Annotated in this window: 52 protein-coding genes, 2 tRNA genes and 1 riboswitch (1 of these 55 running past the window's edge); of the genes, 27 read left to right on the top strand and 27 right to left on the bottom strand. The window is 64.4% G+C overall.

Annotated elements, in window-relative coordinates; all coding sequences use genetic code 11:
* Together N826_RS08340 and N826_RS08335 are read right to left on the bottom strand one after the other, a co-directional pair.
* A protein-coding gene (locus N826_RS08340; RefSeq protein ID WP_147040621.1) for a hypothetical protein crosses the window boundary here: on the bottom strand, positions 1-1230 show its 5' portion. 66 nt of this gene lie to the left of the window's left edge; the window shows 1230 of its 1296 coding nt (coding positions 1-1230); its start codon is at positions 1228-1230; the stop codon falls past the left edge of the window.
* A gap of 149 nt (positions 1231-1379) precedes the next feature.
* Positions 1380-2744 (bottom strand): hypothetical protein, encoded by a 1365-nt coding sequence (locus N826_RS08335; RefSeq protein WP_044427605.1) that lies wholly within the window; start codon positions 2742-2744, stop codon positions 1380-1382.
* A 246-nt stretch (positions 2745-2990) separates the two neighbouring features.
* Here N826_RS08335 and N826_RS08330 point away from each other — a divergent pair, with 246 nt between their 5' ends.
* The 3 genes from N826_RS08330 to N826_RS08320 are packed head-to-tail and all read left to right on the top strand — an operon-like array spanning position 2991 to position 6072.
* Positions 2991-3869 carry an alpha/beta fold hydrolase gene (locus N826_RS08330; protein ID WP_044427603.1) on the top strand — a complete coding sequence of 293 codons (879 nt, stop codon included), beginning with the start codon at positions 2991-2993 and terminating at the stop codon, positions 3867-3869.
* Positions 3870-3896: 27 nt separating this feature from the next.
* Entirely contained in the window at positions 3897-4697 is an 801-nt protein-coding gene (locus N826_RS08325; RefSeq protein ID WP_044427602.1) for a 16S rRNA (uracil(1498)-N(3))-methyltransferase, read from the top strand.
* Positions 4698-4707: 10 nt separating this feature from the next.
* Entirely contained in the window at positions 4708-6072 is a 1365-nt protein-coding gene (locus N826_RS08320) for a glutamate--cysteine ligase (protein WP_044427601.1), read from the top strand.
* A gap of 99 nt (positions 6073-6171) precedes the next feature.
* Here the strand turns inward: N826_RS08320 and N826_RS08315 are convergent, their stop codons facing one another.
* Positions 6172-7503, bottom strand: coding sequence for a pentapeptide repeat-containing protein (locus N826_RS08315; RefSeq protein ID WP_044427600.1), 1332 nt, complete (start codon positions 7501-7503; stop codon positions 6172-6174).
* Positions 7504-7704: 201 nt separating this feature from the next.
* On the opposite strand from N826_RS08315, the gene N826_RS08310 reads away from it, so the two are divergent.
* Together N826_RS08310 and N826_RS08305 are read left to right on the top strand one after the other, a co-directional pair.
* Positions 7705-8601 carry an MBL fold metallo-hydrolase gene (locus N826_RS08310; protein ID WP_044427599.1) on the top strand — a complete coding sequence of 299 codons (897 nt, stop codon included), beginning with the start codon at positions 7705-7707 and terminating at the stop codon, positions 8599-8601.
* A gap of 24 nt (positions 8602-8625) precedes the next feature.
* Positions 8626-9738: an Rpn family recombination-promoting nuclease/putative transposase gene (locus tag N826_RS08305; RefSeq protein ID WP_044427598.1), complete on the top strand. Its 1113-nt coding sequence runs from the start codon at positions 8626-8628 to the stop codon at positions 9736-9738.
* 257 nt (positions 9739-9995) lie between these two features.
* Here N826_RS08305 and N826_RS08300 read toward each other — a convergent pair whose 3' ends face one another.
* Positions 9996-10364: a cupin domain-containing protein gene (locus tag N826_RS08300; RefSeq protein WP_052830928.1), complete on the bottom strand. Its 369-nt coding sequence runs from the start codon at positions 10362-10364 to the stop codon at positions 9996-9998.
* A gap of 199 nt (positions 10365-10563) precedes the next feature.
* Here N826_RS08300 and leuC point away from each other — a divergent pair, with 199 nt between their 5' ends.
* From leuC to leuB, 3 genes are all read left to right on the top strand, one after another.
* On the top strand, positions 10564-11970 hold the full coding sequence (gene leuC / locus N826_RS08295) for a 3-isopropylmalate dehydratase large subunit (protein WP_044427597.1): 1407 nt from the start codon (positions 10564-10566) through the stop codon (positions 11968-11970).
* Between the two features lie 14 nt (positions 11971-11984).
* Positions 11985-12596 carry a 3-isopropylmalate dehydratase small subunit gene (leuD, locus tag N826_RS08290; RefSeq protein ID WP_044427596.1) on the top strand — a complete coding sequence of 204 codons (612 nt, stop codon included), beginning with the start codon at positions 11985-11987 and terminating at the stop codon, positions 12594-12596.
* Positions 12597-12674: 78 nt separating this feature from the next.
* Entirely contained in the window at positions 12675-13793 is a 1119-nt protein-coding gene (gene leuB, locus N826_RS08285) for a 3-isopropylmalate dehydrogenase (protein WP_044427595.1), read from the top strand.
* 89 nt (positions 13794-13882) lie between these two features.
* Here leuB and N826_RS08280 read toward each other — a convergent pair whose 3' ends face one another.
* Both N826_RS08280 and N826_RS08275 read right to left on the bottom strand, forming a co-directional pair.
* On the bottom strand, positions 13883-14149 hold the full coding sequence (locus N826_RS08280) for a hypothetical protein (protein WP_044427594.1): 267 nt from the start codon (positions 14147-14149) through the stop codon (positions 13883-13885).
* Positions 14146-14496, bottom strand: a complete 351-nt coding sequence (locus N826_RS08275) for an Mpo1-like protein (protein ID WP_044427593.1) — start codon at positions 14494-14496, stop codon at positions 14146-14148. The genes N826_RS08280 and N826_RS08275 overlap by 4 nt, the downstream gene beginning before the upstream one ends.
* A 165-nt stretch (positions 14497-14661) precedes the next feature.
* On the opposite strand from N826_RS08275, the gene N826_RS08270 reads away from it, so the two are divergent.
* Complete coding sequence (locus tag N826_RS08270; protein WP_044427591.1) at positions 14662-15681, top strand: aspartate-semialdehyde dehydrogenase; 1020 nt, start codon at positions 14662-14664, stop codon at positions 15679-15681.
* Between the two features lie 58 nt (positions 15682-15739).
* Here the strand turns inward: N826_RS08270 and pdxY are convergent, their stop codons facing one another.
* Entirely contained in the window at positions 15740-16597 is an 858-nt protein-coding gene (pdxY, locus tag N826_RS08265) for a pyridoxal kinase PdxY (protein WP_044427589.1), read from the bottom strand.
* A 69-nt stretch (positions 16598-16666) separates the two neighbouring features.
* Positions 16667-17974: a GGDEF domain-containing response regulator gene (locus N826_RS08260; protein ID WP_052830927.1), complete on the bottom strand. Its 1308-nt coding sequence runs from the start codon at positions 17972-17974 to the stop codon at positions 16667-16669.
* Between the two features lie 291 nt (positions 17975-18265).
* Here N826_RS08260 and N826_RS08255 point away from each other — a divergent pair, with 291 nt between their 5' ends.
* Together N826_RS08255 and N826_RS08250 are read left to right on the top strand one after the other, a co-directional pair.
* Positions 18266-19153, top strand: a complete 888-nt coding sequence (locus N826_RS08255; RefSeq protein WP_044427587.1) for an HpcH/HpaI aldolase/citrate lyase family protein — start codon at positions 18266-18268, stop codon at positions 19151-19153.
* Positions 19154-19210: 57 nt separating this feature from the next.
* A complete protein-coding gene (locus N826_RS08250) occupies positions 19211-20269 on the top strand; it encodes a MaoC family dehydratase (RefSeq protein ID WP_044427585.1) in 1059 nt (352 codons plus the stop codon).
* Between the two features lie 30 nt (positions 20270-20299).
* Here the strand turns inward: N826_RS08250 and N826_RS08245 are convergent, their stop codons facing one another.
* The 3 genes from N826_RS08245 to N826_RS08235 form a co-directional block, all read right to left on the bottom strand.
* Complete coding sequence (locus N826_RS08245) at positions 20300-21199, bottom strand: transglycosylase SLT domain-containing protein (protein ID WP_044427583.1); 900 nt, start codon at positions 21197-21199, stop codon at positions 20300-20302.
* A 200-nt stretch (positions 21200-21399) separates the two neighbouring features.
* Entirely contained in the window at positions 21400-22551 is a 1152-nt protein-coding gene (locus N826_RS08240; protein ID WP_044427582.1) for an NAD(P)/FAD-dependent oxidoreductase, read from the bottom strand.
* A gap of 435 nt (positions 22552-22986) precedes the next feature.
* Complete coding sequence (locus N826_RS08235) at positions 22987-23397, bottom strand: hypothetical protein (RefSeq protein WP_044427581.1); 411 nt, start codon at positions 23395-23397, stop codon at positions 22987-22989.
* A gap of 510 nt (positions 23398-23907) precedes the next feature.
* Between N826_RS08235 and N826_RS08230 the strand changes: the two genes are divergently transcribed.
* Positions 23908-24345, top strand: coding sequence for a hypothetical protein (locus N826_RS08230; RefSeq protein WP_147040624.1), 438 nt, complete (start codon positions 23908-23910; stop codon positions 24343-24345).
* 40 nt (positions 24346-24385) lie between these two features.
* On the opposite strand, the gene N826_RS08225 is transcribed toward N826_RS08230, so the two are convergent.
* Entirely contained in the window at positions 24386-26323 is a 1938-nt protein-coding gene (locus N826_RS08225) for a YjbH domain-containing protein (RefSeq protein WP_044427579.1), read from the bottom strand.
* Positions 26324-26480: 157 nt separating this feature from the next.
* Positions 26481-27746, bottom strand: coding sequence for a pentapeptide repeat-containing protein (locus tag N826_RS08220; RefSeq protein WP_244619576.1), 1266 nt, complete (start codon positions 27744-27746; stop codon positions 26481-26483).
* Between the two features lie 261 nt (positions 27747-28007).
* Between N826_RS08220 and N826_RS08215 the strand changes: the two genes are divergently transcribed.
* The 6 genes from N826_RS08215 to N826_RS08190 all read left to right on the top strand — a co-directional run bounded on the left by N826_RS08215 (position 28008) and on the right by N826_RS08190 (position 35395).
* Entirely contained in the window at positions 28008-29702 is a 1695-nt protein-coding gene (locus tag N826_RS08215; protein ID WP_052830926.1) for a L,D-transpeptidase family protein, read from the top strand.
* 266 nt (positions 29703-29968) lie between these two features.
* A complete protein-coding gene (gene mepK, locus N826_RS08210) occupies positions 29969-30529 on the top strand; it encodes a peptidoglycan L,D-endopeptidase MepK (RefSeq protein ID WP_147040626.1) in 561 nt (186 codons plus the stop codon).
* Positions 30530-31114: 585 nt separating this feature from the next.
* Positions 31115-32152, top strand: coding sequence for a polysaccharide deacetylase family protein (locus tag N826_RS08205; RefSeq protein WP_063772225.1), 1038 nt, complete (start codon positions 31115-31117; stop codon positions 32150-32152).
* Between the two features lie 62 nt (positions 32153-32214).
* Positions 32215-33957, top strand: a complete 1743-nt coding sequence (locus N826_RS08200) for a tetratricopeptide repeat protein (RefSeq protein WP_052830925.1) — start codon at positions 32215-32217, stop codon at positions 33955-33957.
* Positions 33954-34856, top strand: coding sequence for a 4-(cytidine 5'-diphospho)-2-C-methyl-D-erythritol kinase (locus N826_RS08195; RefSeq protein ID WP_044427575.1), 903 nt, complete (start codon positions 33954-33956; stop codon positions 34854-34856). Before N826_RS08200 ends, N826_RS08195 begins: the two co-directional genes overlap by 4 nt.
* Positions 34857-34963: 107 nt before the next feature.
* Positions 34964-35395: a flagellar basal body-associated FliL family protein gene (locus N826_RS08190; RefSeq protein ID WP_044427574.1), complete on the top strand. Its 432-nt coding sequence runs from the start codon at positions 34964-34966 to the stop codon at positions 35393-35395.
* A gap of 81 nt (positions 35396-35476) precedes the next feature.
* Here the strand turns inward: N826_RS08190 and N826_RS08185 are convergent, their stop codons facing one another.
* The 3 genes from N826_RS08185 to N826_RS08175 all read right to left on the bottom strand — a co-directional run bounded on the left by N826_RS08185 (position 35477) and on the right by N826_RS08175 (position 38053).
* A complete protein-coding gene (locus tag N826_RS08185) occupies positions 35477-36286 on the bottom strand; it encodes a MetQ/NlpA family ABC transporter substrate-binding protein (protein ID WP_044427572.1) in 810 nt (269 codons plus the stop codon).
* Between the two features lie 71 nt (positions 36287-36357).
* Positions 36358-37023, bottom strand: coding sequence for a methionine ABC transporter permease (locus tag N826_RS08180; RefSeq protein WP_044427570.1), 666 nt, complete (start codon positions 37021-37023; stop codon positions 36358-36360).
* The gene (locus N826_RS08175; RefSeq protein WP_044427569.1) at positions 36992-38053 is read right to left on the bottom strand and encodes a methionine ABC transporter ATP-binding protein; all 1062 of its coding nucleotides are present in this window, start codon (positions 38051-38053) and stop codon (positions 36992-36994) included. Before N826_RS08175 ends, N826_RS08180 begins: the two co-directional genes overlap by 32 nt.
* A 48-nt stretch (positions 38054-38101) precedes the next feature.
* A riboswitch (SAM riboswitch) is annotated at positions 38102-38177 on the bottom strand.
* Between the two features lie 145 nt (positions 38178-38322).
* Between N826_RS08175 and N826_RS08170 the strand changes: the two genes are divergently transcribed.
* Positions 38323-38397, top strand: a tRNA-Gln gene (locus N826_RS08170).
* Between the two features lie 75 nt (positions 38398-38472).
* On the opposite strand, the gene N826_RS08165 is transcribed toward N826_RS08170, so the two are convergent.
* The 6 genes from N826_RS08165 to N826_RS08140 form a co-directional block, all read right to left on the bottom strand.
* The gene (locus N826_RS08165; protein WP_044427567.1) at positions 38473-38895 is read right to left on the bottom strand and encodes a hypothetical protein; all 423 of its coding nucleotides are present in this window, start codon (positions 38893-38895) and stop codon (positions 38473-38475) included.
* 405 nt (positions 38896-39300) lie between these two features.
* Positions 39301-40134, bottom strand: a complete 834-nt coding sequence (locus N826_RS08160; RefSeq protein ID WP_052830924.1) for a phosphate/phosphite/phosphonate ABC transporter substrate-binding protein — start codon at positions 40132-40134, stop codon at positions 39301-39303.
* Positions 40131-42182: a dipeptide ABC transporter ATP-binding protein gene (locus N826_RS08155; protein WP_063772224.1), complete on the bottom strand. Its 2052-nt coding sequence runs from the start codon at positions 42180-42182 to the stop codon at positions 40131-40133. The genes N826_RS08160 and N826_RS08155 overlap by 4 nt, the downstream gene beginning before the upstream one ends.
* Positions 42179-43033, bottom strand: coding sequence for an ABC transporter permease (locus N826_RS08150; RefSeq protein ID WP_084720590.1), 855 nt, complete (start codon positions 43031-43033; stop codon positions 42179-42181). Before N826_RS08150 ends, N826_RS08155 begins: the two co-directional genes overlap by 4 nt.
* The gene (locus N826_RS08145; protein WP_044427565.1) at positions 43014-43970 is read right to left on the bottom strand and encodes an ABC transporter permease; all 957 of its coding nucleotides are present in this window, start codon (positions 43968-43970) and stop codon (positions 43014-43016) included. The genes N826_RS08150 and N826_RS08145 overlap by 20 nt, the downstream gene beginning before the upstream one ends.
* 1 nt (position 43971) lies before the next feature.
* Positions 43972-45555 (bottom strand): ABC transporter substrate-binding protein, encoded by a 1584-nt coding sequence (locus N826_RS08140; protein WP_044427563.1) that lies wholly within the window; start codon positions 45553-45555, stop codon positions 43972-43974.
* A gap of 337 nt (positions 45556-45892) precedes the next feature.
* On the opposite strand from N826_RS08140, the gene N826_RS08135 reads away from it, so the two are divergent.
* Together N826_RS08135 and N826_RS08130 are read left to right on the top strand one after the other, a co-directional pair.
* The gene (locus N826_RS08135) at positions 45893-47932 is read left to right on the top strand and encodes a protein kinase domain-containing protein (protein WP_044427562.1); all 2040 of its coding nucleotides are present in this window, start codon (positions 45893-45895) and stop codon (positions 47930-47932) included.
* A gap of 11 nt (positions 47933-47943) precedes the next feature.
* Positions 47944-48411: a hypothetical protein gene (locus N826_RS08130; protein ID WP_052830923.1), complete on the top strand. Its 468-nt coding sequence runs from the start codon at positions 47944-47946 to the stop codon at positions 48409-48411.
* A gap of 42 nt (positions 48412-48453) precedes the next feature.
* On the opposite strand, the gene rpoH is transcribed toward N826_RS08130, so the two are convergent.
* Both rpoH and N826_RS08120 read right to left on the bottom strand, forming a co-directional pair.
* Positions 48454-49338 carry an RNA polymerase sigma factor RpoH gene (gene rpoH / locus N826_RS08125; RefSeq protein ID WP_044427559.1) on the bottom strand — a complete coding sequence of 295 codons (885 nt, stop codon included), beginning with the start codon at positions 49336-49338 and terminating at the stop codon, positions 48454-48456.
* Between the two features lie 137 nt (positions 49339-49475).
* A complete protein-coding gene (locus N826_RS08120) occupies positions 49476-50588 on the bottom strand; it encodes an RluA family pseudouridine synthase (protein ID WP_373866634.1) in 1113 nt (370 codons plus the stop codon).
* Between the two features lie 47 nt (positions 50589-50635).
* Between N826_RS08120 and N826_RS08115 the strand changes: the two genes are divergently transcribed.
* The 6 genes from N826_RS08115 to N826_RS08090 all read left to right on the top strand — a co-directional run bounded on the left by N826_RS08115 (position 50636) and on the right by N826_RS08090 (position 54673).
* The gene (locus N826_RS08115) at positions 50636-50977 is read left to right on the top strand and encodes a hypothetical protein (protein WP_052830922.1); all 342 of its coding nucleotides are present in this window, start codon (positions 50636-50638) and stop codon (positions 50975-50977) included.
* A 40-nt stretch (positions 50978-51017) separates the two neighbouring features.
* The gene (locus tag N826_RS08110) at positions 51018-52055 is read left to right on the top strand and encodes a threonine aldolase family protein (RefSeq protein WP_044427555.1); all 1038 of its coding nucleotides are present in this window, start codon (positions 51018-51020) and stop codon (positions 52053-52055) included.
* A gap of 59 nt (positions 52056-52114) precedes the next feature.
* A tRNA-Glu gene (locus N826_RS08105) sits at positions 52115-52190 on the top strand.
* Between the two features lie 789 nt (positions 52191-52979).
* Positions 52980-53429 (top strand): PAS domain-containing protein, encoded by a 450-nt coding sequence (locus tag N826_RS08100; RefSeq protein WP_044427554.1) that lies wholly within the window; start codon positions 52980-52982, stop codon positions 53427-53429.
* A gap of 460 nt (positions 53430-53889) precedes the next feature.
* Positions 53890-54339, top strand: a complete 450-nt coding sequence (locus N826_RS08095) for an organic hydroperoxide resistance protein (RefSeq protein WP_425600599.1) — start codon at positions 53890-53892, stop codon at positions 54337-54339.
* A 7-nt stretch (positions 54340-54346) separates the two neighbouring features.
* Complete coding sequence (locus N826_RS08090; RefSeq protein ID WP_044427552.1) at positions 54347-54673, top strand: cupin domain-containing protein; 327 nt, start codon at positions 54347-54349, stop codon at positions 54671-54673.
* A 172-nt stretch (positions 54674-54845) separates the two neighbouring features.
* On the opposite strand, the gene aldA is transcribed toward N826_RS08090, so the two are convergent.
* From aldA to N826_RS44155, 3 genes are all read right to left on the bottom strand, one after another.
* Positions 54846-56282 carry an aldehyde dehydrogenase gene (aldA, locus tag N826_RS08085; RefSeq protein ID WP_044427550.1) on the bottom strand — a complete coding sequence of 479 codons (1437 nt, stop codon included), beginning with the start codon at positions 56280-56282 and terminating at the stop codon, positions 54846-54848.
* A 110-nt stretch (positions 56283-56392) separates the two neighbouring features.
* The gene (locus N826_RS08080; protein ID WP_044427548.1) at positions 56393-56860 is read right to left on the bottom strand and encodes a hypothetical protein; all 468 of its coding nucleotides are present in this window, start codon (positions 56858-56860) and stop codon (positions 56393-56395) included.
* A 14-nt stretch (positions 56861-56874) separates the two neighbouring features.
* Positions 56875-57065: hypothetical protein (locus N826_RS44155; protein WP_044427546.1), on the bottom strand; the 191-nt coding region annotated here is incomplete at its 5' end.

Genomic DNA, 57065 nt, shown 5'->3' with positions numbered 1-57065 from the left:
GGACGGCGGCGCTATCAGGTGCAGCACCGCCAGCGTCTCGTCCAGCGCGGCGAAGGCGGCCCCGCGTTCATCCGCCGGCAGGTGGGCGGCTGCGACCGCAAGGTCGCCGAGCCGGCGCGACACCGCACCCGTCAGTCCGATCAGCGCCGTCTCGTAGGCCGGCAGCACGCCCATCGCCCGGAATGCCCGGCGGCTGCGGGCGAACGAAGCGAGCGCCGCCGCAAGGTGCCGTGTGCCGGGCCGGCGCAGGTCGGTCATGTCGGCGGGCGCCAGGCGCAGGATGCCTTCGACCGCTTCCGGCAGCAGACGCGCCGTCAGCAGGCGGATCGCATCGGCTTCCAGCCGCGCCAGGGGCAGGGCCGCCAGCGGCAGCCGGCCGACGGAAAGCTTCAGCGCCGTCAGGTCGCGGACGGCGGTCTCCAGCGCCGCCGGATCGGCCGGTCCGCGCGGGGGCACCGCCGCCGTCGCCCGGCTGCGCACATCTTCCGCCAGCCGGTCGATCAGGCCCGCCACATGACTGCGCGTCGTCGACCGGTCGGCCAGACGCCCCAGCATTTCCAGCGCGGTCCGCGCCACCGGCCGATGCCGGACCACCATCATGACGAACAGGTCGGCGGCCTTGGGATCGGCGGCCGACAGCCCGGCGACCGCATCGGCCAGATGGTCGGACAGCCAGTGGGGGAAGATCCCGGCGATGGTGGCCGCGCGCAGATGGTCGCGGGCGTCGCGGACCCTGTCCTCCACCGCCAGCGCCGCGCGGATATCGTCCACGATGTTCCAGAAATCCGGGTGGTCCGCCGCCGCGTCCTCCGCGAAGGACTGGTCCCGTGCGGCACGCTGGATCAGGGCGGCGACCTCGGCCAGGCCTACCTGTGGAGTTTTCCGCTCCCGGTGAAGCAGCTTCCACAGCGGCCGCAGCACGGACCGGGGGATCTGGCCGGTCCTGCGCCGCTCGGGGACGGTATCGCACAGCAGGTCGGCGAACGGCTCGCAGAAGTGGCGCAAGCCGGAATGGGACCGGCGCCCGTCCGGCCAGTACGGCAGGATCGGCAGCGCCGGATGCAGGACTTCCCTGATCTCGTTCGCCCCGGACGGATCGTCGATCGACATGCGCGGCAGCGACGTGACGGACGACCAGCACGCCTCGTCCAGAGCGGAGGCCGGCACGGCTGCCCGAAGGGTTCCGGCTGCCCGAAGGGTCCCAACTGTCCGGAGAGTGTTGAACGTCATGGAGCTGGTCTCCCTTTTCGATCCATCGGGCGACCGGAAACTTGATGCGTCACCTGCCACTATCGATAGGCCACTAATTGTTTGGCTTAAACTTTACTTAAGAGGTATCGGAGAGCGATTTCGAGGGATCGCGTTCCGGTGACACCCGGTCACGGCTTGCAGTCGCCGTTCATGTGCCGGATGAAGCCGATGAAGAAGTCGTCGTTGTCCTGGGTTCCCAGGGCCGAGAAGCCGCCGACCAGAAGCGGCATCAGGGCACTGCTGGAGCAGACCTGCTCCAGCGCGTGCAGGGTCGAGACGACGCCTTCCAGGGCCGTCCGGCGGGCGCCGAGGCCGGCTTCCGCTGCGCTCCGCGCCAGGGTTTCCAGCTCGACCGAGACTGTGGCGCGCACCTCCTCGACCTGCCGCTTCCAGGCGTCTCCCTCGCCGACCGTCTTGAACAGGTCGCGGCTGCGCGACAGCGCCTTCATCGCCTTGGTGAAGGCCAACCTGTCCGCCGTCGACGCAGCCTCGCCGGTCATGTCCTGAAGCAGGTGGGCATGGGCAAGCGTCTGCGCCTCCACCTCGCCCAGGAAGCGCTTGACCAGCACGTTCCGCAGGTCGCTTTCCAGCCGGCGCAGGCGCGCTGAGTTGTGCGGCAGACGGCCGTCGGCCGACTGCTTCAGGACTTCCAGGTGCCGCGCCGCCGGTTCGACCGCGTCGAGGACGCCGTGCAGGTCCACGGTGCCGGCATCGCCCGCCAGCGCCGCGTCGGCCTTTTCCTGAAGGTCGCCGATGGCGCTGTCGTAGACGGCTTCCAGAGTATCGGCGGCGACGGCGCCGTGGGTCTGGCGGGTAAGCTGCCCCAGCATCGTCAGCACCGACTGGGTCAGGGACGGATGACGCACCAGCAGGACCAGGAACAAATCGACCCTGCGCCGATCCTTGGATGCCAGCGTCCCGATCGCTGCGCCGAACGCCGCCTGGGCCTCAACGCTAGGCTGGCCCTCCGGCCCGGCCGCCAGCAGCCGGCGCATCGCGGCTACCGGCTCCCGGACCTGGAACGCTCCGTCGATTTCTCCTGCGATTTCCCAGAATTCGGAATGGCCGGCGGCGTTGGCCCGGGCGAAGCGATGATCCTTCTTCGCTTTCGCGATGGCGGCCTGAAGATGCCCGTGCAGATCCTCCAGGCTCATGCCGTCCAGGCTCTCGGTCCCGGACTGCTGCCGGATCAGCGCCCAGAGCGGTGCGATGACGGTGCGGGGAACCCGGAAGGGCTTCCGGTTACGCCCGACCGGACCGCACAGCAGATGCTCGAACGGTTCGCAGAACCGCCGCAGCGCGGTGGCCTTCCGGATAGGGCGCTCCACCCGCAGCCAGGCGCGCATAGCCTCCATCAAGGTGGAGCGCATCTCCGCGTCCGCGACCTTGTCCGACAGAAGGTAGACCTCCCGCAGGCGCGCTTCGGGCAGTGCTCGAAGCATCGCGGCGGAGGGCGAAGCGTTGCCTTGGCGGAGGGTATCGGAGCGGGCCATGATGGCTCTCGGGTAATTGGTTCGTCCTCCTATCGATAGCGGTAAATTAACTTGAGATAAATAATTCTTAAGCGTTATTTAACCTCAAAGAGATCGCATGAAGGGCGTATGCCATCGATGCGGGGGATTATATCCTTCGCGACGCGGCGTGCCCGGGCGGGCATCTTTTGCAGACAGGCATCGCCCATTGTGGGAAGGTTGGACGCTGGTAAGAAACCGTTAAACAACACAGGGAGACCCGGCAGGATGTTCGAAGGATTCACGCGTCGGCGCATCGCGACGAGCGGGGCGGAGATCAATCTGGTGATCGGCGGCGACGGTCCGCCGCTGCTTCTGCTGCACGGTTTCCCGCAGTCCCATGTGATGTGGCACAAGGTCGCCGGCCGGCTGGCGGAGCGGTTCACCGTCGTCGCGACAGATCTGCGCGGCTATGGCGACAGCGAAAAGGTGCCGACGGTCGAGGACCATTCCTCCTATTCCAAGCGCGCCATGGCGCAGGATCAGGTGGAGGTCATGCGCGTGCTGGGCTTCGACCGCTTCCATCTCGTCGGCCACGACCGGGGCGGCCGGGTAGCCCACAGGATGGCGCTAGACCATGCCAAGCGCGTATCGAGCCTGACGGTACTGGACATCGTTCCGACCCTGACGACCTTCGAACGGGTCGATCAGGCGCTGGCGTCGGCGTATTACCACTGGTTCTTCCTGATCCAGCCGCACCCCCTGCCGGAACACCTAATCGGGCTGGACCCGGAGTTCTACCTGCGCCGCAAGACAAACATGTGGGGTATCGGCACCGCGCATTTCACGCAGGAAGCGATGGCGGAATACATCCGCTGCTTCAGGAATCCCGCCGCCGTCCACGCCATGTGCGAGGACTACCGTGCCGCCGCGAGCATCGACCTGGAGCACGACCGCGCCGACCGCGCCGCCGGTGTCAAGGTGTCGTGTCCGATGATGGCCCTGTGGGGCGGCCGCGCCACCATGGACCGCTGCTTCGACGTTCTGGCGACATGGCGCGACGTGGCGCTCGAAGCGCGCGGACACGCGCTCGACTGCGGACACTATATCCCGGAGGAGCGGCCCGACGAGTTCACCCAGGCATTGCTGGATTTCCTGGAGCGATGATGCGATACCCCCGGAAACGGAGAGGCCATGATCCAGCACCATCCAGATATCGAGCCGGTCAAGACCCGCCTGCATGTCGACGAACCCCTGGGTGAGGGTGCCACCGTCGGCCTTGACCACGAACGCGCCCATTACCTGCGCCACGTGCTCAGGCTGGACAAGGGGAACCGCGTAGCACTCTTCAACGGCCGCGACGGCGAATGGTCGGCCCGCATCGACGGTTTCGGCAAGGGCTGGTGCAGTCTGGCCGTGGAGTCCCGGCGTCGGCCGCAGGCTCCGGAGCCGGACGTCTGGCTGCTGTTCGCCCCGATCAAGCGGGCAAGGATCGATTTCGTCGCCGAAAAGGCGGCGGAACTCGGCGCCTCGGCCGTCTGGCCCGTCATCACCCGCCACACCGATGTCGCCCGGGTCAACACCGACCGGCTGCGCGCCAATGCGATCGAGGCCGCCGAACAGTGCGAGCGGCTGACCGTTCCCGAGATCCGCGAGCCGGTCCGGCTGGATCAGGCGATGGCCGGCTGGGACCCTGCGCGCCCGCTGCTGCTCTGTGCCGAGGCCGGTCCCGTGCGCCCGGTCGAGGCGGCCCTGGCCGGCCTTCCGCCCGGTCCGGCCGCAATTCTCACAGGTCCCGAAGGGGGCTTCGCCAAGGATGAGCTTGACGGGTTGATCAATCTGCCATTTGTTGTTCCTGTCGGGCTGGGGCCAAGGATCCTGCGTGCCGACACGGCGGCGCTCGCCGCGCTCGCTTGCTGGCAGGCCCATTGCGGGGACTGGTCGGCAGGGGGTGCCGACGTGCGTCCCCCGTTCCGTTCCCAAGAATCAGGTTGATCAGGCACCCATGTCCGCCCCTCCGAAGTCACGCGGCGAACCGATCACCGACCTCCGCGGTCTGGTGAGCCATCTCGAACAGGGTGGCAAGCCCGAATCCGAATGGCGCATCGGCACCGAACACGAGAAGTTCGCGTACCGCACCAGCGACCTGCGGCCGCTGCCCTATGACGGTCCTGACGGCATCTCCGAACTGCTGAACCGGATGACCCGGTTCGGCTGGGAACCGGTCGTCGAGAACGGCAACGTCATCGCCTTGACCAACGGTGCCTGCAACGTCAGCCTCGAGCCGGGCGGACAGGTCGAACTGTCCGGTGCCCCGCTGGAAACCCTGCACGACACCTGCGCCGAGGTCCACGAGCACCTGGATCAGGTCAAGCAGATCGGCCGCGAGCTTGGTATCGGCATGATCGGACTTGGCTTCAATCCCAAGTGGAAGCGGGACGAGATTCCCTGGATGCCCAAGGGCCGCTACAAGATCATGCGCGAGTACATGCCCAAGCGCGGCACTCTGGGTCTCGACATGATGATGCGGACCTGTACCGTGCAGGTGAACCTCGACTTCGCGTCCGAAGCCGACATGGTCAAGAAGTTCCGGGTCAGTCTGGCGCTCCAGCCGATCGCCACGGCGCTGTTCGCCAACTCGCCCTTTACCGAAGGCAAGCCCAACGGCTTCCAAAGTTTCCGCAGCCATATCTGGACCGATACCGATCCGGACCGCTCCGGCGACCTGCCGTTCGTGTTCGAGCAAGGCTTCGGTTTCCAGCAATACGTGGACTATGCGCTGGACGTGCCGATGTACTTCGTCTACCGCGACGGCAAGTACATCGATGCCTCCGGCCAGAGCTTCCGCGATTTCCTGCAAGGCAAGCTGCCCGCCTTGCCGGGCGAACTGCCGCTGATGACCGACTGGGCCGATCACCTGACGACGCTGTTCCCGGAAGTGCGCCTCAAGCGCTACCTGGAAATGCGCGGTGCCGACGGCGGCCCGTGGCGCGGCCTTTGTGCCCTGCCGGCCCTGTGGGTCGGATTGCTCTATGACGGTCAGGCGCTGGATGCCGCATGGGATCTCGTCAAGGATTGGACGGACGAGGAGCGGGCGCATCTGCGTGCCGACGTCCCCCGGCACGCACTGGACACCGTCCACCGCGGCCGCCCGCTGAAGGACCTCGCGCTGGAAGTCCTGCGCATCGCCGAAGGCGGCTTGGCCCGGCGTGCCCGCAACGACCGCTGGGGTGACGACGAGACCCACTTCATCAACACGCTGCTGGAAGTCGTCGAGTCCGGAGAAACCCCGGCGACCAAGCTGCTGAAGCTCTACCACGGCGAATGGAAAGGCGACATCGACCGCGTCTTCGCCGAGTTCTCGTACTGAGCGCAGTTCGCCAACTCTTCGAAGTCTGCTGAAATGACGTAGACGCGGCCTCCGGCCGCGTTTGCCTGCTCCGCCGGTCGGGCCTGCCGGCAGACCAGCCTACCGTCCCACGGCTCCGTCCATATTCGCTCCGGCCAGATTGGCTCCCGTCAGGTCGGTCCCGTTCAGCACCGCTTCCCGCAGGTCCGCGCCACGCAGGTCCGCCTTCGCCAGTACCGCGTCCGTCAGGTTGACGCGGCGCAAGTCTGCGTTGCGGAGGTTGGCGCCTTCCAGCCGGGCGCGGTGCAGGTTCGCGCGCCAGACATGTCCCGTGCCGCTCTGGATATGGACCGGATTCAGCTTCGCATCCGAGAGATCGGCGCCGCTCAGCGTCGCGCGCTCCAGGTTGACGCCGCGAAGATCGGCATTCGACAGGTCGGCGCGCCGCAGATCGGCCAGCGACATGTCGGTCATGGCCAGCACGGTGCCGGCCAGCTTGGTGCCGTTCAGCACGCAGCTCTGCATGATGGCGGCGGAAAGGTTCACGCCGCGCATGTCCATGCCGCTCAGGTCCACTCCGCCAAGGTCGGCCCGGCCCCCCGACTTGCCGCCGCTGTCCATCCAGGCCGCGTGCTCCGTCAGCAGATCCGGCAGCTCGCGTCCCAGGTCGCCGAAAGATTTCGCCATGATGGCGCCCGCCAGTTCCGGTGCCCGGCGCTGCATGTCGTCCATGATGACGCCGATCATGATCGCATTGGTCAGCTTGACATTGCCGAACTGTGCTCCCGACAGGATAGCACCGCTGAGCCGCGCGCCCGAAAGGTTGGCGTCGGTCAGGTCGGCGCCCTGTAGGTCGGCTCCGGTCAGGTCCGAGTTGGTCAGGTTAGCGCGGATGAACTTGGTGCCGCGCATGATGGCGTCGGTCAGATCCGTCTGCATGACGAAAGCGTTCGATACCCGTGCCCGCGACAGGTTCGCCCCGCGCATGGTGGCGCAGGTCAGTTCCGTCGTCAGCTTGACGGCCGCACCGTTGACGGACGACATGTCCCCCGCCTTCCCGACATGGAGCAGCGTGCCGTCCCGCAAGTCGGCCTCCAGCAGCATGGCTTCGCTGAGGATCGCGCCGCGCATGCAGGCGCCGCGCAAATCGGTGCGCGAAAGGGTGGCGCCCGTCAGGTTCGCTAGCCGCATATCGGTGCCGTAGAGGTCGGCATTGGTCAGGTTGGAGCCGAGCAGGCGCGTGCTGAACAGTTTGGCGCCGCTGAAATCCGCTTCGGTCAGGTCGAAGCCGCTGAGGTCCAGGTGCGACAGGTCACGCATCTTGAAACTGGCGCGGGTGCCGCCGGGCTGTCGCTTGAGGAATGCCCTGTGTCTTGACGCGAGGACAGTCAATTCCTGCTGGGAAAGCCGCGTACGCGGGATATCGGCGGTCTCGCCAGAAGCGGAGGTCATGAAGGAGCCATCCTGGAAGCGACCCTGGTAGTTTGGGTCGCAAACAAGAACAAACCGTTAAGATCGGCTTCATGAAATAGCCGCTCAACACATCAGGATATGTCAAAACTCTGGGAACTGTCGCAATGCAGTCCGGTTGGACTCTGCCAAAGCGCCGGTTCCCAACCGGCTGACTGTTCCCAACCGATTGATTGCGAAGCCATGGCCGAACAAATCCCCCTGTCCGATAGCGCCAGCGCCGTCGATCCCGAAGTCGATGCTGCGCGCAACGACAAGACCCATGAGATCGCTCCCGCCCTGGCCTATCGTCGGCTCGGCATCGTCAACGTGATCTTCGTCGGTCGTCCCGGTGCCGGCGACCGGCAGTGGGTGCTGGTGGACACCGGCATCCCCGGAACCAAGGGCTTCATAAAATCCGCCGCCGAGGAACGCTTCGGCCGCAACGCCCGTCCCGCCGCCATCGTCATGACCCATGGCCATTTCGACCACATCGGCGCGCTGGAGGACTTGGCGGAGGAATGGGACGTCCCCGTCTATGCCCACTCCCTCGAACATCCCTACCTGGACGGCAAAGCCTCCTATCCGCCGGGCGACTCGTCAGTCGGCGGCGGAGCCATGGCCGCTCTCGCGCGCCTCTACCCGCGTGGCCCCGTCAACGTGGCCGCCCGTCTCAAGAGCCTCCCTGATGACGGCAGCATCCCCGGCATGCCCGACTGGCGCTGGCTCCACACGCCGGGCCACAGCGTCGGCCACGTCTCGTTCTGGCGGGAGAGCGACCGCGCGATCATAGCCGGCGACGCCTTCGTCACCACCGACCAGGAATCCGCCTATGCCGTCGCCCTCCAGAAAGCCCAGATGCACGGCCCGCCGATGTATTACACGGTGGAGTGGGATAAGGCGAAGTCCTCGGTCGAGAAATTGGCCAGCCTTGAACCGGACCTCGTCGTCACCGGCCACGGCGCAGCGATGCAGGGTCCCGAGATGCGCGACGCATTGCACGCGCTGGCACGCGACTTCGACCGCATAGCGGTCCCGACGCAGGGGATCTACCTGAAGGAACCCGCGCGGGCGGAAGACGGCTCGGCCTATCGGCACTGAGAAGGGCAAGCGGCATACGGTAGGATGAATTTGCCGCAGGCGGTGTGGGTGGAGTTTCGCTGGCTGACGGCAGAGCGCCATGCCATCACCTCGGCTTCCGCCCCGCACCCGTGCCGTGAAGCAAACCTGATGCCGCCGCCCCGACTGATCAAACGCCATGACCAGTTCTTCAAACGCCTGCTCGAACGCGATGGTACGGCGGGAGCGCTCCTTCGCGAAAGACTGCCGCCAGCAGTGGCGGGACGATTTGGTCCGGACGCGCCGGAACTTGTCGCCGGCTCGTTCGTGAACAGGGAATTGCAGGAGCACCAGACCGACAGACTCTATCGCGCGCGTATGGTTGACGGTGAAATTGCCTTCATCTATGCGCTGATCGAGCACAAATCCTCACCCGATCCGAATGTGACGTTGCAACTGCTGGGCTATATGGTGCAAATCTGGCAATGGTGGATCAGGCAGGAAGGCAATGGTGGAAACAGCCGGCGGCGACGCCTGCCGCCCATCTTCCCGATAGTCGTCTATCATAGCGAGGCCGAGTGGCACATACCTCTCGACTTCATCGGCGGCATGGATCTGTCGGTCGATGGCGCCCTCCGTCCGCATCACCTGAACTTCAGCTATTCGCTGGCCGACCTCGGGCGGATCGAAGACGCCGAGTTGTCCCGAGAAGAAACCCTCCGGATCGGCTTCCTGATCCTGAAGCATGGCAGCCGGGACGGCGACTTGCGGGAAACCCTGCTGAAACTCGGCAGACACGCCTTCGCATTGGGATATGATGACTTGGTGGCCTTGGTGCGCTACATTCTCGCTGAACCAAATGACGTCGAGGCGGCGATCGTTCAGGAGGTTCTGAAGGAAATCATACCCGGCCAGGAGACGAGGATCATGTCGATCGCGGCGGAGCAGTGGAAAGCCGAGGGTATGCAAATCGGTGAAGTTAAAGGCAAGGCAGCGGGGATCGAAGCCGACAAGGCTGACCTCCTTCTGCGACTACTGCGGCGGCGCTTCGGCTCCTTGCCCGAGTCCGCTCAGGCAAGAGTGCAATGCGCTTTGGAGGACCAGTTGAACGAGTGGGCGGAAGCCGTCTTGGATGCATCGACGCTGGATGCCGTCTTCGGAGGGCGGGGGGACAATTGACGACGGTATGGTGCTCCGTAGCACCTGAAAGACGTGGTATCGAGGCCATCGAAGATCCCTCGGCAATCATAGCAGCGGCGACAAATTCATAGAGGCATGATAGTTTGCCGATGCTGATCTGGTTCGCTAAGCCCGATACCAAGTCCTATGGCCAACCCAGCCGACGACCTCGCCCAGAAGTCGCCGGCGCTTGATTGCTAAAGCTTTAAGTTGTCCGTGATGACATTTGACGACGTTTCATGTCGCACAGGGGAATGTCATGACGCCGCCTCGAAGGTCGCATAAAGCTTCCGCGCCGTCTCCACGACCTCCCAGGTTCCGACGAACCCGGCGGGCATGACGAAGCTGCTGCCGGCGCGGAAGGTCCTTTCGCTGCCGGCCTCGTCGCGGACCACGACTGTTCCGCTCATCAGATGACAGAACTCGTTCTCGGTGAAGACGACCCTCCACACGCCAGGGGCGCCTTCCCATATACCTGTGGAGAACTGACCGGTACGGTCGGTGAAGTAGTTCCACGCGGTCTGGTCCGGCGACCCCGCGAGAATGCGGTCCGCGTCGGGCCGGATAGTAAACTCCTCCGACGGGGTTTCTCCGAAAACGGCAACGTCTGCTATCGCGATCGACATGAAATTTCCTTTTTACGGGCGGACCGGCATATCCGAGGATACGAAATGCGCGGTCTGTATTGCATAAAAGTCTAGTCCCTTGAGACGGAGAGGGGCAGGGGCTATGGTGTCGCCAAAAGGAGAGCCCGGCTTATTCCGTCAATTCGGGGGCCGGGAAATTCGGGTCCCATGCTGGAACGAGATATCAGAGAATAAAACAATGGCCAAAGCGCGCACGCTCTTCGACAAGATCTGGGACAGCCACGTCGTCCACCGCCAGGAGGATGGCACCTGCGTCCTCTATATCGACCGCCATCTGGTGCATGAGGTGACCAGTCCTCAGGCCTTCGAAGGGCTGCGGCTTGCCGGCCGCAAGGTCCGGCGCCCCGAGGCCACGCTGGCCGTCGCCGACCACAACGTGCCGACCAGCGACCGCAGCCAGGGCATCGCGGACGAGGAAAGCCGCATCCAGGTCGAGACGCTGGAGCAGAACGCGCGCGACTTCGGCGTGCCCTACTATGCCATGGACGACATCCGTCAGGGCATCGTCCACATCATCGGGCCGGAACAGGGACTGACCCAGCCGGGCATGACCATCGTCTGCGGCGACAGCCATACCGCGACCCACGGCGCCTTCGGCGCTCTGGCCTTCGGCATCGGCACGTCCGAGGTCGAGCACGTGCTGGCGACCCAGACGCTCCAGCAGCGTCCGGCCAAGAACATGCGCATCACGGTCGATGGCGACCTGACGGTCGGCGTCACCGCCAAGGACGTGATCCTGGCGGTCATCGGCGTGATCGGCACCGCCGGTGGCACCGGCTACGTCATCGAATACGCCGGCAAGGCGATCCGCGACCTTTCGATGGAAGGCCGCATGACCGTCTGCAACATGTCGATCGAGGCGGGCGCCCGCGCTGGTCTGATCGCACCTGACGAAACCACCTTCGAGTACCTGAAGGGCCGTCCCTACGCCCCGAAGGCCGGCAAGTGGGAGCAGGCCGTCGCCTATTGGCGGACGCTGCCGAGCGACGAGGGCGCCACCTACGACAAGGAAGTCGTGCTGAAGGCAGAGGACATCGTGCCGCAGGTCACCTGGGGCACCAGCCCGCAGGACGTGCTGCCGATCACCGGCATCGTCCCCAACCCCGCCGACGTCGCCGACCAGGGCAAGCGCCGCGCGGTCGAGCGGGCGCTTGAATACATGGGCCTGACGCCCGGCACGCCGCTGAACCAGGTCAAGGTCGACAAGGTCTTCATCGGTTCCTGCACCAACGGCCGGATCGAGGATCTGCGGGCTGCCGCGACCGTCGCCAGGGGCCGCAAGGTCGCCGACGGCGTCTACGCGATGATCGTCCCCGGCTCGGGTCTCGTGAAGGAACAGGCCGAGGAAGAAGGTCTGGACGTGATCTTCAAAGAAGCCGGCTTCGACTGGCGCGAGCCCGGCTGTTCCATGTGCCTCGCCATGAACGCCGACAAGCTGAGCCCCGGCGAGCGTTGCGCATCGACCTCCAACCGCAACTTCGAAGGCCGTCAGGGCCGTGGCGGGCGGACCCATCTGGTCAGCCCGGCGATGGCCGTCGCCGCCGCGGTGACCGGCCACCTGACCGACATCCGCGAACTGGCCTGAGGAGAACCCGGAAAATGGAAAAGTTCACCACCCTGACCGGGGTCGCCGCCCCGCTGCCGATCATCAACGTCGATACCGACATGCTGATCCCCAAGCAGTTCCTGAAGACGATCAAGCGGACGGGCCTGGGCAAGCACCTGTTCGACGAGATGCGCTACACGCCCGAGGGGCAGGAGAGGCCCGACTTCGTGCTGAACCAGCCGGCCTACCGGCAGGCGAAGATCCTTGTGGCCGGAGACAACTTCGGCTGCGGATCGAGCCGCGAGCACGCGCCCTGGGCGCTGGCCGATTTCGGCATCAAGTGCGTCATCGCTCCCAGCTTCGCCGACATCTTCTACAACAACTGCTTCAAGAACGGCATCCTGCCGATCGTCCTGCCGCAGGAACAGGTCGATCTGCTGATGGACGATGCGGAGCGCGGCGCCAACGCCGTCGTCTCGATCGACCTGGAAAAGCAGGAGATCACCGGCCCCGACGGCGGCAAGATCACGTTCGAGGTCGATGCTTTCCGGAAGCACTGCCTGCTGAATGGCCTGGACGACATCGGCCTGACGCTCGGACACGTCCAGTCCATCGACAGCTACGAGACATCGCAGCGCGGTACGCAACCCTGGCTGTGGGCGTAGCGCAACAGGGGAGCTTTTCAGGAGCGTGAATGCGCATTACAAAGCTCTCCACCAGATATTCCACGGAGAAACCACGCGATGTCCGCCAATAAGAAGCTGCTGATACTGCCCGGTGATGGTATTGGCCCGGAAGTTATGCGCCAGGTACGCCGCGTGATCGACTGGATGGATCGTAGGCGTAAAGTCACGTTCGACGTTCAGGACGGTCTGGTTGGAGGCGCCGCCATCGACCAGTATGGCGTGCCGGTCAGCGACGAGACGATGGCCGACGCGTTGAGCGTCGATGCCGTTCTACTCGGCGCGGTCGGTGGTCCCAAGTGGGACAACATCGGATTCGACAAGCGGCCGGAAGCCGGCCTGCTCCGGCTCCGCAAGGAGCTTGGCCTGTTCGCCAACCTGCGTCCGGCGACCGTGTTCGACGCTCTGGTCGATGCCTCGACCCTCAAGGCCGATATCGTTCGCGGCCTCGACCTGATGATCGTCCGCGAACTGACCGGCGGCGTCTATTTCGGCGAGCCGCGAGGGATCGAGGAACTGCCCGACGGCCAGCGCCGGGGCGTCAACACCCAGGTCTACACCACGGCTGAGATCCAGCGCGTCGCCCGCGTCGCGTTCGAACTGGCGCGCAAGCGTCAGAACAAGCTCTGCTCGGTCGAGAAGGCCAACGTGATGGAGTCCGGCCTGCTGTGGCGTCAGGAAGTGACGAAGCTGCATCAGGCCGAATATTCCGACGTGCAGCTTTCCCACATGTACGCCGACAACTGCGCCATGCAGCTGATCAAGAACCCCAAGCAGTTCGACGTGATCGTCACCGACAACCTGTTCGGCGACATGCTGTCGGACGAAGCCGCCATGATGACCGGTTCGCTGGGCATGCTGCCGTCGGCCTCGCTCGGCGCTCCGGACGAATCGGGTCGCCGCCGCGCTCTGTACGAGCCGGTGCATGGTTCGGCCCCCGACATCGCCGGCCGCGACCTCGCCAACCCGATCGCGACGCTGCTCAGCTTCGCCATGATGCTGCGCTACTCGTTCGACATGAACGAGGACGCCGGCCTGATCGAGAAGGCTGTCCAGAACGTCCTGAACGGCGGCACCCGCACCTCGGACATCATGGCCCCCGGCATGGCCCGCTGCTCGACCTCCGTCATGGGTGACTCGATCATCCGCGAACTGGAGAAGGTGGCCGTCGCGGCGTAAGCCGCAGCGCCGCACCCGACAAAAAAGCCCGCCGGATCGTCAGGTCCGGCGGGCTTTTTCGGTATCAGCGTTTCTATATCGTCAGACTTCTATTGCGGAAACCGCCGGCTGTTCTCGACCAGCAGCACGTACAATTCCTTGATGAAGTCCTGTTGCTTGAGCCGGCCGAAGGGCAGATTATCGCAGGCGAAGTCGACCAGACCGTCGGATGCCTTGTTCGGCACGATCTCGTAGCCGGCCTTGCGGAGCGCGGTGATAACCGCCATGGCCTGCTTCATGTAGTCCTCGTTGAAAAAGGACTTGTCGGCTTTCTGGATCGCCTCGGCGATGGTCTCCTGCAATGAAGTGCTGCTCACGCCGGCTCCGCTTTGGATGGGTTGATGCCGTGACGGCGCAGTTCCGCATCAAGGCGGCCCGTCACGAAGAGGAAGAACATACGGAAATCGCTGACCAGGGACCATAGCGGATACGTAAAGGTCGCCGGGCGGTTGCGCTCTATCAGCATGTGGCTGATCCAGGCGAAGGCATAGCCGGAGACGACGGCGGCAAGGACGAACCAGGGGTTAAGCGTCGCCACCGCGGCCAGAAGCAGGGCCAAGGCCAGCGCCGTGCCCGTGTAATGCCATGCTCTGGTACCGGGTCTGGCATGTTCGGCGAGGTAGTAAGGCCAGAACTCCTCATAGGTCCCGTACTTGCGCGCCATTTTGTCCTCCCTGAATTGTCATGTAAGGTATGGCTTGATCTTGCAAACGGGCCGGGATCGGAATAATTCAATGGGCTTTGCCGGATGGTCATGGGGACCATCCAAAAACATACCTGCGCCATGGCAAGAAGTATGGCGGCAGCAGAGAAAAAGCAGGAACGCATCATGGGCTACAGAATCGCGGTAATCGGCGCCACCGGGAATGTCGGGCGTGAAATCCTGACTACCTTGGCCGAGCGCAAATTCCCCGTCGACGAGGTGGTGGCCCTGGCGTCCGAGAAATCCGTCGGTAAGCAGGTCTCCTTCGGCGAGGACCAGATCCTCGACGTGCAGGATCTGGCGAAGTTCGATTTCCGGGGCTGGGACATCGCCTTGTCGTCCCCCGGCGGCAAGGTGTCGGCCGAGTACTCGCCCAAGGCGGCTGCGGCCGGCTGCGTCGTGATCGACAACACGTCCCATTTCCGCATGGACCCCGACGTGCCGCTGGTCGTGCCGGAAGTGAACCCCGAAGCCATCGCCGGCTATACCAAGCGCCGCATCATCGCCAACCCCAACTGCTCGACTATCCAGATGGTCGTGGCGCTGAAGCCGTTGCACGATCTGGCGAAGATCAAGCGCGTCGTCGTGTCCACGTACCAGTCGGTGTCGGGTGCGGGGCGCGACGCGATGGACGAGCTGTTCAACCAGACCCGCGCCGTCTACGTCAACGATCCGATCGAGAAGAAGAAGTTCGCCAAGCAGATCGCCTTCAACGTGATTCCCCAAATCGACGTCTTCATGGATGACGGCTCGACCAAGGAAGAGTGGAAGATGGTGGTCGAGACCAAGAAGATCCTCGATCCGAAGATCCTGGTGACCGCCACCTGCGTCCGCGTGCCGGTGTTCATCAGCCACTCCGAATCGGTCAACATCGAGTTCGAGCGGCCGATCAGCGCCGACGAAGCCCGTGAAGCGCTGCGCGCCGCTCCCGGCGTCAACGTGATCGATCATCTGGCCGAGGAAGGCTTCGTCACCCCGGTCGAAACGGCCGGCGACGATCCGGTCTTCGTGTCCCGCATCCGCGAGGACATCTCGGTCGAGAACGGCCTGAACATGTGGGTGGTCGCCGACAATCTGCGGAAGGGCGCGGCACTCAACGCCGTGCAGATCGCCGAAGTGCTGGCCCGCGATTACTTGAAGAAGTAATCGGCGGAGCCAAGGATAAAGGGCGCGGCCCCATGCCGGGACCGCGCCCTTTCTTCATCTATACTTTCCTGACTTCGAAAGTCCGCTGCGGAGCGACCAGTTCGTCCTGCGCCGCGATGAGCTGAAGCTCTCGCGTGCCGGCCTTCAGCGTGGCCGAGAACACCGCGTAGATCGCCGCCGCCGCATGCCCCAGCGCCTTCGCCGGGTCGCCGGTCTCCAGGTACTTCGCCAGGAACACGGCCGCCACGCAGTCGCCGGCGCCGTTGGGCGGCGGGTCGAGCGGCAGGCGAGGAGTCGCCACCAGGAACGCACCGTCCGGCGTGTCCAGCAGCATCTCGATCGAATCGGCGGGAGCTTCATCACGCGTCAGGCTGGTCAGCAGCACCAGCTTCGGCCCCATCGCCCGCACCGCCTTCGCCGCGGCCAAGGCGTCCGCCAGCGAATGGACTTCCCGCCCGGTCAGAAATTCCAGCTCGAACTGGTTCGGCGTGATGATGTCGGCCGCCGGAACCGCCTCCGCCCGCATGAAGGCGCGGATATCCTCGTTGACGAAGAAGCCCCGTCCGACATCGCCCATGACGGGGTCGCAGCAATAGACCGCTTCCGGCTTGGCGGCGCGCACCCGCCGGACCGTCTCGACGATGACCTGCCCCAGTGCTGCTCCGCCCATATAGCCCGAGAGCACGGCATCGCAGCTTTCCAGCGCGCCGCGCGCGGCGATGCCGTCGATGACCTCCGCGATATGGGCCGGCTGGAAGACCTGACCGGTCCACGATCCATAGCCGGTATGGTTCGAGAACTGGACGGTGTTGACCGCCATCGCATCGTAGCCGAGGCGCTGGAGCGGAAATACGGCCGCACGATTGCCGACATAACCGAAGGCGACGTGGGACTGGATCGAGAGTATCTTTTTCATGGTGGCGTCAACGGTGCCACAACGGGATGCCGCTTGCAGCAAACTTGTGGCGGAAACCGGCGGGATTCCTCAGGCCCGCACCACACGGTTGCGCCCCTGGGCCTTGGCCTCGTACAGGGCACGGTCGGCCCGCGCCAGGGGCTGCTCGATGCGCGCCTCCTCCGGAGAGCACTCGGCGACGCCGATGCTGACCTTGAAGCCGAAAACCGCTGCCGCCGTATCGGAATCGCAGCGGATATCGGCGATCGCCCGCCTGATCCGGTCCGCCACCAGCATCGCCTCGTCTCCGACGGTTTCCGGCAGGACGATGGTGAACTCCTCGCCTCCCATGCGCCCGACCATGTCGATCTCCCGCAGCAGCCCGACGCAAGTCGCGGCGAGGGCGCACAGGGCATGGTCGCCGCAGGCATGGCCATAGGTGTCGTTGATCCGCTTGAAGTGATCGATGTCCAGCGTCATCAGGCTGAAAGGACTTCCGAAGCGCTGAAGGCGCAACAACTCCCGCTCCGCCCGCTCGATCAGGTGGCGCCGGTTGGCAAGGCCCGTCAGGGGATCGGTCGTCGCGAGCAGCCGCAACTCCGCCTCCGTCCGCTTGCGGTCGGTGATATCCCGGATCATGGCGGTGAACAGCGGTCCGTCCGGTCCCTCCGACCGGGAAAGCGAGACCTCCACCGGAAAGACGTTGCCGTCGCGGTGCAGGCCGCTCACCTCCGGACGGTCCACCATGGTCCGCGATTCGACGCCCTCCCGGAAGAAGCCGACGAACTGATCCGCATGGGCGGCGCGCAGGGGTTCGGGAATCAGGAGCGACAGGGGCTGACCGACGATCTCGTCCACCCGATAGCCGAACATCCGTTCCGCCGCCGGGTTGAACAGCACGATCCGCTGCCTGACATCGACCGACACGATCGCATCGTGCGCCAGATCCAGCACACCCTTCAGCCGCTCCTCCGACGCTTTCAAGCGTTCTTCCAGATGGCTGCGGGCGATGGCGTGGCGGACCGCCCGTTCGATCATGGCGCTCTCGAAGTCGCCCTTGATCAGGAAGTCCTGGACGCCCGCTTCGACCGCGGCGAGCGCCATCTCGTTATCGGCGAAACCGGTCAGGACGATCAGCGGGAGGGCCGGTGCCGCCTTTCGGATAGCGGCAATGGTGGCGAAGCCCTGACTGTCCGGCAGAACGATGTCGAGCAGAATGACATCGAAACGATAGTCCTTCAGGGAGCGCAGGGCGCCGGACAGTGTGCCGACCGTGGTCACCTCGAAGCGGGGAATCCGGTCACCGAGCACGTATGCCACCAGAGCGGCATCGCGGGGGTTGTCCTCGACAAGCAGTACCGTGATGGCCTGAACAGGTTTCCCGCGAGTATTGAACATTTGAGTATTCGCCGACCTCGCTACAGCGGCTTTCCGCGACGAGCGCCGACGATCCCTGGTGCCGTGATCAAGCAATGATCATAGGGCAGAGCGAAACAGGATTGCCAACCACACCTTGCAGCCGCCACGCGTCATAGTGCAGCACCGGACCCGCCAACCGCTTTGTCGCGCATTGCTTCTCCATCCATCCCCATGTCCCCGATTGCTCCCTGCCGCACCTGCGCTGTAAGGTCCCGGCCAACGAATTCAGGTTCAGACCCGATCCAAGTTTAGAAAAAAGGGAGTCCGCGCATGGCCATGACTGTCCGCCCCCGTCGCAGTGTCCTTTACATGCCGGGTTCCAACCCGCGCGCCATGGAGAAGGGCAAGACCTTGCAGGCGGATGGCCTGATCCTGGACCTGGAGGACGCGGTGGCGCCCGACGCCAAGGCGCAGGCGCGCACCCAGATCGGCGACGCGATCGCGGGCGGCGGCTATGGCAAGCGCGAACTGATCGTCCGCACCAACGGTCTGAACACCGCCTGGGGCTACGAGGACCTCGTGTTCGCCGCCACATCGGGCGCCGACGCTGTGCTGCTGCCCAAGGTCGAATCGGCCGATCTGGTGCGACAGGCGGAGCAGGTCCTGGTGGCGTCGGGCGCTCCGGCCGGTCTCAAGATCTGGTGCATGATGGAAACTCCGCTGGCGATGCTGAACGCCAAGGAGATCGCAGGCGCCTCGCCCCGGCTTGGCGCCTTCGTGATGGGTACCTCCGACCTCGCCAAGGACCTCCACGCCGCCCACACGCGCGACCGGCTGCCGATGATCACCAGCCTGGGCCTGTGCCTGCTGGCGGCCCGCGCCTATGGTCTTGCCATCCTTGATGGCGTCTATCTCGACCTCAACGACGACGAAGGCTTCGCGGCCTCCTGCCGGCAGGGCGTCGAGCTTGGCTTCGACGGCAAGACCCTGATCCACCCGAAGACGCTGGCGGCCACCAACGCGGCCTTCGGTCCCTCGACGGACGAGGTGGCGCATTCCCGCCGAATCATCGACGCCTTCCAGGCCGCTGTCGCCGAGGGCAAGGGCGTGGTGCTGGTCGACGGCAAGCTGGTCGAGAACCTGCACGTCGAAAACGCCCGCCGGCTGGTGGCCTTGGCCGAAGCGATCGAAGCCCTGGAAGCCGAAGCGGCCGCCTGAGCAGATATTTGGACTGAGCAGACATTCAGATAGAAAACGTTCGGAGCGAGCAGGGCAATGACCAAGACCAACCCCGGCAATTATTTCGAAGATTTCAAGCTGGGCCAGGAGATCGTCCACGCGACCCCGCGCACGGTGACCGAGGGCGACATGGCGCTCTATGTGGCCCTGACCGGCTCGCGCTTTCCCCTGCATTCGGCCGATACCTTCGCCCAGGACCTTGGGTACGAGGGAGCCACGATCGACGATGTGCTGGCCTTCCACGTCGTCTTCGGCAAGACCGTGCCCGACATCTCGCTCAACGCCGTCGCCAATCTCGGCTATGCGGCCGGTCGCTTCGGCGAGCCGGTCTATCCCGGCGACACCCTGTCGTCGGTTTCCGAGGTGATCGGGCTGAAGGAGAATTCCAACGGCAAGACCGGCACCGTCTATGTCCGCTCGATAGGCGTCAACCAGCGCGGCGAGATGGTGCTGGACTACTGCCGCTGGGTGATGGTCAGGAAGCGTGACGAATCGGCCCCGGCGCCCGAGGCGGTGGTGCCCGACCTGCCGGACGCCGTGCCGGTGAGCGACCTGATCGTCCCGGCCGGCGCCGGTTTCGCCACCTACGACACGGTCGCCGCCGGTTCGCCCCACCTGTGGGACGACTACAGCGCCGGCGAGAAGATCGACCATGTCGACGGCATGACGATCGAAGAGTCGGAGCACGCCATGGCGACCCGGCTGTACCAGAACACGGCGCGCGTCCACTTCAACCAGCACACGGAGAAGGAAGGCCGCTTCGGCCGCCGCCTGATCTATGGCGGGCACATCATCAGCATCGCGCGGGCGCTCAGCTTCAACGGTCTCGCCAATGCGGTACGCGTGGCTGCCATCAACGGCGGGCGTCACGTCGCCCCGACCTTCGCCGGCGACACGATCTATGCCTGGACCGAGATCCTGGAGAAGCAGGAGATCCCCGACCGGCGCGACATCGGCGCCCTGCGCCTGCGGACCATCGCGGTCAAGGACCGTGCCTGCGCCGACTTCCCCAATGTCGGGGCGGACGGCAAGACGGACCCGTCCGTCGTACTCGACCTCGACTACACCGTGCTGGTTCCGCGCCGGGTCGGCTGATCGTCATGAGGCAGGGTCGGGGAAGCGGGCTCAGTCGAGTTCCGCGACTTCGGCCCTGTTGAACACTTCGGACGCTTTGGCAATCTTTGGTTGGAACGGGTGGCGCTTGCGCGGATAGACCGAGTTCAGGCGCTTCACGTAGGTTTCCGTTTCCTTGTAGGGCGGAACGCCGCGATACCGCTCGACGGCGCCTTCTCCGGCATTGTAGGCGGCCGCGACCAGCGATACGTCGCCCTGGAAATAGGCCAGCAGCCAGCGCAGGTAGCGCATGCCGCCGCGCATATTGTCCTTGGCGTCGAACGGGTCCTTGACGCCGAACCGCTCGGCGGTATCCGGGATCAGCTGCATCAATCCCTGTGCATTGCGGGGAGAGACGGCATCGGTCCGGTAGTTGGACTCGATCTGCATGATGGCGAGTACGAAATTAGGATCGAGCCCGAAGTCGGGAGCCATGCCGCGCACCATCTTCTCGATCTGCGCCGGCGGCATCAGGGCCACGCCGGGAGTCGGAGCAAGCGCGCTGACGATATAGCAACCCGGTGCCGGAAGGTCTTTCAGGCTGACCGCTTTCGGCATCATTTCCCTGGCTTCGGGGTGGCCCAGCTCGATCGCGCGGCGGAACCAGGACGCCGCCATCGGTTCGCTGCGGCTCACCCCCTTGCCGGACAGAAACAGGGACCCGATCTTGTAGGCCGCCACCGGATGGCCTTTGGCAGCGGCCTTGCAGTAGAGGTCGAAAGCCTTGGAGCTGTCGGGCTTCGTGCCGATTCCCGCTTCAAGGCGTCGCGCCAGTTCGAACTGGGCTCGCGTGCTGCCGGACTGGGCTAACGTTTCAAGCGCAAGTACTGTTTTGTCGGGTGTTTCGGCGTTGGCCTGAATTGGTGCGAAGCAGAGACCGATAATGATTAATGATTGTCGGATTGCCTGCATCACCAAACGACTTTCTTCTTATGAAAACTGACTTGTCTGAAGTAACACAGGGAAGCTGGAGCCCCAAGCCTACCTTTAGGCTATGCGATGGCCCATGAGGTTCCCGAAATCATCCGTCGGCGTTCTCCACCGCCACACCTATCGATTGTCACGAGGTGCAAATCGATAAACCGTTCGGCGGTGGAGATCATCGCGGCGGCTTACAGGACCGGAACCGCTTCGCGCTCGAGCAGCGCCGATTCGGACAAGGCCGCGATGGCCAGCGACGCCGTGATCCCGGGAGATTCGATGCCGTAAAGGTTCAGCAGTCCGGGTATGCCGTGGTCGCGCGGACCCTGGATCATGAAGTCGGCGTCGGGCACCCCGGCCGGAACCAGCTTCGGCCTGATGCCGGCATAGCCGGGCTGAAGCGCGTTGTCCGGAAGGCCGGGCCAATAGCGCCGGATGGCGCCGTAGAACTTGTCGGCCCGGCGGATATCGACGTCGTAGTTCATCCGCTCGATCCACTCGACATCCGGCCCGAAGCGGGCTTGACCCGCCAGGTCGAGCGTCAAGTGGACGCCCAGACCGCCCGGTTCCGGCACCGGGTAAATCAGCCGGCTGAAGGGCGCCCGCTTCGCCAGCGAGAAGTAGTTCCCCTTGGCATAATGGATCGGCGGAATGCTCGAGGCCGGAATGCCCTCGATCAGGTGAGCGATGTCCTGGGCATACAGGCCGCCGGCATTGACGACTGATTTGGCGAGCAGCCGGAACGGCTCCGGCCCGCCCGTTTCGACTATGATGCCGTCTTCCGTGACCTTGCCGCCGGTAACAGGGCTGTTGAACGCGACCATGCCGCCATGGTCCTCCATTTCGCCCTGGTAGGCCAGCATCAGGCCATGGGTATCGACGATGCCGCTGGAAGGAGACACGAGTGCGCCGACGGTGGTCAGATCCGGCTCCAGCACGGCGACATCGGCGGCGCTGATCCGGGTCAGGTCCATCACCCCGTTCGCCTGGGCCTTGGCCACGATCTCGTCCAGCTTGGGCAACTGGCTCTCGTCGGTCGCGACCAGCAGCTTGCCGCAGCGCTTGTGCGGCACGCCGCGTTCGGCGCAGTACTGGTAGAGCAGGTCGCGGCCCTGGACGCACATCCGTGCCTTCAGGCTGCCCTTGGGATAGTAGATGCCGGCATGGACGACTTCGCTGTTGCGCGAACTGGTGCCGCTGCCGATGCAATCGGTCGATTCCAGCAGGATCACGTCGCGGCCCGCCGCCGCCAATTGGCGGGCGACCGCAAGCCCGATCACGCCGGCTCCGATCACCACGCAGTCGACCCGTTCCAGGGCCTGGTTCGGCTGTGTGTCGCTCATAATCACCTGACTGGTCGATGAATCTTCCGGCCGGCGACAAAGGACCGGACCGGCACACCTCAAATTGTGCAGCCGACACTATGCGTCGTCGGCGGGGCGTCAGTCCACAGCCACAAAGAAAGCGCGGTGACGCAAAGAAAGAAGGCGGCGTCCCCTTGGAGGGACGCCGCCTTGCAGGTGCGAGGCTAACATCGAGAGGCTTTGGGATAGAACAGAAGGCCCAAACCCCATTTCGTCCGGGCCCAGCGCCGACCTGTCATAAACACAATGGGGTTGTGGCGCCCGTCAGACCCCATCGTCCGTGCTACATCGAAGGCAAATCACTTCCCGGCGAAGCAATCACCCATGTTGCCGGATAGCAATTCAGCAAACATCGAAGTTAGTGCCGGTTCAACACTGCAAAACGTGTCTGCGTTCCCTTGTTAATCCTTAATTTCACCGATGACGGCCAGCTCCGTTTTTTGAACCCGCTCCACTCTTCGGTGGACGGCCGGGCTTGTTCGTGCTGCCCGTCCAGGTCGTCCAACCACGTCCGGCACCGGAAGCGCCCTTGCGCGGCGAGACGGCGGCAACCGCCGGTGGCTTCGCCGAGGAAGCGGCGGCGGCCGGCTTCGGCTTGCTTTGGGTGAGAGGCTTGGGACGAGCGACGGGACGCGGCGGCGTTCCAGCCTTCTTGACCGGCCGTGCCTGCTCCTGCGCCATCGGCTGGGTGCAGGATAGAAGGCCATGATACGCGGTCTGGAACAGCGCCGGAAAAGCGTCGAACGTCTCGTTGTGGCAGCGCGCGTATGACAAGGCGATCTGGGTCGCCATCCGATGAAGATCGGCGCGGTCGCTGGTGTTCATTGCTGGGGGCTCCTCAATGTCCGCCCGGACAGGGAGATCCTGCCCATACGGCGGATTAAACGCCGCCAGTGCTTCAGTGTTCCCGGATACGCTCGCTGAAATTGCGGAAACTTTGCGGGTCTTGGCCGGGACTTTGGCGACAGTGCCATCTTATCATGGTTAACGTGGTCGAATCCCAAATTATAAAGAAAGTATTAATAGGTTAAGTATTCAGTATGGAGGCCTCGGTAAGCCGATCGACCCGTTGACTTCCGAAGATTGAGGTTGCCTGGCCCATGCTTCAGGCGGAACCTTGCGGAAGCCCGGTTTCCTGCCGGTCTTGAATTTCCCGGTGATGACCGTCACGGACAAGGACCGGTCGGTGTGACAATGCTCGCTCGGTCCTGGATTCAACACCGAAACATGCCAAAATACCATCAGGCAGCGTTCGGACCATGCGGCCGGTCGAGAAAGACCGGGAAGAATGGCCCTCGCGAAAGAGGGCCGACTATGTCGGAAGAGGATTCCATCATGAAGAAAATCGCTGTGTTCACCTTCGCTCCGCTACTGGCTCTTGCCGTCGCCGCCACGTCGTCCTTGGCTTTCGCTCAAACGAGCGGGACGGGAGCGACCGGTGGCGTGACGTCGCCCAACCGCCAGATGCAGCCGGGATCGATGGTGGTTCAGGCGCAGCCTCCGATGGCACCGCTCGCGGGTGCATCAAGCGGTACGCAACTCAGTGTCGAACAGGGACAGCCCGATATTTCCAACCGCAAGGGCAAGGACCAGCGGGACATGGAGCTTGTGCAGACCAGCCTTCTCAACCGGTTCGGCGGCATGGGCTTTGCGGAGATGCGGAACTTCCGCAAGATCGGCGCGAACTATGCCGCCGAAGTCCGCACCGTCGAAGGTGTCTGGATGAATATCCTGGTCGATCCCGCTACCGGTGCCGTGACCGTTCAACAGTAAGGCTTCAGCGGTGCCGGGACGGGGCGGCGGCGGCCTGGGTTCATTCCAGCAGACGGTTCCAGCTTCCCATTACCCGACCGACGCCGGCGGCTCCCGTGATGTCGTATAGTTGCAGGGACTGGTCGACTCTTTGGCCGGCGTCCCGCCCTAGGCTGCGTGTCGCGATCTCCGGGGCCAGGGCGCGGCCGACCACCGGCAGTGGGCCGATCGGGATCCGGACGGATATGCCATGGTCGAGGTTTCGACCCCCCGCATTGGTCAGGGTGGCATAGGCGCCGATCCGGACGCCACCATCGAACAGCCGTGTCAGTTCGATGGTGGAGCCCAGATCCCCGGCCAGATAACGCCCGGCGCGGAGGGTGCCCTGGATCAGCCCGTCGCTGCTTTCGTACCGGAGGCTGCCGTGCAGGGTGGCGTACAATCCCGGCTCGACATAGAGCAGGTTGCCGGGTACCCGTTTCATCACGAGGTCGCCGTCGGCGCCGACGGCCCAGCGGGCGCCGAAGGGACGGTATAGAACCTCGCCCTCCACACCGCTGAACATCTCGTCCATCTGACCTGCGGACAGCCGGGTATGCCAATCGGTGAACGGGTTCCACAGCCATCCCATGTAAAGATGGTCCACCGTGGCGGGGACGGCGGCGTAGCGGCCGACATCGCTGCGGACCACCGGCAGGCGGGGATCGGGAGCCCCAAGCCGGCCTTCCAGATTATCGGACAGATTGAACCGCAAGCCGGTGCCGCTTACCAGTCCACTTGGTCCGGCACTGAAGGTCGCGAAGTCGAGCGTCGCCCGGTAGGCATGGAAGCCGTTTCTTCCATTGAGAGACTGTTCCAGCCGGGGCGTGATCCTGCCTTGCCACCTGTCGGCGGCGGGACCGGGGGCACCGCCGGCCGATGCGGCCGGCTCAAGCTCCGTGGTCCGCCAGATCTCCGCCGGGGAACCGGCATGGCGGTCCGCCCGCTCCAGGTCGGCGCGGAGGAACGATACCGCAGTACCGGCCAGTTCCGCAGGCCCAAGCACGACCGTCAGACGTTCGGCCTTGGCGGGAGCGCGCGCCGCCATGATCCTTGCTATCCGGCCCGCGGTTCGGGCTGGAGGACCCGGGGGTACGCTGTCGAGCCAGACGGTTGCCTGGGCGTCCTCTATCCGGACGGCTTGAACCGGCATCCCCGCCGAGCGCAGAGCGGTCTCTATCCGGCGCGCGGCATCGCGGGCAATGCCGCGCGACGGTCGCGGTCCGATTTTCGACGGCGGCGATTTTACCGGCGATCCGCTGTCGAGCCGTCCGGCATCGAGCTTTACCGCTGCCCTCACCATTGCGGCATGCCCCTGTTCGATCCCCGCTCCGGCCTCGATCCAGGGCAGGGGGCGCCAGACCACACCGACATTGACCGGGAACGGCGCCGGAAGGTCGGCATAGCGCGACCGTTCGGCATGGAACCGGTCGCCGGTATACTCCAGCTTGAAGGAAAAGCCATCCAGGAGGCCGTCGTCCGGCATGTGGACCTCTACCCCGCCGATCAGGGAGACGTCGTGGCCCAGGAATCCGCCCTGGGAAAATCGGCCCCATCCGGCTCCCAGCGTCCAGTCCGTGTCGTACCAGCGCCGGCTCATCAGCAGATATCGGCTTCCCAGCCCCCGGCTGTCGAACAGGCCCCGGACACCGGCCGAGACTTCCGGCCAATGCGGTCCTTCACGCAGGAGGCGGAGCTTCAGGTCGACACCGCCGGCAAACTCCGTCTCGTCGGATCCCGCATAGGCATCGCCGCTCTGCCGAATGGTGACCTCGACATCCGGCACGGCCTGGAAGGTCAGGAAGGCGTGGCGGTACAGAGGCGTCCAGGTGAAACCCGCCGCCAGCGTATCGGCATCGAACATCCGGGCGGTCGGCACCTGGAGCAGACCGGCGCCGCCGAAATCGCTGAAGGTCGGTTCGGCCTGCGAAGCGCCGGAGAACGCCAGCAGTAACCCCATTCCGGCCACGGCTCGCCGAATCCGATGAGTATACGCCAATATGAATGACACGCGGATCTAGAGGATTCGACCTGATCGATATCCGCATTTGGGGCGCAACTGAATACGGGTGCAACCGGCACAATGTCGCGCCTGGAGGATCCGGGCTCCGATGACCTCAGCGCTGGTAGAGCCGTGCGGGCAGGCGGGCGCCGGTCAGATCGGCGCCATCCAGGTCGGCGAATTCCAGGTTGGCTTCGCTGAGGTTGGCGGAAGCCAATTGGGTCCCGGCGAGATGGGCGTGGCGAAGATCGGCGCCGAGCAGGGTGGTCGCCCAGATCCGTCCCGTCGGTTTGCCGTTGGCGTCGAGGATCTGGGCCGGGCAGAGCAGGGCGTCGTGCAGGTCGGCGTTGATCAGCTTGGCATAGCTGAGATCGGCGCCCGAGAGATCGGCACCGCTCAGGTTGGCGCCTTCCAGGTCGGCGCCGGACATGTCGGCCATGATCAGCTTGGTTCCCGCGAGCAGGGCCTTGACCAGCGAGGCGCCGCGCAAGGTGGCGCCGCTCAGGTTGACGTTGCGCAGGTCGACCCGGTTGAGGTCGGCGCCGTCGAGGTCGGCCCTGGCGCCCCGTCCGCCACCGCTCTCGATCCAGCGCTCATGGTTGTTGATGACGCGCTGAAGCTCCAGGCCGAGAGTGTCCAGCAGCTTCGTGAAATGTGCGCCGGTCAGGTCGGCGCGGCTGAAGTCGCAGCCCGACAATCGTGTGCCGACGAGGTCGGCATTGTGGAAACGCGTACCGACGAGGTCGGCTCCCGTCAGGTCCGCGCCGCACAGGCGGCAATCCGACAGGTTCGTATTGGTCAGGACCGCATGGCACAAATCGGCGTTCTGGAGATTGCAGCCGGTCAGATCCGCCTCGGTCAGGTCGGCGCAGCGCAAGCCGGCCGAAGTCAGGTCGGTGCGGGAGCAGACACCAGCGGGCATTTGCCGGTCCCGGTGCGGAGACCGGTTCGCCGGAGGAGGGCCGTCCCGATCCGGACCCGGATGGCGCGGCATCGGGATGACGTTGAGCCTAGGTGCCCGGGGCATCGTCGCGAGGTTCAGCGGTCTGCCGTCGAGCGGAGCGACAAGGGTGCCTTCCCTCAGGTCGGCGCCTCGCAGCTGGGCACCCGTGCAATCCGCGGAATGGAGCCGGGCACCCCGCAGGTCGGACCCGGACAGGTCGGCCTGCCTCAAGTCGCAGTTCCGAAGATCGACGCAGAAGAGATCGGCGCCGGCCAGTCTGGCGCCTGCAAGATGGGCGCGGGCCATTTTGGCGCCGGCGAGCCTTGCCCAGCGGAGATCGACCTTCGCGAGGTCCAGTCCTTCGAGATTGGCGAGGGACAGATTGGCGCATGCTCCGCCCGCGAGCCCTCTGACCCAGCGAGAATGCTTGTCCAACACGTCCTGTAGAAGTTCAGGCGTCATTGTCTTCCGTCGGGGAGCATCTGTGCCGGGAGGACAAGCGGGTGGCGACTATTGCTCCAAATCCATGATGCAGCGCATTCCTTACGGAAGATTAAACCGGTATTGCATTTATCGATTCGCGTGCCGGCGCGGTGTGAAGCGGCCCCGCGGCCACAGTCTGGGACAATTTTGGAACAAACTCTACTACCACTTCATTTAGGTGTATGATTGATCCGAAAGCATGGTGGTGGGTCCCCAATGAGAAGCCTGTTCCGCAATCTGTTGATCGTCGCGGCGCTCGCCGGTGGCCCGTCGGGCGTCATTCCCGCTCTGGCGCAGGAGGATCCGGCCTACGCACCGGTGCTCTCGCCGGAGACGGAAACCGATGTCGCGATCGCCCGTCGGCTGAGCCGGAACGGCGCGCTCACGATCGAGGGACAACGCCTGCGCAACCTGGATGCGCTGAGGCGCTTCTATGCGGAGCGCGGGTTCGATCCGGTCTGGACCGGCGCGTCCGGTATCGTCATCGCTGCCGACGGTTTGGTCGCCCTGCTGCGGGCCTCCGACCAGGAAGGGCTCAACCCGCTGCATTATCACGCCGACGCCATCGAGAGGCGGATGGGTTCTGGCGATGTGGGCGTGCAGGCGGAACTGGACCTGCTGATCGCGGATGCGGTCATGGAATATGCGTCCGACCTGCGTGCCGGCCGTCTGGCTCCGCGCTCGATAGCGCCCGAACTGGCCGCGGTGCCGCCTCGGGTCGATGCGGTCGAGATCGCCAAGCGGGCACGGGACGAGACCAATCTTGCGGCCTTCCTTGCCGGCTTCACGCCGCCGCATCCCCAGTATGCGGCACTCCGCGACGCTCTCCGCCGTTACCGGGCCCTGGCATCCGGCGGCGGCTGGCCGGCGGCCGGGCAGGGACCGGTCCTGAAGCCGGGTATGCAGGACGCGAGCGTGCCGGCCTTGCGGAGGCGACTTGCGGCAACGGGCGACTACACCGGCACTGCCAAGGACATGGCGTCGCCGGTCTACGACGCGGTCCTCCAGACGGCGGTCAAGCGGTTCCAGTCCTACAACGGCCAGACGCCCGACGGCGTGGTGGGGGAATCGACGCGCGCGGCGCTCAATGTCCCGGCCGCCGAGCGGGTCAACCAGATCGTCGCCAACATGGAGCGCTGGCGCTGGCTGCCGGACGACCTTGGCGAGCGGCACGTCATCGTGAACATTCCCGGCTATTCGCTGAGGGCGCTGGACAAGGGGCAGGTGGCACTGCGCATGCCGGTCATCGTCGGCTCGGTCGAGCGGCCGACGCCCGTGTTCAGCCACCGCATATCCCATCTGGTCTTCAACCCGACCTGGACGATCCCGCCGACTGTCGCGCGCAACGACATGCTGCCCAAACTGCTGCGCAACCCGGGATATCTCAAGGAACACGATATCAAGCTGTTCGAAAGCTGGGCGGCCGGCGCCCGCCAGATCGATTCGCGTTCGGTGAACTGGCGCGAAGTGGGGTCGAGGATCACCCGGTACCGCATGCGCCAAGACCCCGGCCCCAAGAACTCCCTTGGACGGATCAAGTACATGTTCCCCAATGATTTCGACGTGTACTTGCATGATACGCCGGCCCGGGACAAGTTCGCCCAGGTCGAACGCAGCCTGTCGTCCGGATGCGTGCGGGTCGGCGACCCGGCTGCTCTCACCGCGTTCCTGATGGAGGGAATGGATGATTGGCCGGTGGAGCGCAGATCCCAGGTACTCGATACCGGAGAGACGAAAACGGTATGGCTGCGGCAATCGGTCCCGGTCCATCTTACGTACCAGACGGTCTACTTCGACGATGCCGGCAAGATCCACTTCCTGGAGGATATCTACGGCCGCGACACTGCCTTCGTTACCGCCCTTGCCAAGCGGTTGCCGGGCCAGCAGGCGGTGGCGCAGATCGACGGCTGAGGCACTCCAAAGGGCAGGGCGCTGGGGTTGGCCAGCTCCCATGCTCAAAAATGTCACTCCCGGCCGATCAGGAATCCAGCGACTTCAGTGCCTTCTCCCGTGTATGTAAACCTTTGCTTAACCTGCCCTGGCAATGCTCGGACCGGTATTGATCCGGCGGGGCGTCATTTTCGAATTGCCCACGGGTCATATTGGGAATGCGGGTACTTCGTCGCTGGGGGAGCCATATGCAGAATGAACGCGAAAAGACCTTTCATGCGCCTGGAATGGGTCGGCGTTCGTTTCTGAGGTCAGGCGCTGCGGCGGTTGCGACCGCGGCGGTCACGGCGGCGGCAGGAACCCTACTTACATCTCGCGAGGCCGAGGCTGCCAACAGGATCGCACCTCCCCGTCAGATCTCGCTCCTCAACACCCACACGAGCGAACGGCTGACCGCGGAATACTGGTCGCGCGGACGATATCAGCGGGATGCATTGCGGGCGATCAACAAACTGCTGCGAGACCATAGGACCGATACCGTATACCCCATCGATCCCGAGTTGCTGGATACCGTTCACGCGCTCCAGGCGCGGATCGGAACCAAGACTCCGCTTCACGTCATCTCGGGCTATCGCTCTCCCGAATCCAATGAATTCCTGCGGGAGGTCGGAAGCGGAGTCGCCCGCAGCAGCTTCCACATGCGCGGAATGGCGATCGACATCCGGGCACCCGGAATGGACACCCGCATGATCCATCGCGCGGCCTTGCGGCTGCGGGCCGGCGGCGTCGGGTATTATCCCCAGAGCGACTTCGTCCACATGGATGTGGGGCCGATCCGTACTTGGTGATCGGTACCAGGACCTAAGGGATTACGGATCGACGGATCGTCCGGTCGCTCTCCGCCCGTGCGATCCGCCATCAAAGGCCCTGAAGCTTGACCGGTGGGTTCCGGCAGAGGTGCCGGGCCTCGTCAGCCCGACACCTTACGTTCCAGACGGGTCAACCAAACCGGTCAAGCTTGACGGCCGCCGGTACTGCGGCACCCCTGCGATTCCGGTTCCAAGTCCCCGGGGAGGTGGCCACGTCACTTTTGAGTGGCATAATACCTCTATCAGGCGATGCCTTGATCGTCCAGTTCCAGCGTAATCTCCCGGCGGCGATACCCGTCCGACCCTGTAAGACGGCGGTTTCCACCACTTGATAGGGGCGGGCGTTCGCCGCGGTGCACATCGGGAATAGCGAACGTACACGTCAATCGGGGTAAGCGATTTGCCTGGTGCGACCTCTCTGGTATGTACCCGTTGCCGCTTTATGTAAAAATATGGCAGGGACATTATTGAGCCCGTGAAAGTAAGTATAGTTGCGTTCAGATGAGGATGGTCACGTGGGGCGACGGTTCTCGGAATGTCGTTTTTTCTCCCAGGGGAAAGTCGTTGGGTAAATTCATCGTCACCATTGATACCGAAGGAGACGACATTTGGAACGGGCCACGTGAGATAACGACGCGAAATGCACTGTACCTCCCCCGTTTCCAGGAGCTTTGTGAGCGCTTCGACCTGAAGCCGACATATCTCGTCAACTATGAGATGGCGGTTTCACCTGCGTTCGTCGAGTTCGGCCGGGATGTCCTGGCACGCGGCCAGGGCGAGATCGGCATGCATCTTCATGCCTGGAACTCTCCTCCCATCACGGCGCTGACAGCCGACGACATCAGATACAAGCCATTCCTGATCGAGTATCCGGTCGAGGCGCTCCGCGCCAAGGTCGATTTCATGACCAAGCTGTTGCAGGACGTCTTCGCCAGTCCGATCACCAGCCACCGTGCCGGCCGCTGGGCGATGAACGAACAGTACGCCCGTACTCTGATCGAGTACGGCTATCTGACGGACTGTTCGGTCACGCCGTATGTCGATTGGCGAGGCACCTTGGGCAATCCGGTAGCATCCGGCGGCAGCGACTACCGCAACTTCCCGACCGAGCCTTATTTCATCGATCCGGATGATATCGGTCGTCCGGGCAACTCCTCTCTGCTGGAAGTGCCGATGACGGTTTCGAAGCGCTGCAATCCGGCGTTTCGTTCGGTCGCCCAGGCCCTTTTGTCGCGCTGCGGAGTGCCGCGCAACGTTCTGAGCCGGATGCTCCGCAACCAGTGGCTCCGGCCCAACGGCTTCAACGGCGCCGCGATGGTGGCGCAGGTGGAGGAGGCGGCTGCCGCCGGTGCATGCCATGTCGAGTTCATGCTGCACTCGTCGGAATTCATGCCTGCCGGCAGTCCGACCTTTCCCGATGCCGGATCGGTGGAGCGGCTGTACGACGATCTGGAGGCGCTTTTCGAACGCGGCAGCGCGCTCTTCGGCGGGGCGACGCTGGCGGAATTTCGCCATGCCTTCGAGCCGGCGCCTCGCGTCGCGGTCCAGGCGGAAACGGTGCGGGCCGGGGGCAACGTGGTTATTGATGGTTTAAGGAGTTGACCGCTAGGCTGCGCTTCCGCAAGAACGGCTGACCGGCTCAGCCGGGGCAGGATGGGTACGTCATGAAAAACCTCGTCATCGTTCTGAAGCGCAGTTTCGTGGTCGGGCTTATCGGCGGCGCCATGGGAACCGTCGGAGTGGCAGTTGCCCTCACTTCCGACCGCCCGATGCCCGCGGTCACGCTGGATGAACAGATCACCGCGACCGGCAGCTATCTTGCCGGCCGCCACGCCCAGCAGACCGACGACTGGCCGGCGGCGGCGGAGTTCATGGGACGCGCTTTCGCCAGCGATCCGCAGAATACCGGCCTGCTGCGCCGGATCTATCTGCTCCGCCTGGGTGACGGCAAGATGGCCGAGGCGGTGGATATCGCCCGTCAGGTATCGGCGGTGGAGCCGGGCAACCATCTGGCGCGGCTGCTGCTGGCGGCCGACGACGTCAACGCCGGCCGTTTCGAGGAAGCCGGCGCGCGGCTGGAATCCGGTTCAGAAGACGGTTTGGGCCGCTTGGTCGAACCGATGATGCGCGCCTGGATCGCCGTCGCCAAGGGAGACGCCGCAGGCGCCCAGGCTGCTCTCGCACCCCTGGAGAAGGCCCAGGGCTTCTCCATCCTCCATCACTTCCACGCCGGCCTGATAGCCGAGTATTCCGGTGACCCGGTGGCCGCCGAAAGCTGGTATCTCAAGTCGCTCGGGGCCGGAGCGCCCCTGCGTATCGTCCAGGCGGTCGGCGGCTTCTTCGAGCGCTCCGGCAAGACGGAGGAGGCCAAGGCCTTCTACGAGAGCTTCCGTGACACCAATCCGGACACGCTTCTGCTCCAGCCCGAAATGGACCGGCTGAGCCGTGGCGAGAAGCCGGCGCCGATCGTCGCCAGCCCGCGCGACGGCATGGCCGAGGCCTTGTTCGACATCGCCAGTGCCCTCAACCAGGAGGGAGCGGGCGACATGGCGCTGATGTACGGGCGTATCGCGCTTCATCTGCGCGGCGATCTGTCGCTGGCCCGCATGATGCTGGGCGACATCCTGGAACAGCGCGGCCTGCATGACGACGCGCTGGCGCAGTACGGCGACGTGAAGGGCGACGAGGCCCTGCGCTGGACCGCCCGCCTGCGCAGCGCCGCCGTGCTGGAGCGGATGAAGCGCGGAGAGGATGCGGTGAGCCTGCTCGTCGCGATGGCGGCCGAGCGCCCCGACCGCTCCGATGCCCTGGTCGAACTGGGTGACGTCCACCGGAGCGCCGAGCGCTACGAACAGGCGATAACCGCCTACAGCGATGCCCTGACCCGCATCGGCACGCTTCAGTCGCGCCACTGGATAATCCTGTATGCGCGCGCCATGACCTACGACAAGCTCAAGCGTTGGGAAGACGCCGAGCGCGACCTGATGCGCGCCAACGAGTTGAGCCCCGACCAGGCTTTCCTGCTCAATTATCTGGGATATTCCTGGATCGACCGCGGAATCAACCTGGAACGCGGCAAGGCGATGATCCAGCGCGCGGTGGAGTTGAAGCCGACCGACGGCTACATCATCGACAGCCTGGGCTGGGCGCTGTACCGGCTGGAGGACTTTCCCGGCGCCGTCGCCAACCTGGAGCGCGCGGTCGAGCTGAAGCCGCTCGACCCGACCATCAACGACCATCTCGGCGATGCCTATTGGCAGGTCGGCCGCGAAGCGGAGGCCCGCTTCCAGTGGCGCCGGGCGCTTCTCCACGCGGAGGAAAGCGAGTTGAAGGCGGCGATCGACGCCAAGCTGGCGAACGGCCTGCCCCGGAACCGGACCGCAGCCAGTCAGACGGCGCCCAGATGACCGTTTCCAGCGATCCAGGCACTGACGGCGTCATCACGGAGGAAGCGCCGGCGAAGCTGAACCTGTATCTGCACGTGCTTGGGCGGCGTCCCGACGGGTATCACGAGCTGGACAGCCTTGTCGCCTTCGCCGATGTCGCGGACACCATAGGCGTCCGTCCGGCCGACGGCCTGTCGCTGACCATCGACGGCCCCTTCGCCTCTTCCCTCGCGGCGGAGCCGGCTTCCGGCAACCTGGTGACCCGTGCAGCCCGTCTGCTGGCGGAGAGCGTCGGCCGCTCCGACCCGGCCGTCGCGATCACGCTGACCAAGCGGCTGCCCGTGGCGTCCGGCATCGGCGGCGGCTCGGCTGATGCCGCGGCGACCCTGCGGGCGCTGGCAAGGCTGTGGGGGCTTGGCGCCGACCATCCCTCGCTCGGCCCGCTGGCGGCCCGCCTTGGGGCCGACATCCCGGTCTGCCTGACCGGCAGGTCAGCATATTTCGGCGGGATCGGCGATATCGTCGATCCGGCGCCGCCTTTGCCGTCGTGTGCAGTGGTGCTCGTCAACCCCGGCATTCCGCTTTCGACACCGGCTGTATTCAAGGCACGCAGCGGGCCGTTCTCGACTGCCGCGCGTCTGTCCGGCGATAGGGCGCCGACGGATGCCGCCGGCTTCGCCGGCTTGCTGGCCAGCCGCCACAACGACCTGACGGCTCCCGCCCTGTCGCTGGTCCCGGAAATCGGCACCGTCCTGGAGGCGCTGTCATCGGCGCCGGGCTGTCTGCTCGCCCGCCTGTCGGGCAGCGGCGCGACCTGCTTCGCCCTTTTCGGCGACGAGGCGACCGCTCGCGCGGCGGCGGCGAAGATCAAGGCGGCTCAGCCGGACTGGTGGGTCGTTCCGGGCAAGCTGTCCGCCTGAGCGGTCAGGGTCATCGAATACCCATTTAGTGCAGGTTCGTTGTAGGTAGGGTCGATCGCGTGTATGGATAGCGCGTACGCCCTTTCCTCAAGACCACCGGTGACGCCTTGTTCCGTCGATACGCGATATTCCGGGTTGCCTGCCTATCCGCGCTTCTGCTGTTCGCCTTCGCTCCGGCCCGGGCTTCCGAGGGTGGAGCGGAGAAGAAGGAAGGCGCCGTATCGCTCAACGTCCCGATACCCAACCTGACGCTGCCGCTGACGCTCGAGGACAGCCGCGTGGTCGGTCGACTGGATCTGACGCTCCAGGTTCAGGCCGTCGATGCGGCGGCGGTCGGCAAGCTCGAAGAGCAGCTTCCGCGTATCCGGGACCTGCTGCTGACCCGCGTGAAGCTGGCGCCGATCCCCGGCACCAGCAACCTGTCGGCGGAAACCCTGACCGAGATGAAGGGCAGTATCCTCGACATCCTACAAGAGGTCCTCGGAGCAGGTGCCGTGGACGCGGTCTATATCCTGAAGGCCGTGACCCGGCGGACCTGACCCTGTGGACCCGGTCCAGAGGACCTCCGGTCCCGTGGATGTGGTCGAGCACGGCCTTCGGATCGGTGGATTTGCCCCGGCTTACCAGCCGGTGACGACGGCGCCCTTGAACTTCTCGGTAACGAACTGCTTGACCTCGGGCGAGTGGTAGGACTCGACAAGCTGCTTGACCCAGGGCTTGTCCTTGTCCACCTCGCGCACCGCGATGACGTTGGTATAGGGCGATTCGGCGCTTTCGCGGGCGATGGCATCGGTCAGCGGGTTGAGCCCCGACTCGATCGCGTAGTTGGTGTTGACCGCCGCCGCATCCACGTCGCCGAGCGAGCGGGGAAGCTGTGCCGCGTCCAGTTCGACGATGCGGAGCTTCTTGGGGTTCTCGGTGATGTCGATCGGGGTCGCCTTCAGCCCGGCCTCGGGGCTCAGCTTGATCAGGCCCTGGTCCTGAAGCAGGAGAAGCGCCCGGCCGCCGTTGGTCGGATCGTTCGGAACGGCGACCGAGGCGCCGTTGGACAGTTCGGAAAGGTTCTTCACCTTCTTCGAGTAGATCCCCATCGGGAAGACAACGGTCTTGCCGACCGACACCAGCTTGAGACCGCGATCCTGGACCTGATTGTCCAGATAGGGCTGGTGCTGGAAGGAGTTCGCTTCGATCTCGCCGGACGCCAATGCTGCGTTCGGGATCACGTAGTCGGTGAACTCGATGATCTTGATGTCGAGACCCTGCTTGGCGGCAATCGGTTTGACGGCATCGAGGATCTGGGCGTGCGGACCGGCCGAAACGCCGATCCGGATGGTCTCGGCGGAGGCTGCACCCGCCAGGGCGATCACGGCGACGCCGACCAGGGCGGCGCCGACGCGGCCTGCAAGGGTCTTGGCGGACAGGATATTCATGATGGTTGGTCTTCCTCTCAAGAGAGTGTTGCTATCGGTATCGTGCGCGAAGGGGATCAGGAGGCGCAGGATCAAGAGACAATGGAGCGCTTGTTGACCCGGCGGGCGATCCACTCGCCCAAGCTCTGGACAAGCTGGACCAGGACGATCAGCACCAGGACGACGGCGGCCATGACTTCAGGCAGGAAGCGCTGGTAGCCATAGCGGATGCCAAGGTCGCCAAGGCCCCCGCCGCCGACGGCGCCGACCATGGCCGAGTAGCCGATCAGGCTGACGGCGGCGAGCGTCAGGCCCAGGACGATGGCGGGCAGCGCTTCCGGCAGCAGGATCTTGGTAATGATCTGCAACGGCGTGGCGCCCATCGTATGGGCGGCCTCGATCAGGCCGTGGTCGACTTCCCGGATGGCGCCCTCCACCAGACGGGCGATGAACGGGACGGCGGCGACCGTCAGCGGCACTATGGCCGCCGTGGTGCCGATCGACGTTCCGGCGATCAGCCGCGTGAACGGGATGATAGCGACCACCAAGATGATGAACGGCGTGGAGCGGGTGGCGTTGACGAGCAGGCCGGCGACCCGGTTGAACGTCAGGTTCTGAAGCAGCTCGCCCCGGCCGCTGGTCGCCAGCAGGACGCCGAGCGGCAGGCCCATCAGCGTTCCCAGCAGCCCGGCCAAACCGACCATATAGAGCGTTTCGATGGTTGCGTTAACCAACAGCTCGAAGATTTGCTGGGACATGGCCGAGCACCTCTACTGACAGATTATTGACGTTGATGAATGTGATGGCGGCTTGGACGGCCTCGGCGCTGCCGACGGCCTCGACCACCAGCGTCCCGAACGGAGCGCCCTGGATATGGTCGATCCTGCCGTGCAGGATGTTGAGGTCCAGTCCGAAGCGCCGGGTCAACTGGCTGATGATCGGCGTATTGGCGAGCGCGCCCTTGAAGGTGATGCGCAGAACAGGATTGCCGCCGGGCAGCGGCTCAGCCGACAGCCGCTCGACCAGGGTATCCGGCAGTTCGGCGCCGACGACGGACGACACGAAGCTGCGCGTGGTCGGGTGCCTGGGCGCCGTGAAGACGTCGAACACGTCGCCTTGCTCGATGACGCGGCCTGCTTCCATCACCGCAACGCGGTGGCAGATCTCCTTGATGACAGCCATCTCGTGGGTGATCAGGACGATGGTCAGGCCGAGCTTGGCGTTGATGTCAGCCAGCAGGCGAAGGATCGATGTCGTCGTTTCCGGGTCGAGGGCGGAGGTCGCTTCGTCGCACAGCAGGACCTTCGGCTCGCTGGACAGCGCGCGGGCGATGCCGACGCGCTGCTTCTGCCCGCCGCTGAGTTCGGCCGGATAGCGGTCGCGCTTGTCGCTGAGACCGACGAGGTCCAGCAGGGGTTCGACCTTGGCCCTGATCTCGGACCTTTTCAGGCCGGCGAGTTCCAGTGGCAGCGCCACGTTGTCGTAGACGGTGCGGGAGGACAGCAGGTTGAAGTGCTGGAAGATCATGCCGATGCCGCGCCGGGCGGCGCGCAATCCGGCGGCGTCCAGCGCATTCATGTCGATGCCAGCGACGGTGACGCGCCCGGATGTGGGCCGTTCCAGCATGTTCACGACACGGATCAGCGTGCTTTTGCCCGCCCCGCTGCGGCCGATGATCCCGAAGATCTCTCCGCGTCCGATGTTCAGGTCGATCCCGTCGAGCGCCTTTACCGCCGCTCCGCCACCGCGTCCGGGAAACTCCTTTTCGACGCCGTGAAATTCGATCATCGCCACATACCCTCGACTAAACAAAAATCCGCCAACAGCAGCATCGCCGGGCGGATTGCCACGCTCTTTAGCTGCATTTATAAAGCGCCCGCAAGCCGGTGCTCAAATCGGCGCTGTGAATTGCTATATAATCACACTCTGCACCGCGTCAATTGGATTTTCCCAGCGGTCAGCCCTGTAGTTTATGCAAACCGGCGCAAAACGCGAAAGGATAAAGCCCGCGCTTGCGGCGCCGTATTTTTGTGGCTATGTTCCGCGCACCTCAAGGCTGGGGCGTCGCCAAGCGGTAAGGCAGCGGTTTTTGGTACCGCCATGCGGAGGTTCGAATCCTCCCGCCCCAACCAATCCACAGCACTTAATTCGCTGCATTTTCAAGCGGGCCGGCCATCCAGGCTCGCTGAGGGTCGACGATATAAGCTCTATTCTGATGCGGACATATCGAGCTGCGTCGTCCTGGCTCTCTTGCTGCCGTCTTCAGTGCAGGCTTCCTCTTGCTCCTCTTGGCGCATCCCGGTCGTCATGCCTCCGGGCTGAACCGAGACATCGAAAATCGTTGCCAGCCCCTCGTAGTCCTTGTCATATTTCGAAGCTACGAAAGTCATGAGATGTCCTCTCGACTCCGCGATTTTTTGCAGCCGCATAAGTCTAGAACCCGTATCGCGGTAGTTATTTCGAAGACGTAGGCGGACAGGTTGGCCCTTCTCGATTGCCTGCTCGATCCTATGAAATTTCCGGTTGTTTGTAAGCAGCTTCCAGCCGACGTAAATGAACGGAAGCAAGAACAATGCGGTTATAATCATGGATATCTCGTACATATCGATGGCCTTCTCACCAAGCTGCATCTCTATTTGATTCCCCAACGCACTCGAATGTTCCTTGGAAAATTAGTCGAGGCAAATAGCCAAAAATTGATAATGATCGGATCAAGTATGTCACTCTTCGATAGTCTTGCATGACTCTATAACTATAACTTTCTCGATGGTGAATATTTGGAATGTTCCTTGTTTTGTAATCAACCTTAAGTTCTGTGTGCACTCATTGTTCGATGTTAGTTTATTAAAGCATCAAAAACTTCGGTATGTCGCCTAGGCTTTCGGATGCGTAAGCCTGAAATCTCCGTGCTTGGCTCGATACAAGCTTTTTCACGACCTGATGTCTGTGATCCACCTAACAGGAACCACACTAAGTCAACTTCTTCGGCCGGAATCCGGCTTTCGCGGCTCCCCCTGGGATTCCCTCGCCGGCACTCATGCCAGCGCCGGATACCCCGCAGCGACTGCTTGATTGGCAAGTCCTGAAATCACTCGGTAAGCGCGGTCGGGCAGCGTCTCGAACCCTTCCAGCAGCAAATCGGCACGAGCTTCCGCCAGTTCCGGCGCCGTGGCGACCGCCTGAAGTGCGGTGCGCAAGGCCGCCAGCGTGTCGTCGTCGGTCGAGGCGGCGGTGACAAGCGGCAGGCATGGGGTCGCCGCCGTGACGGCCAGCACGCGGGTGCTGCCGGCCAGTTCGGGGCGGTGGCGGCTGAGATGCGCGTAAGTGATGCAGTCGATGGCGGCTATGTCTGCCGTACCGGATGCTACGGCCTGGAGGCTGGCGAGATGGCTGCCGCTGACGGTGACGGAGCCGAAGAAGCGCCCGTCGCGCGACAGCGGGGCGACGGCGGCGCGCAGCATGTTCATGCCGGTGTTGCTATCCCAGCCGTTGATCATGCACCGGCTGTTGCGGAGTTCGACCAGGCGCTGGACGGTGCTGGCGGCCGACACCACGATGAAGCCCCGATGACGGCTGCCGCTGCATCCGGGCGCGCTGTAGCGCGGGGTCGCCACGACCTTGACCGTGTTGCCGAGCGACGTCACCAGCGGCAGGCCACAGGTCTGGCTCAGCAGCAGGTCGGGAGCCTGCCAGAGGTCGGCCGGCTCGCCGTCGAAAGTCAGGATATCGGGAACGCCGTCCAGGCCGGCCCGGGCCAGGTTCTCCGCGATGGCGCTCCAGAGTGCCGTATGAGCCGGGCGAAGCTCCGGGAAATCGTACATCGGCAGCGATGCTCGCCGGCGGAACCCTGAAGCCGGCGCCATCGTCATGGGCGCGGGCCGACGCGGACGGGATCGGGTTTGCGGCGCGTGCGGAGTGCCGCGGTCTGCGACGCCTCCAGCGCATCGAGTGCTATCCAGCAGCGGATCATGTATCCCTCTCCCGCGTCGCGCCAAGGCGGAGCCTCGGTCCGGCACGGATCATACGCCCGAGGGCACCGGGTATGGAATGGGCAGCCGCTAGGACGATCGGCAGGGCCGGATGGCGCAACGTCCAGACTGACGGGACGTGCGGGTTTTTCGGTGCCCAGACGGGGAACGGCCGCGATCAAGGACTGGGTATAGGGATGGAAGGGAGGGCGGAAAACGCGCTCTGCCGGTCCGATCTCGACGATTTCGCCCAAATACATTACGCCGATTCGGTCGGACAGATACCGCACCACCGCCAGATCGTGGGAGATGAACAGGTAAGCCACCTCGCTTTCCCGCTGAAGGTCGAGCAGCAGGTTGAGGATCGAGGCCTGGACCGAGACGTCCAGGGCGGAAGTCGGCTCGTCCAGGATCACCAGCTTCGGGTCTCCGGCGAAGGCGCGGGCGATGGCGACGCGCTGTCGCTGGCCGCCCGACAGCCGGTCGGGCGTGGCGGTCATCATCTTCGGCGGCAATTGCACGTCGGCGAGCAGGGCCGAGGAGCGGTCGCGCTTGCGGCGTCCGGTCAGGCCGGCCAGCACCCTGACGGCGCGGCCGAGGATCGAGGCGAGCCGCTTCTTCGGGTTGAGGGTCGCATCGGGCGTCTGGAACACCATCTGGACATCGCGCCGCTGGCGCCGGGTCCGGCGGGACGCCGTTCCGGCGACACGCTCGTTGTTCAGCGCCACCGTGCCGGTGCTGGGCGGGACGAGACCGGCGATCACCTTGGCGAGAGTCGACTTGCCGCTGCCGGACTCGCCGACGAGGCCGAAGGTTTCGCCGGGTGCGATCTCGAGGTCGATCTCGTCGAGGATATGCGCCTTGCCGAAGCGCCGGCCGACCTTGTTGAGGCTGAGCAGCGGTAGCCGGTCGCTTCTGCCGTTCTCGGGCGACTGGGCGACGCCGGCAAGCGGTGCGGCGCTGCCGGGCAGCGGGGTTTCCATATGGAAGAAGCAGCGGCTGAGATGGCGCGTACCCGCCCGCATCAGCTCCGGGTGATCGACCCGGCACACGGTGCGGGAGATCAGGCAGCGCGGTTCGTATAGGCATCCGGTACCCAGGTCGGCGAGGTCAGGCACGCCACCGGCGATGCCGGCGAGCCGGCGGTCCTTCTTCCGGACGCCGAAGTCGGGGATGCAGTCGAACAGGGCCGCGGTATAGGGATGGCGCGGGCGCTGGAAGACTTCGCGGATCGTTCCCTGCTCGATCAACTCGCCGGCATACATCACGCCGATCCGGTCGCAGACCTGCTGGACCACCGCGAGGTTGTGGCTGATGAACAGGATGGAGGCCTTCAGCTCGCCGCGCAGATCCTGGAACAGGTCGAGGATGTCGGCCTGGACGGTGGCGTCAAGCGCTGTCGTCGGCTCGTCCAGGACCAGCAGCGCCGGGTCGGAGGCCAGCGCCATCGCGATCACGACCCGCTGCTGCATGCCCCCCGACAGCTGGTACGGATAGAGCGCCGCGACGCGGTCGGGCTCCGATATGCGGACCTTGCGCAGCATGTCCAGCGCCGCCTCCGTCGCTGCCCGGTGGGCTAAGCCGCGATGGTGCCGGTAGACCTCCGCCACCTGTGCGCCGACGCGGATGGTCGGGTTAAGGGCGCTTCCGGGGTTCTGGTAGACCATCGCGATGCGGTCGCCCCGGATGCGCCGCAGTTCCGGCGCCGTCATGGTGAAGAGGTCGCGACCCTCGAACAGCACGTGCCCGGATGTCAGCAACCCATTGCGGGGCAGGTAGCGCAGGACGGCCATGGCGAGCGTGGACTTGCCGCAGCCGGACTCTCCGACGAGGCCGTAGGCCTCGCCCGGCTGGACGACCAGCGAGACGTTGCGGACGGCGTCGACCAGATCCCGCCGGCGCTGGTAGCTGATGGTGACGTTGTCGAGTTCGAGCAGGGGGGCTGTCACGGCTCCAGATATTCCTTAAGCCCGTCGGCGGCCAGCCCGATGGCGACGACCACCCAGGCGATGCCGAGTGCGGGAAACAGGACGGTCCAGGGGGCTGTCGTCAGCAGCGCTTGGTTCTCGCTGACCATCAGCCCCCAGTCGGGGGTCGGGGGCTGGACGCCGAGGCCCAGGAAGCCCAGCGTCGCCGAGGTGAAGACGGCGTAGCCGAGCCGGACCGTGCCCTCGACGATCAGCGGCCCGCGGACGTTGGGCAGCAGTTCGACCGCCATGATGTAAAGGGACCCTTCGCCGCGCAGCTGGGCGGCCTGGATGTATTCCTTGCGAGCCTCCACCAATGCTGCGGCCCGGACCGTGCGGGCGATCAGCGGCGCGAAGACGAGGCCGATGACGAGGATCACGTTGCCGGTTCCCGCCCCCAGGAAGGTCAGGGCCAGCATCGCCAGGATGACGATGGGAAAGGCCATGACGGCGTCGAGCACACGCATCACGACCTCGTCCACCCAGGACCCGAACCAGGCGGTGACCAGCCCGATCGCCGCCCCCAGGACCAGCCCGAGCAGCGTCGCGGCCGGCGCTATCGTCAGGACATAGGTCCCGCCATGCATCACGCGGCTCGCCATGTCCCGGCCAAGCTGGTCTGTGCCGAACCAGTGCAGGGCCGAGGGCGGCTGGGAGATCGCGAGGAAGTCGATCTCCGCCGGCGGATAGGGGGCCAACCATGGGGCGCCTATGGCGGTCGCGACCCAGACCAGCACCATGGCCAGACCGATGGCGAGCGGGATCGTCCCGCGCGCCGGCGCGAAGCGGCGCCTGCGCGGGCCGCGCCGGCCGTCAATGAGCGTTTCGGCCATGGCGTACCCGTGGATTGAGGACGGCGTAGAGCACGTCGGCGGCAAGGTTGCCGAGCGCGAAGACGAAGGTGATGGCGAGCGAGCAGCCGACCAGCAGGGGGATGTCCTTGTTGGTTGCGGCGAAGTGGATAAGGCTGCCGATGCCGGGGTACTTGAACAGGGTTTCCACGACGACCAGTCCGCCGACCAGCCAGCCGATCTGCGCCCCGATCACCGTCACGGTCGGCAGCAGGGCATTGCGCAGCACGTGCCGCCAGACGACGGTCCGGGGCGGCAGCCCCTTCAGCGTCGCGGTGCGGGTATAATCGGCCGCCAGCGCCTCGATCATGCTCGCCCGCGTCATCCGGAACAGATAGGCGAACAGCAGGAGCACGAGGCAGCCGACGGGCAGGACGAGGTGGGCCGCCACCGTCAGCGGACCGGCCCCGTCGGGCGGCAGCGCCTGGATCGGCAGCACGGCGAGCCAGATGCCGAAGACGAGGATCAGGAAGACGCCGGTGACGAATTCCGGCAGGGCGCCGACGGCGAGGCTGACGGTGGACAGGACGCGGTCGAACAGCCCGCCCTCGCGCCGGGCAGCGGCCACGCCGGACGCGATGGCGAGCGGGACGAGCACGGCCAGACCGCTGCCGGCCAGCAGCAGCGAGCGGCCCAGCCGCTCCAGCACCAGCGGGAAGACGGCGGTGCTGAAGGCATAGGATCGTCCCCAGTCGCCCTGGGCCACGCCGGCCAGCCATTCCGCGTAACGGACCACCACCGGCCTGTCGGCACCCAGTTCGGCGTTCAGGCGCGTCACGGCATCCTGCGGGGCGAAGGGGCCGAGGATGATCCGCGCCACGTCCCCCGGCAGGACGTTGGTGATCGCGAAGATCAGCACCGAGGCTACCGCAAGCGTGAAGGCGAGCAGAAGCACCCGGCGGCCGACGAAACGCAGCATCTCAGGCTTCGACCCAGACCTGGGTGAGGTCGAGATAGTTGGACATGCTGCCGGTCAGGTTCTTCACCGTGGCTCGGGAAGCGCGCAGGTTCTTGTTGAAATAGGCGATGACCGCGGGGACTTCTTCGTTGAGCAGGGCCGCCATGTCGTTGCCGATCTTGGTGCGGGCCGCGACATCGGGTTCGGCTTCGAATTTGGCGAGCATCTCGTCGAACTCGGGGTTCTTCCAGTGGGCGGCGTTCCACTCCGCCGTGCTGCGGAAGCTCTGGGCCAGGATCTGGGCCGCCACCGGGCGGCTGGTCCAGTCGGTCAGGCCGAAGCCGACTTCCGTCCAGTGGTTATAGTAGAGGTTGGTCGGTTCCACCTTCAGGTTGACCTTGATCCCGGCGGGGGCAAGCATCTGCTGGGCCAGCGCCGCGAACTGCGGCAGTTCCAGATACTGGTGGGTATAGAGGTCGATCGTGAAGCCCTGGGGATAGCCGGCCGCCGCCAGAAGCTCGCGGGCTTTCTGCATATTGCCCTGGCGCTGGACGATCTCGATCTTCTCGGGGTAGATCGGGGCGATCGGATGGTCGTTCGCCACATCGGCCAGACCGCCCAGCAGTCCGCGCACCATGGTCGGCCGGTCGAAGCATAGCGCCACGGCCTGCCGGACCCGCTTGTCGTCGAACGGCTTCATGTCCGTCCGCATGCAGAGCTGGCGGTGGTCGGCGGCGTCGGCCTGGATCAGCGAAATACCGGGAGCGTTCCTGATTCCCTGGGCATCGATGTAGCTGAGCTGCTGGACGACCTGGATGTCGCCGGACTGGAGCGCCAGCACCATCGGCTGGGGCGATTCGAAGGTCTGGATCTCCAGCCGGTCCAGATAGGGCTTCGGCTGGTCCCAATAGTCGGGGTTGCGCTCGAACGTGGCGCCTTCCTGAGGGCGGTAGGAGACCAGCTTGAACGGACCGGTGCCGACCGGCTTTTCTGCGAAGTTCCCGGCATAGTCCGCGGGCAGGACGACGCAGTTGTAGGTCTGCGTGAAATACGGGAACGTGCCGATCGGGCGGTCCAGCGTGAAGCGGACGGTGTGGTCGTCGACCTTGGCGATGCCGTCCTTCTTCAGGAACGGCATGGCGCCGGCGGCGGGCGACGCGTTGGCCGGATCGACCAGCCGCTGGAAGCTGGCGACGACGTCGGCGGCCGTCATCGGCCTGCCGTCGTGGAACTTGACCCCCTGGCGGAGCTTGAAGGTCCAGACCTTGCCCCCTTCGGACGGCTCCCACGAGGTCGCAAGCACGGGGCGAAGCGTCAGGTCGGGCTCGGCGTAGACGAGGTACTCGGCGGCCTGCTGGACGATGGCGATGCCGCCGGAACTGTTCAGCTTGACCGGATCGATCGTGGTGGCCGCCGGTACCGCCACCTTCAGCGAGCCGCCGCGCTTGGGGGCCGGCGCCTGGGCGAAGGCGGAAGACAGCAAGGCGGAAGACAAGGATGCCGTGCCGGCAAACGCCAGGGCGAGAGCCATCGCCGACGTGCCCGCCAGGAACTGGCGGCGGCTGGTGCCGGCGGTGGAAAACTTGTGGTCTGTGCGCTTTACCATGATTCTGGTGCCTCCGGTATATTGGGCGCGCACATGTCGCAACGCCGGACTACTGCTTCGATGCCGCTTCGATGCGGAGTTCAGGATCGCCTAACCTGTCAGATCGGCATCGCCGGATGCAAGGCCGCACGGTAGCCTCCCCGCATCGATAAAGCGCTTCGACAAAACGGTGACATTAAACATCATTAACGGACTTTTGTTGCGTCTTTGCACAGTTCGGGAGCCGTCCGGGCGGCGCGCCCGGAGGTGGTTGCAAGGCGACGGCTTAACGGTTCCTTATCCGTCTGGATGGCAGGGTGGCGGCGTCGGTTCATAACGCGGGGACAGCGCCGTACCCATGGCGACAGCCGCTCAAGCCACAGCAGCTTCCGGCCGCAGTTACGAGCCGGTTAATCTGGCGGGCCGCTACGAGATCCTGCCGGGAACCCCGTTGCCGTCGCTGGATGGTCCGGGCGGAGCGGCGTTTGCCGTGAAGGCTCTGCGCGACCGCAAGGTGGAAGTCTTCGCCCGCGTCGGCACCTTGGGCGTACCGCCCCGGATGGACCTGCTGTCGGGCATCCGCGGGATCGAGCATGTGGCGCTGATGCGCATGATCGAGTGGGGCATGGTCGACTGGCCGGTCGACGGCATGAAGCGGATCGTCTTCATCCTGGAGAACCCCGGCGGCCGCCGGTTCATGAACAGCCTGGGCGACACCCGCGAACAAATGACGGAGGAGCAGATCACCCGCGCGGTGATCCAGCCGCTGGCGTCCGCCCTGCGGGAGTTGTCGAGCCGCGGGATCGTGCATGGCGATATCCGCCCGACCAACATCTTCCTGCGCGATCAGGGCACCAGCGGCATCATGCTGGGCGAGTGCGTGTCCGCCGTCACGTCCTTCGGCCAGTCGCCGCTGCTTCTGACGACCGAGCGGGCGATGGCCCAGCCGTCGGGCCGTGGCGTCGGCACGACCGCCGACGACCTGTACGCGCTGGGGATCACGATCCTGCTGCTGTTCATGGGGCGCAATCCCGTCCGGCACCTCGACGACGAAGCGATGCTTCAGGCGAAGATCGAGCGGGGCACCTATCCGGCGCTGGTCGGCACCTCGCGCATCTCGCTGGCGCTGATGGAGCCGCTGCGCGGCATGCTGGCCGACGATCCCAAGCAGCGCTGGACGCTGAACGACCTGGATCTGTGGCTGAGCGGTCGGCGGCTGAGTCCCCGGCAGCCCCAGGTGCCGCGCCGGGCGTCCCGTCCCTTCGAACTGGCCGGCGCGCAGTACTGGCATGCTCGGCAACTGGCGCGGGCCTTCGCCCGCAATACCGCAGCCGCGGTCCCGCTGATCGAGAGCGGCGACCTGGACCGCTGGCTGCGGCGCAGCCTGGGCGACGAGGCGAGGGCGGAAGCGGTGGCGACCGCCGTCGATACGGCGGGCGCTTCCGGGAAGGGCGCCAATTTTGAGGACCGTCTGGTCGCCCGCGTCTGTCTGGCGCTCGATCCTTCGGGACCGATCCGGTACAAGCAGAAGGCGGTCATGGCGGACGGCTTCGGCGCGGCCCTGGCCGACGCCTTCGTTCGGAACGAAGGGTATCAGGCGCTGGGAGAAGCGATTTCCGCCCAGCTGCCGAGCTTCTGGGTCAACATGCAGCCCGAGTTCAAGGCGGAGCATGTGCCGCTGGTCCAGGCTTTCGACGGGTTGCGGACCCAGCTGGAACGGCTGGGATCGGGCTACGGGATCGAGCGGGTGCTTTATGAGCTGAACCCGATGATGCCGTGCTACAGCGCCATGGTACGCAACCATATGGTGACCAGCGGCAACGAGCTGCTGTCGGCGCTGGAAGAGGTGGCGGAACAGCCGGGACGGCCGCGCGAGCCGATGGACAGGCACATTGCCGCCTTCCTGATCGCCCGCTACCGCAAGCTCGACGAGCGTCTCATCGTTCTGACGACGCCTGGCGGCGAGGATCTGCGCCGGATTTCCGCGCTGTTGAACGTGCTGGCCGATGTCCAGAAACGTTTCGGCCCGGTCAGCCTGCCCGGCCTGTGTGCCTGGATGGTCGAACTGATAGGGCCGGCGATCGAGCGTTTCCACAGCCGGAGCCACCGCGAGAAACTCCAGAACGAAGCCATGAGGATGGCTCAGGAAGGCAACTTGGCTGTTCTGCTGAAGCTGATCGACGATCCGGCCGCCATCCGCAAGGACGAGATCGAGTTCACCAAGGCCCGGCGGCAGTTCCAGCTCGCCAAGCGTGAAGTCGACAAGCTGAAGATCGAGATTTCGGACCGCGAGGAAATTGCCGAAACGTCGGGCCGGCAGATCGCGGCCGTCGTGTCGAGTATCGTTGCGACGCTGGCCTTCGCCGGGATCGTGCTCTACAGGCTGGTGCTGCGATGAGCCGGTCGCGAATGCCGGGCAGGAAGCGGAAAAGCTCGTCCAGCGGCATGGTGACAGTGCTGCTGATCCTTATGCCGGTCGGCCTGATCTTTCTGCCGACCACGGTCCTGTTGGCCGTCGGCATGATACCGACGGTGGTCGCCTATGTCGTGGACCGCGATCCGGACAAGACGGCGCCGATGACCGTGGGCGGGCTGAACTTCGCCGGGGTGTTCGCCTTCGCGGTCAGTCTATGGCAGGCCGGCCATACCATGGCGGCATTGTCCAGGATACTGACGGACCCTTTCGCGTGGCTGGTCATGTACGGCGCCGCCGGGCTGGGCTGGACACTGTACTATGGCATTCCCCCGGCGGTGGCAGGCTGGATCATCCTGCGCGCGGAATCCAAGATCGCCCAGAGGATCGAGGAGCAGCGCGAACTCATCGACCTTTGGGGCACGGAGGTCAACGGCATCGTGGAGGACGTCAAAGACGCGTAGCACCCCGTTCCACGGATCACTCCTGCGGATTACTCCTGCCGATCACTGGGCCAGCCGCTGCTCGATCGCCGCGTTCTTGATGTTCTTCTGCAGCTTCTCGAACGCCCGGACTTCGATCTGGCGCACCCGTTCCCGGCTGATGCCGTAATGCTGCGACAGGTCTTCCAGCGTCGTCGGCTCGTCCTTCAGGCGGCGCTCGGTCAGGATATGGCGCTCACGCTCGTTCAGGTTGGTCATGGCGCTCTTGAGCAGGGCACGGCGCTTGCCGAGCTCTTCGCGCTCCGCCAGGGAGATTTCCTGCGTATCCTGCTCGTCGACCAGCCAGTCCTGCCATTCCCCCTCGCTGTCGGCGCGCAGCGGCGCGTTGAGCGAGTGGTCCGGGCTGGCCAGACGGCGGTTCATGCTGACAACGTCCTGTTCCGGCACGTCCAGCTTGGTCGCGATCTGGGTCACGTGCTCTGGCGACAGATCGCCCTCGTCGATCGCCTGCATCTGGCCCTTCAGCTTGCGCAGGTTGAAGAACAGCTTCTTCTGCGCCGCCGTCGTTCCCATCTTCACCAGCGACCAGCTATGCAGGATGTATTCCTGGATGGCCGCCCTGATCCACCACATCGCGTATGTCGCCAAGCGGAAACCCCGGTCGGGATCGAACCGCTTGACCGCCTGCATCATCCCGACATTGCCTTCGGAAATCAGTTCCGACAATGGCAAGCCGTAGCCCCTGTAGCCCATGGCGATCTTGGCGACCAGGCGCAGATGGCTGGTGACCAGCTTATGCGCCGCTTCGGTATCGCCATGCTCGCGCCATGACTTGGCGAGCATGAATTCCTGCTGAGGCTCCAGCATCGGAAACTTGCGGATTTCCTGAAGGTAGCGGGACAGGTTGCCTTCCGAACTGATGACTGGAACGCTGGGAGTGTTCGACATGCTATACTTGCCCCTCTCTTCTTCGGACGGTGTGCAATCCCCTGAGTTGTCCGGTCCCGACCGCCGCGGAAACCAACCTGGAAAAAGGATCTGGCCATGACAGCCATAATACCCCAGCCCCAGGCTCAGTCATAGTTTTAAATCGATTCCAAGCTTTCGATTAAAGCATGGATGTCCAACGGCAATTCCGATTCGAACTTCATTTGCCGAGCGTCTCTCGGATGGTTGAACCGGAGAGCGACGGCATGCAGGGCCTGACGTGGGAAACCAACAAGAGCACCCCGGACGTGTTCCGTGACAACGCACCGTTTGGCGTTGCCAACCGAGCCGCCCATCGGGCCGCCCGCATTGCCGCCCACATTTCCTCGACCTGCCTGTCCACCACTTCTGCGGCTACCATAGACCGGATCTCCGACCACGGGATGTCCGACATGAGTCATATGCACTCGAATCTGGTGCGTACGCCCAGTAGCCAGCACACATTCTACCACCGATGCCGCCGTTCCGAAGGTTCGCAACACTCGGTAGCGGGTAAGTGCGGTCTTTCCACCGGATACCACCGCCATCTTCTTGCGGTCCGACGAACTTCGCCCGATATTGCCCTCGATCTCGCCCTTTGCCGGCGAAGGAACGCCGAACACGACGGCTTGGTAGGTCCGGCTGAGCGACCGGTCGGCGAACTGCGCCGCCAGGGCCTGATGCGCCAAGTCGTTCTTGGCGACCACCATCAGCCCGCTGGTATCCTTGTCCAGCCGGTGGACGATGCCTGGCCGGCGGACGCCGCCGATCCCGGAAAGCCTGTCGCCGCAATGCCAGAGGAGGGCGTTGACCAGGGTGCCGTCGGCGTTGCCGGCGGCGGGATGGACGACCATACCGGCCGCCTTGTCGATCACCAGCAGGTCGTCGTCCTCGTACGCGATGGCGAGCGGGATGTCCTGCGGCACTGGCACGGCGGCTTCCGGCTCGGGAACCGCGATATGGAACGTCTGGCCGGGTTTGACCCGCATGGATGCGTCGGTTATCGTCGCACCCAGGGATGAGACCCGGCCCTGATCGATCAGCGCGCGAATACGGGAGCGAGACAGGCCGTCGAGCCCGCCGGCCAGCAGCTTATCCAGACGTTCGCCCCGATCGCCCTCGGCCACGGTCAAGCTCAGCGGTTCCCCGTCGGCGTCGGGTCCGCCGTCCTCGGGTCCTTCCACATCGGGATCACCGGCATCGATTTCGTCTTCGCTATCCGTAATACTCAACAGACTGGACCTCGACCGTGCGGGCAATCAAAGCTTTCCTTACCATAATGGCCATCTTCATAATCGGGGGTTTCGGTTTCCTCGGTTATGAAATCTACAAACGCGCCACCGATCCCGAACGTCAGGCCGAGGCCGGAGCACCGCAGCCGCCGGTTCCCGGCCGTATCGCCGAAACCGCCCTGGACCTTGGCGCCGGTGCTCGCATCGAGAGCGTCGTGCTTGCCGGCAGCCGCGTCCTCTTCACGGTCAGGCTGCCGGAAGGGCAGGGGGATCGTCTCTATATCCTGGACCCCCGTACCGGCGCCGTGACCGCCAGCGTCACCACCGGACCGGCTACCGCCCCGAATTCCGAGCGCATCATGCAACAGCCGGCCTCCGCCCAACAATGACGGCCGTCACACCTTATCAGCAACACCGGACCTCATCCCCGTGAATTTCACCAGCGACAACGTATCCGGCGCAGCGCCGGAAATCCTGGAAGCCCTGATCGCCGCATCCTCCAGCGGCCCTACGCCGTCCTACGGCGCCGATCCGCTGACGGCGCGGGTGACGGAAAAGATCTCCGCATTGTTCGAGCGGGACGCCGTCGTCTTCCCGGTAGCCACCGGTTCCGCCGCCAACGCGCTCGCTCTCGCGACACTGGCGCCGCCCTATGGCGCGATCTACTGCCACGAAATGGCCCACGTCAACACCGACGAATGCGGTGCTCCGGAGATGTTCACCGGCGGCGCCAAGCTGGTGGGACTGCCCGGCGCCGGCGGCAAACTGACGCCCGGCCTGCTTCGGGCGACGCTGGAGAAAGCGGGCGTCGGCGTCGTCCACAGCGTCCAGCCGGCAGCATTGACCCTGACGCAAGCGACAGAGTCCGGCACCGTCTACACACCCGATGAAGTAGCGGCGCTGGCCGAGGTCGCCCGCGGCTACGACCTTCCGGTCCACATGGACGGCGCCCGCTTCGCCAACGCCCTGGTCCGGCTCGGCTGCTCGCCGGCCGAGCTGACGTGGAAGGCCGGGGTGGACGTGCTGTCGTTCGGCGCCACCAAAAACGGCGCCCTGGCGGCTGAAGCGGTCGTCTTCTTCCGCCCCGAGCTGGCGGACAGCTTCGCCTTCCGCCGCAAGCGTGCCGGACACCTGTTCAGCAAGATGCGCTTCCTGTCGGCCCAGCTCGACGCGTACCTGACGGACGACCTGTGGCTGCGTCTCGCCCGCTACGCCAACGCCATGGCCGACCGGCTGGCGGCGGGCTTGACGGCGATACCGGGCGCACGGCTGCGCGACCCGGTGGAAGCCAACGAGATCTTCATCGACCTGCCCGAGCCGGTCATCGCCGGCCTGGAGCAGCGCGGCTACGCCTTCTACCGCTGGGACGGCACGGTGATCCGGCTGGTGACGGCCTGGAACACCGAAGCCGGCGACATCGACCGCATGATCGCCGACGCGCGCGAGCTGAGTGCCGCCACGCGCTGAAAATAGCCCTTGCGGGAGGCCGGCCCAGTAGGTATATAGCCGGCCTCTCGCCCAGCGATGTCCCCATCGTCTAGAGGCCTAGGACACCGCCCTCTCACGGCGGTAACAGGGGTTCGAATCCCCTTGGGGACGCCATCTTATCAAGCACTTAGCTTGGGTCGTTGCGACTTTTGCGGCTCCGTTGCGACTCAGATCTTAGGTTTGGTCGGGCGTCCGAGTCTCATTTTTCCCCCGTATTGCTCCTACGGTAAATTCGACGTGGATTTCGCGCCATTGCCATGAATCCACCCATTGCTAAATTCCTCGAGTTTTGCTGATCGCATTTGCTCGGCTGAGAATCTGTTCGCAGATGGGTCGTGCCAGCCGATGCTGATCAAGATGCTACTTTGAGGAGAGTGAGGGCGGACACGCGAGAGGGTGCTGGGGCCATGACGGAACTTTCAATCCAAAGGGAATTCAAAGAGTCGTCGAGCGATCGCTGACGTGAATCAGTCGCTATTGTCGATTGAACACCATCTTTGAGCGGACAGAGGCTCACCTCGTCGCTTTCATCGAGATCGCCTTCATCTCCATCCTGTCCCTCCTCCTGGTGCGCCCTGCGACCCAGCAAATCAGCGCCTGACGTCTACAAACAAACTCTAACAAATACGCCTATATTTCCGTGATTCAGGTTCTCAGGGAGCTTAGTACGGCGACGGAGAAAGCTGCGACGATAACAAGAAATCGTTAGCTCGATCCTGCATCTGGTCGGACGGCATCGTCAAATTGACGGCTTGGTTCCGGGCGCTTTCATGTGGAAATTCGAGTCAACGTGCTATCCAGATCTTCGAAGTCGGCTTCCAGATAATGGAAGCTTAGCGGATCTTGGATGAAATCGTACTTGCGGGCCTATCAAATCGATCCAGAAAAGAAAGGGAAGGCAGAATGACGGCGTGGGCGTTGCTGCCGGTTGGTCTCGTGATCATCCTGCCGATCTTGCTGTCGTCGACATGGCGCAGTCGCCGCGATCGCGCGGAGGACGCTCTACGCGAAAGTGAACAGCGGTTCCGCAACATGTCGGATCGTGCGCCAATGGTCATATGGGTCACGGAGGCCGACGGCGCCGCTTCTTATCTCAACCGGCGATGGACCGACCTGACGGGGCAGGAACCAGACGAAGCGCTCGGTCACGGATGGTTGGACTGCGTGCATGACGAGGACCGGGACGGTTCCATCGCCGTTTTTGACGATGCCAATAAACGAGGCGTGGAATACCGCTACGAGTATCGCCTTCGTCGAAAGGAGGGAGGCTGCGGGTGGGTGATCAGCGCGGGTGCGCCGCGATTCAGTTCAGGCAAGGTCTTTCTCGGTCATGTCGGAACGGTATTCGACTGAACCGCGCCGGGCTTATCGGAGACCGATTTGCATGGGTCACGCCATCATGGCGAGATGCTCGATTAGACCATGATAGGATGCTTGTGGCTTGGCAGATGGAATGTTGCCGAAGGTTCGAGCAGGTCGAACCACTGAGATGGCCGAAATAAGCGGATACTCTGCCGCCGCTTGCTGTCGAGGCTCAACCGCTCCGATATCTTTATTCCCGATAGAACTCGGCACGGTCCACCTGACTGCGCGACCAATGAGCGAGAAGTCGCTAGAGTACTCAACCCACTGTCGTATTCAGGCGATATATTGGATGTATAAACCGAGAATTGGGATGAAACCAAAATCGACAGGCAAATTCTGCCGAAACGTGCTGGGATCAACGTTGCCTCGCTGTTCCACAGCGTGAACCCCCTACTCAGATAAAATGGTTTATGGCTAAATTCTGGGAGTCTGAGATCTGTGATGGGGGATGGTTATGCAAGTTCTTTACACCGCAACTTCGACTGCTACTGGTGGACGCAGTGGCCGAGTTCTTTCATCGGATGGAGTGCTTGACCTTCAGCTCGCTTATCCCAAGGAGCTGGGAGGACCCGGAGGCAATGCTACAAACCCTGAGCAATTGTTTGCAGCCGGCTATGCCGCCTGTTTCGAGAATGCCCTGATGCGGGTAGCCAGGGAGAGAAAGACGCCGCTCAGCAAATCGGCCGTGACGGCCCATGTGGGCATCGGCCGGGAAGAGGACGGCTATTTCAGGCTCAAGGTGGACCTTGAGATTTCCGTTCCAGACCGCGATCGAACGGAGATCGAAGAGTTGGCCAGGATCGCCCACGAGGAGATCTGCCCCTATTCGCGCGCCACACGCGGCAACATCGAGGTCAACCTTCGTGTCGTCTCCGCGTCGCCAGACACACAGGCATGAGGCCCAGATGACCGATCACTGCATCTCCTGGGACGATGTCCCCGAGCAGGTTTCCGCCTCGGGCGTGGCGAAGCGTGTGCTGTCCGGTGCCGATGTATCCCTCGTGATGGTCAAGGTGCCGGCAGGGATCAAGGCTGACCGCCATAGTCACGCGCATGAGCAGTTCGTGCAGGTAGTCTCAGGGGCCGGCATGCTGGAGACGGAGCAGGGCTCACGTCGTTTTGGACCCGGCAGCGTGTTCCACTTTCCGCGCGACACTTGGCATGCCGCCCAGTTCGACGTCGATACCGTCCTCGTCGAAACAAATCTGATGGAGCAGGGCAAGGGAACTTGAGCAAAGCCTCGGACCGGAGCGATGGTTTGCCTAACGTTCGTCTGCACCTATGAGACCGGCGCCATTTGGAAGTGACTGACGACTTCCGGCAAAGAAGTCGGGCCTTTAGAGCCCGACTTCTTTGTTCCGAACCGATCAGGCTTCAGGGCCGCTTGTATACTTATACCTATCGTCAGATTTGCACGTAGGAGACGTGCGTCGTCGTGTACTCATAGAGGCCGTGCTTTCCGTCCGCTCCGCCGATCCCTGATCTGCGGTTGCCGGCGTGGAATCCCTGCATGGCTTCGAAGTTTTCGCGGTTGACGTAGGTCTCGCCGAATCTCAATTCGTTGCAGGCCCGGAACACTGACGAGACGTTCTGGGTGTAGATGGACGATGTCAGTCCGTAGTCTGAGTCATTTGCCCGTTCGATCGCTTCATCAAGGTTCTCCACGACATTGATCGGCAGGACGGGTCCGAAGACTTCCTTGCGCATGATGTCCATGTCCTGACGGCAGTTCATCAGGACTGTCGGCTCGAAGTGGTTTCCGGTACCGAGATCGGCAATCCTGCCGCCCGTCAGAACCTCGGCGCCCTGGTCCACGGCGGATTTGACCAGGCTGTTCACCTTGTCGAGACCGGCCCTGTTGATGAGCGGTCCCATGTCCACGGGCTTGTCGCCCAGCGGATCGCCGTACCGGGTGGCCTTCATGGCATCGACGAGAGCCGTGACGAACTGGTCGCTGATGCTTCGCTCGACGTAGACCCGTTCCGCGGCGTTGCAGACCTGCCCGGTGTTCAGGATTCTCGAAGCGGTGATTGCCTTCGCGGCGCGGGCGATATCGGCATCGGCCAGCACGATGGCCGGGGCCTTGCCGCCAAGCTCAAGGTTGACCTTGGTGATGTTCTTCGCGGCCGATGCCATGATCCGGGAGCCGGTTTCGACGCTTCCGGTAAAGCTGATCATGCCGACGTCGGGATGACTCGTGAGCGCATCGCCCGTGGTGCGGCCGCTGCCGAAGACGAAGTTGATCACGCCGTCGGGGATATCCAGACCGTCGAGCAACTCGATGAAGAGCGCCGCGTTGTTGGGGGTTTCTTCGCTGGGTTTGATCACGATCGTATTGCCGGCCACCAATGCCGGAGCCAGCTTGCGGGCGATCAGGAAGAAGGGGAAGTTCCAGGGCAAAATCCCCGCGATCACCCCGATCGGCTGCCGGTTCAGGAAAATGCTTTCTCCGGGCCGGTCACTTTGAATGATCTCGCCTTCGATCCGGCGCGCCCATTCCGCCATGTAGTCGATGTAATCCGCCGTGAACGCGACTTCGACTTCAGCCAGACCGAGAACTTTACCCTGTTCCTCGACGATGACCCTGGCGATCCGGTCGACGTTCTGCCGGATCTTCGCGGAGATCCTGCGCAAAGCGGTCGCGCGCTGAATGGCCGGCAGTCTTCCCCAGCTTACCTGCGCCGCCTTCGCCGCTTGCACAGCTTGGTCCACCTGATCGGCCGACGTATCCGGAATCTCGGAAAGCAACGTGTCCCTGGCCGGATTATAAACAGGAATCCGGTTATCGGAATTCACCGATAACCGCTGGCCATTGACGAAGTTCATGAGAATATTGCTCATTGGTGTCTCTCCCTTTACTTCGGTTTTTTTATCGATGTCGATCTGAAGATGCCGGCAACGACCTTGTCGCGGGCGGGGTCGTTGGGTTCACGCCAGCAGCCGGATGTTTCTCAGTCGTTGTCTTTTCGTGGCACGGGATTGACCAGCGCGATCCGGTAGACGTCCTGCTCCTTGCCGATCAGGAACACGTCGGTCGGCGGAATGCCGGACTCGCCCGGCGGCTCGTCGAAGATGACGCGCAGCCGGTGCGAGACCGCCATGTTGGCTTTCTGGGTGCCCCGGCTCTCCGTTTCCTTCAGTCCGTCGGCCGGGAAGTCTTCCAGCGCGATCGAGCGGATCGGGCGGCCGAAGGTGGTACGGATCTGGTAGCTGACCACCCGCTTGCGGATCTTCCGCGCATCCTTCCAGTTCACCAGATCCTCGAACACCGCCATGTCGCGGGCGGCGATCGCCTGGGAGACGGTGGAGATCAGTTCGTCGGGCGTCTTCGGCAGGTCCCGCGCCAGGGCCGGCGTCCCGAAGGACGCCAGGGCGAGGGCGCCGAAGATCAGCAGGCCGGAGGTTGTCGAGTTTGGCATCCCTCGCTCTCCCTTTACTGAGCCGCTGCCTGCTGCTTGGACTGGTCCTTGCCGAGGGCGAAGACCCAGATCACGCCGCCCTGCGTCATCTTGGGCGGACGGCGATCTTCCGGCAGCAAGCCGTCGATGCCGCCCATCATGCGCTCGGCATCCACACCCCAGCCGGCCTGCACGGCGATGTACTGCACGCCGTCGACCATGTAGG

This window comes from Skermanella aerolata KACC 11604 (assembly GCF_000936425.1).
Taxonomy (GTDB): Bacteria; Pseudomonadota; Alphaproteobacteria; order Azospirillales; family Azospirillaceae; genus Skermanella; species Skermanella aerolata.
This window is presented reverse-complemented; position numbering and strand designations above follow the sequence as displayed.

Coding starts and splice junctions, on each gene's coding strand:
- N826_RS08310 (WP_044427599.1), top strand. CDS start 7,705: ATGGCCGAACAAATCCCCCTGTCCGATAGCGCCAGCGCCGTCGATCCC.
- N826_RS08090 (WP_044427552.1), top strand. CDS start 54,347: ATGACCGATCACTGCATCTCCTGGGACGATGTCCCCGAGCAGGTTTCC.
- N826_RS08335 (WP_044427605.1), bottom strand. CDS start 2,744: ATGGCCCGCTCCGATACCCTCCGCCAAGGCAACGCTTCGCCCTCCGCC.
- N826_RS08100 (WP_044427554.1), top strand. CDS start 52,980: ATGACGGCGTGGGCGTTGCTGCCGGTTGGTCTCGTGATCATCCTGCCG.
- N826_RS08235 (WP_044427581.1), bottom strand. CDS start 23,397: ATGAACACCAGCGACCGCGCCGATCTTCATCGGATGGCGACCCAGATC.
- N826_RS08240 (WP_044427582.1), bottom strand. CDS start 22,551: ATGAGCGACACACAGCCGAACCAGGCCCTGGAACGGGTCGACTGCGTG.
- pdxY (WP_044427589.1), bottom strand. CDS start 16,597: ATGAAAAAGATACTCTCGATCCAGTCCCACGTCGCCTTCGGTTATGTC.
- N826_RS08135 (WP_044427562.1), top strand. CDS start 45,893: ATGGCGACAGCCGCTCAAGCCACAGCAGCTTCCGGCCGCAGTTACGAG.
- N826_RS08320 (WP_044427601.1), top strand. CDS start 4,708: ATGTCCGCCCCTCCGAAGTCACGCGGCGAACCGATCACCGACCTCCGC.
- rpoH (WP_044427559.1), bottom strand. CDS start 49,338: ATGTCGAACACTCCCAGCGTTCCAGTCATCAGTTCGGAAGGCAACCTG.
- N826_RS08325 (WP_044427602.1), top strand. CDS start 3,897: ATGATCCAGCACCATCCAGATATCGAGCCGGTCAAGACCCGCCTGCAT.
- mepK (WP_147040626.1), top strand. CDS start 29,969: ATGGGTCGGCGTTCGTTTCTGAGGTCAGGCGCTGCGGCGGTTGCGACC.
- leuB (WP_044427595.1), top strand. CDS start 12,675: ATGTCCGCCAATAAGAAGCTGCTGATACTGCCCGGTGATGGTATTGGC.
- N826_RS08150 (WP_084720590.1), bottom strand. CDS start 43,033: ATGGCCGAAACGCTCATTGACGGCCGGCGCGGCCCGCGCAGGCGCCGC.
- N826_RS08225 (WP_044427579.1), bottom strand. CDS start 26,323: ATGGGGTTACTGCTGGCGTTCTCCGGCGCTTCGCAGGCCGAACCGACC.
- N826_RS08300 (WP_052830928.1), bottom strand. CDS start 10,364: ATGTCGATCGCGATAGCAGACGTTGCCGTTTTCGGAGAAACCCCGTCG.
- N826_RS08200 (WP_052830925.1), top strand. CDS start 32,215: ATGAAAAACCTCGTCATCGTTCTGAAGCGCAGTTTCGTGGTCGGGCTT.
- N826_RS08140 (WP_044427563.1), bottom strand. CDS start 45,555: ATGGTAAAGCGCACAGACCACAAGTTTTCCACCGCCGGCACCAGCCGC.
- leuC (WP_044427597.1), top strand. CDS start 10,564: ATGGCCAAAGCGCGCACGCTCTTCGACAAGATCTGGGACAGCCACGTC.
- N826_RS08115 (WP_052830922.1), top strand. CDS start 50,636: ATGGCCATCTTCATAATCGGGGGTTTCGGTTTCCTCGGTTATGAAATC.
- N826_RS08080 (WP_044427548.1), bottom strand. CDS start 56,860: ATGCCAAACTCGACAACCTCCGGCCTGCTGATCTTCGGCGCCCTCGCC.
- N826_RS08330 (WP_044427603.1), top strand. CDS start 2,991: ATGTTCGAAGGATTCACGCGTCGGCGCATCGCGACGAGCGGGGCGGAG.
- N826_RS08260 (WP_052830927.1), bottom strand. CDS start 17,974: ATGTTCAATACTCGCGGGAAACCTGTTCAGGCCATCACGGTACTGCTT.
- N826_RS08165 (WP_044427567.1), bottom strand. CDS start 38,895: ATGCAGCTTGGTGAGAAGGCCATCGATATGTACGAGATATCCATGATT.
- N826_RS08230 (WP_147040624.1), top strand. CDS start 23,908: ATGAAGAAAATCGCTGTGTTCACCTTCGCTCCGCTACTGGCTCTTGCC.
- N826_RS08180 (WP_044427570.1), bottom strand. CDS start 37,023: ATGTCCCAGCAAATCTTCGAGCTGTTGGTTAACGCAACCATCGAAACG.
- N826_RS08160 (WP_052830924.1), bottom strand. CDS start 40,134: ATGACGATGGCGCCGGCTTCAGGGTTCCGCCGGCGAGCATCGCTGCCG.
- N826_RS08185 (WP_044427572.1), bottom strand. CDS start 36,286: ATGAATATCCTGTCCGCCAAGACCCTTGCAGGCCGCGTCGGCGCCGCC.
- N826_RS08195 (WP_044427575.1), top strand. CDS start 33,954: ATGACCGTTTCCAGCGATCCAGGCACTGACGGCGTCATCACGGAGGAA.
- N826_RS08305 (WP_044427598.1), top strand. CDS start 8,626: ATGAATTTGCCGCAGGCGGTGTGGGTGGAGTTTCGCTGGCTGACGGCA.
- N826_RS08095 (WP_425600599.1), top strand. CDS start 53,890: ATGGTTATGCAAGTTCTTTACACCGCAACTTCGACTGCTACTGGTGGA.
- N826_RS08315 (WP_044427600.1), bottom strand. CDS start 7,503: ATGACCTCCGCTTCTGGCGAGACCGCCGATATCCCGCGTACGCGGCTT.
- N826_RS08130 (WP_052830923.1), top strand. CDS start 47,944: ATGCCGGGCAGGAAGCGGAAAAGCTCGTCCAGCGGCATGGTGACAGTG.
- N826_RS08250 (WP_044427585.1), top strand. CDS start 19,211: ATGACCAAGACCAACCCCGGCAATTATTTCGAAGATTTCAAGCTGGGC.
- N826_RS08145 (WP_044427565.1), bottom strand. CDS start 43,970: ATGCTGCGTTTCGTCGGCCGCCGGGTGCTTCTGCTCGCCTTCACGCTT.
- N826_RS08255 (WP_044427587.1), top strand. CDS start 18,266: ATGGCCATGACTGTCCGCCCCCGTCGCAGTGTCCTTTACATGCCGGGT.
- N826_RS08245 (WP_044427583.1), bottom strand. CDS start 21,199: ATGCAGGCAATCCGACAATCATTAATCATTATCGGTCTCTGCTTCGCA.
- aldA (WP_044427550.1), bottom strand. CDS start 56,282: ATGAGCAATATTCTCATGAACTTCGTCAATGGCCAGCGGTTATCGGTG.
- leuD (WP_044427596.1), top strand. CDS start 11,985: ATGGAAAAGTTCACCACCCTGACCGGGGTCGCCGCCCCGCTGCCGATC.
- N826_RS08215 (WP_052830926.1), top strand. CDS start 28,008: ATGAGAAGCCTGTTCCGCAATCTGTTGATCGTCGCGGCGCTCGCCGGT.
- N826_RS08270 (WP_044427591.1), top strand. CDS start 14,662: ATGGGCTACAGAATCGCGGTAATCGGCGCCACCGGGAATGTCGGGCGT.
- N826_RS08275 (WP_044427593.1), bottom strand. CDS start 14,496: ATGGCGCGCAAGTACGGGACCTATGAGGAGTTCTGGCCTTACTACCTC.
- N826_RS08175 (WP_044427569.1), bottom strand. CDS start 38,053: ATGATCGAATTTCACGGCGTCGAAAAGGAGTTTCCCGGACGCGGTGGC.